This window comes from Mesorhizobium sp. WSM4822 (assembly GCF_055811155.1).
The window spans coordinates 57006-114676 of sequence record NZ_JBVVQM010000015.1; the positions used below are offsets into that span (position 1 = coordinate 57006).

General features: G+C 61.1%; 45 protein-coding genes and 2 pseudogenes (2 of these 47 cut by a window edge). 31 read left to right on the plus strand and 16 right to left on the minus strand.

The genetic code is table 11. The features are described from left to right. The 6 genes in view from AC0L3E_RS28630 to AC0L3E_RS28655 are tightly spaced (at most 37 nt apart) and all read left to right on the plus strand, a layout consistent with a single transcriptional unit that may run on beyond the window. Positions 1-727, plus strand: partial view of an ABC transporter permease gene (locus AC0L3E_RS28630; protein ID WP_128308858.1) — the 3' portion only. 281 nt of this gene lie to the left of the window's left edge; 727 of the gene's 1008 nt are visible here — the last part of the coding sequence; the start codon falls outside the window, past its left edge; it ends in the stop codon at positions 725-727. Between the two features lie 37 nt (positions 728-764). After that, a complete protein-coding gene (locus AC0L3E_RS28635) occupies positions 765-1781 on the plus strand; it encodes a sugar ABC transporter substrate-binding protein (protein ID WP_164749005.1) in 1017 nt (338 codons plus the stop codon). A gap of 13 nt (positions 1782-1794) precedes the next feature. Beyond that, entirely contained in the window at positions 1795-3909 is a 2115-nt protein-coding gene (locus AC0L3E_RS28640) for an ABC transporter permease (RefSeq protein WP_473606152.1), read from the plus strand. Continuing rightward, a complete protein-coding gene (locus AC0L3E_RS28645; RefSeq protein ID WP_473606153.1) occupies positions 3909-5015 on the plus strand; it encodes a hypothetical protein in 1107 nt (368 codons plus the stop codon). The genes AC0L3E_RS28640 and AC0L3E_RS28645 overlap by 1 nt, the downstream gene beginning before the upstream one ends. Further along, positions 5008-6522, plus strand: a complete 1515-nt coding sequence (locus AC0L3E_RS28650) for a sugar ABC transporter ATP-binding protein (RefSeq protein ID WP_473606155.1) — start codon at positions 5008-5010, stop codon at positions 6520-6522. Before AC0L3E_RS28645 ends, AC0L3E_RS28650 begins: the two co-directional genes overlap by 8 nt. Continuing rightward, complete coding sequence (locus tag AC0L3E_RS28655; RefSeq protein WP_473606156.1) at positions 6506-7396, plus strand: hydroxymethylglutaryl-CoA lyase; 891 nt, start codon at positions 6506-6508, stop codon at positions 7394-7396. Before AC0L3E_RS28650 ends, AC0L3E_RS28655 begins: the two co-directional genes overlap by 17 nt. Before the next feature lie 530 nt (positions 7397-7926). On the opposite strand, the gene AC0L3E_RS28660 is transcribed toward AC0L3E_RS28655, so the two are convergent. Next, the gene (locus tag AC0L3E_RS28660; protein ID WP_256746366.1) at positions 7927-8763 is read right to left on the minus strand and encodes an IclR family transcriptional regulator; all 837 of its coding nucleotides are present in this window, start codon (positions 8761-8763) and stop codon (positions 7927-7929) included. Positions 8764-9053: 290 nt separating this feature from the next. On the opposite strand from AC0L3E_RS28660, the gene AC0L3E_RS28665 reads away from it, so the two are divergent. The 7 genes from AC0L3E_RS28665 (at position 9054) to AC0L3E_RS28695 (ending at position 16170) form a co-directional block, all read left to right on the plus strand. Further along, positions 9054-10601: an aldehyde dehydrogenase family protein gene (locus AC0L3E_RS28665; protein WP_473606157.1), complete on the plus strand. Its 1548-nt coding sequence runs from the start codon at positions 9054-9056 to the stop codon at positions 10599-10601. A 104-nt stretch (positions 10602-10705) separates the two neighbouring features. After that, positions 10706-11986, plus strand: a complete 1281-nt coding sequence (locus tag AC0L3E_RS28670; protein WP_245466302.1) for an aspartate aminotransferase family protein — start codon at positions 10706-10708, stop codon at positions 11984-11986. Positions 11987-12048: 62 nt separating this feature from the next. After that, the gene (locus AC0L3E_RS28675; protein WP_292562644.1) at positions 12049-13218 is read left to right on the plus strand and encodes an NAD(P)/FAD-dependent oxidoreductase; all 1170 of its coding nucleotides are present in this window, start codon (positions 12049-12051) and stop codon (positions 13216-13218) included. Between the two features lie 39 nt (positions 13219-13257). After that, positions 13258-14019 carry an amino acid ABC transporter ATP-binding protein gene (locus AC0L3E_RS28680; protein ID WP_473606158.1) on the plus strand — a complete coding sequence of 254 codons (762 nt, stop codon included), beginning with the start codon at positions 13258-13260 and terminating at the stop codon, positions 14017-14019. Then, positions 14016-14660: an amino acid ABC transporter permease gene (locus tag AC0L3E_RS28685; protein WP_127380150.1), complete on the plus strand. Its 645-nt coding sequence runs from the start codon at positions 14016-14018 to the stop codon at positions 14658-14660. The genes AC0L3E_RS28680 and AC0L3E_RS28685 overlap by 4 nt, the downstream gene beginning before the upstream one ends. Next, positions 14657-15316, plus strand: coding sequence for an amino acid ABC transporter permease (locus tag AC0L3E_RS28690; RefSeq protein WP_127270814.1), 660 nt, complete (start codon positions 14657-14659; stop codon positions 15314-15316). Before AC0L3E_RS28685 ends, AC0L3E_RS28690 begins: the two co-directional genes overlap by 4 nt. Before the next feature lie 38 nt (positions 15317-15354). Next, positions 15355-16170, plus strand: coding sequence for a substrate-binding periplasmic protein (locus AC0L3E_RS28695; RefSeq protein WP_473606159.1), 816 nt, complete (start codon positions 15355-15357; stop codon positions 16168-16170). Between the two features lie 651 nt (positions 16171-16821). On the opposite strand, the pseudogene AC0L3E_RS28700 reads toward AC0L3E_RS28695, so the two are convergent. After that, positions 16822-16935 (minus strand): annotated as a pseudogene (locus tag AC0L3E_RS28700) (conjugal transfer protein TraD); the annotation flags it as partial. 998 nt (positions 16936-17933) lie between these two features. Next, positions 17934-18311 (minus strand): hypothetical protein, encoded by a 378-nt coding sequence (locus AC0L3E_RS28705; protein ID WP_473606160.1) that lies wholly within the window; start codon positions 18309-18311, stop codon positions 17934-17936. Between the two features lie 121 nt (positions 18312-18432). Between AC0L3E_RS28705 and AC0L3E_RS28710 the strand changes: the two genes are divergently transcribed. From AC0L3E_RS28710 to AC0L3E_RS28730, 5 genes are all read left to right on the plus strand, one after another. Beyond that, positions 18433-18999 (plus strand): acyltransferase family protein, encoded by a 567-nt coding sequence (locus AC0L3E_RS28710; RefSeq protein WP_473606161.1) that lies wholly within the window; start codon positions 18433-18435, stop codon positions 18997-18999. Next, on the plus strand, positions 18969-19601 hold the full coding sequence (locus AC0L3E_RS28715; protein ID WP_473606163.1) for an acyltransferase family protein: 633 nt from the start codon (positions 18969-18971) through the stop codon (positions 19599-19601). Before AC0L3E_RS28710 ends, AC0L3E_RS28715 begins: the two co-directional genes overlap by 31 nt. Before the next feature lie 835 nt (positions 19602-20436). Next, on the plus strand, positions 20437-28410 hold the full coding sequence (locus tag AC0L3E_RS28720) for a calcium-binding protein (RefSeq protein WP_473606164.1): 7974 nt from the start codon (positions 20437-20439) through the stop codon (positions 28408-28410). Positions 28411-28438: 28 nt separating this feature from the next. Then, positions 28439-30184: a type I secretion system permease/ATPase gene (locus AC0L3E_RS28725; protein WP_473606293.1), complete on the plus strand. Its 1746-nt coding sequence runs from the start codon at positions 28439-28441 to the stop codon at positions 30182-30184. Then, positions 30184-31488, plus strand: a complete 1305-nt coding sequence (locus tag AC0L3E_RS28730) for an HlyD family type I secretion periplasmic adaptor subunit (protein ID WP_473606165.1) — start codon at positions 30184-30186, stop codon at positions 31486-31488. Before AC0L3E_RS28725 ends, AC0L3E_RS28730 begins: the two co-directional genes overlap by 1 nt. 606 nt (positions 31489-32094) lie before the next feature. Here the strand turns inward: AC0L3E_RS28730 and AC0L3E_RS28735 are convergent. Further along, entirely contained in the window at positions 32095-32421 is a 327-nt protein-coding gene (locus AC0L3E_RS28735; protein ID WP_473606167.1) for an ArsR/SmtB family transcription factor, read from the minus strand. A 1556-nt stretch (positions 32422-33977) separates the two neighbouring features. Between AC0L3E_RS28735 and AC0L3E_RS28740 the strand changes: the two genes are divergently transcribed. Further along, a complete protein-coding gene (locus AC0L3E_RS28740; RefSeq protein WP_473606168.1) occupies positions 33978-34253 on the plus strand; it encodes a DUF6894 family protein in 276 nt (91 codons plus the stop codon). A 318-nt stretch (positions 34254-34571) separates the two neighbouring features. Here the strand turns inward: AC0L3E_RS28740 and AC0L3E_RS28745 are convergent, their stop codons facing one another. Both AC0L3E_RS28745 and AC0L3E_RS28750 read right to left on the minus strand, forming a co-directional pair. Further along, positions 34572-34811, minus strand: a complete 240-nt coding sequence (locus tag AC0L3E_RS28745; RefSeq protein ID WP_473606169.1) for a DUF6894 family protein — start codon at positions 34809-34811, stop codon at positions 34572-34574. A 25-nt stretch (positions 34812-34836) separates the two neighbouring features. Next, on the minus strand, positions 34837-35565 hold the full coding sequence (locus tag AC0L3E_RS28750) for a Crp/Fnr family transcriptional regulator (RefSeq protein WP_473606170.1): 729 nt from the start codon (positions 35563-35565) through the stop codon (positions 34837-34839). Positions 35566-36168: 603 nt separating this feature from the next. Between AC0L3E_RS28750 and AC0L3E_RS28755 the strand changes: the two genes are divergently transcribed. The 3 genes from AC0L3E_RS28755 (at position 36169) to AC0L3E_RS28765 (ending at position 37271) form a co-directional block, all read left to right on the plus strand. Continuing rightward, a complete protein-coding gene (locus AC0L3E_RS28755) occupies positions 36169-36426 on the plus strand; it encodes a hypothetical protein (RefSeq protein ID WP_473606171.1) in 258 nt (85 codons plus the stop codon). 372 nt (positions 36427-36798) lie between these two features. Beyond that, positions 36799-37029: a hypothetical protein gene (locus AC0L3E_RS28760; RefSeq protein ID WP_473606172.1), complete on the plus strand. Its 231-nt coding sequence runs from the start codon at positions 36799-36801 to the stop codon at positions 37027-37029. Continuing rightward, positions 37029-37271 (plus strand): DUF982 domain-containing protein, encoded by a 243-nt coding sequence (locus tag AC0L3E_RS28765; RefSeq protein WP_473606173.1) that lies wholly within the window; start codon positions 37029-37031, stop codon positions 37269-37271. The genes AC0L3E_RS28760 and AC0L3E_RS28765 overlap by 1 nt, the downstream gene beginning before the upstream one ends. A gap of 585 nt (positions 37272-37856) precedes the next feature. On the opposite strand, the gene AC0L3E_RS28770 is transcribed toward AC0L3E_RS28765, so the two are convergent. After that, the gene (locus AC0L3E_RS28770; RefSeq protein WP_013525056.1) at positions 37857-38078 is read right to left on the minus strand and encodes a DUF768 domain-containing protein; all 222 of its coding nucleotides are present in this window, start codon (positions 38076-38078) and stop codon (positions 37857-37859) included. A 766-nt stretch (positions 38079-38844) separates the two neighbouring features. Then, positions 38845-39108, minus strand: a complete 264-nt coding sequence (locus AC0L3E_RS28775) for a hypothetical protein (RefSeq protein WP_473606174.1) — start codon at positions 39106-39108, stop codon at positions 38845-38847. Between the two features lie 319 nt (positions 39109-39427). On the opposite strand from AC0L3E_RS28775, the gene AC0L3E_RS28780 reads away from it, so the two are divergent. Further along, entirely contained in the window at positions 39428-40156 is a 729-nt protein-coding gene (locus AC0L3E_RS28780; protein ID WP_473606175.1) for a Crp/Fnr family transcriptional regulator, read from the plus strand. Between the two features lie 221 nt (positions 40157-40377). Continuing rightward, positions 40378-40773: pseudogene (locus AC0L3E_RS28785) on the plus strand (PQQ-dependent sugar dehydrogenase); the annotation flags it as partial. Between the two features lie 1091 nt (positions 40774-41864). Here AC0L3E_RS28785 and AC0L3E_RS28790 read toward each other — a convergent pair. Genes AC0L3E_RS28790 through AC0L3E_RS28815 form a run of 6 tightly spaced genes read right to left on the minus strand, consistent with a single transcriptional unit; the run spans position 41865 to position 47975 of the window. After that, on the minus strand, positions 41865-42638 hold the full coding sequence (locus AC0L3E_RS28790) for an SDR family NAD(P)-dependent oxidoreductase (RefSeq protein ID WP_473606176.1): 774 nt from the start codon (positions 42636-42638) through the stop codon (positions 41865-41867). A 9-nt stretch (positions 42639-42647) separates the two neighbouring features. After that, complete coding sequence (locus AC0L3E_RS28795; RefSeq protein ID WP_473606178.1) at positions 42648-43982, minus strand: dihydroorotase; 1335 nt, start codon at positions 43980-43982, stop codon at positions 42648-42650. A 2-nt stretch (positions 43983-43984) separates the two neighbouring features. Further along, a complete protein-coding gene (locus AC0L3E_RS28800; RefSeq protein WP_473606179.1) occupies positions 43985-44908 on the minus strand; it encodes a polysaccharide deacetylase family protein in 924 nt (307 codons plus the stop codon). A gap of 11 nt (positions 44909-44919) precedes the next feature. Further along, positions 44920-45936 (minus strand): NAD-dependent epimerase/dehydratase family protein, encoded by a 1017-nt coding sequence (locus AC0L3E_RS28805; protein WP_473606181.1) that lies wholly within the window; start codon positions 45934-45936, stop codon positions 44920-44922. A 30-nt stretch (positions 45937-45966) separates the two neighbouring features. Further along, positions 45967-46728, minus strand: coding sequence for an SDR family NAD(P)-dependent oxidoreductase (locus tag AC0L3E_RS28810; protein ID WP_473606182.1), 762 nt, complete (start codon positions 46726-46728; stop codon positions 45967-45969). Continuing rightward, positions 46728-47975, minus strand: coding sequence for an MFS transporter (locus tag AC0L3E_RS28815; protein WP_473606183.1), 1248 nt, complete (start codon positions 47973-47975; stop codon positions 46728-46730). The genes AC0L3E_RS28810 and AC0L3E_RS28815 overlap by 1 nt, the downstream gene beginning before the upstream one ends. Before the next feature lie 243 nt (positions 47976-48218). On the opposite strand from AC0L3E_RS28815, the gene AC0L3E_RS28820 reads away from it, so the two are divergent. The 7 genes from AC0L3E_RS28820 to AC0L3E_RS28850 are packed head-to-tail and all read left to right on the plus strand — an operon-like array spanning position 48219 to position 55330. Then, positions 48219-48569, plus strand: a complete 351-nt coding sequence (locus tag AC0L3E_RS28820) for a RidA family protein (protein ID WP_473606185.1) — start codon at positions 48219-48221, stop codon at positions 48567-48569. Positions 48570-48593: 24 nt separating this feature from the next. Continuing rightward, complete coding sequence (hydA, locus tag AC0L3E_RS28825; protein ID WP_473606186.1) at positions 48594-50024, plus strand: dihydropyrimidinase; 1431 nt, start codon at positions 48594-48596, stop codon at positions 50022-50024. Continuing rightward, positions 50009-50935 carry a nitrilase-related carbon-nitrogen hydrolase gene (locus AC0L3E_RS28830; RefSeq protein WP_473606188.1) on the plus strand — a complete coding sequence of 309 codons (927 nt, stop codon included), beginning with the start codon at positions 50009-50011 and terminating at the stop codon, positions 50933-50935. The genes hydA and AC0L3E_RS28830 overlap by 16 nt, the downstream gene beginning before the upstream one ends. Next, a complete protein-coding gene (locus AC0L3E_RS28835; protein ID WP_473606189.1) occupies positions 50928-52253 on the plus strand; it encodes a Coenzyme F420 hydrogenase/dehydrogenase, beta subunit C-terminal domain in 1326 nt (441 codons plus the stop codon). Before AC0L3E_RS28830 ends, AC0L3E_RS28835 begins: the two co-directional genes overlap by 8 nt. Continuing rightward, positions 52240-53400, plus strand: coding sequence for an NAD(P)/FAD-dependent oxidoreductase (locus AC0L3E_RS28840; RefSeq protein WP_473606190.1), 1161 nt, complete (start codon positions 52240-52242; stop codon positions 53398-53400). Before AC0L3E_RS28835 ends, AC0L3E_RS28840 begins: the two co-directional genes overlap by 14 nt. Beyond that, positions 53397-54674: a Zn-dependent hydrolase gene (locus tag AC0L3E_RS28845; protein ID WP_473606191.1), complete on the plus strand. Its 1278-nt coding sequence runs from the start codon at positions 53397-53399 to the stop codon at positions 54672-54674. The genes AC0L3E_RS28840 and AC0L3E_RS28845 overlap by 4 nt, the downstream gene beginning before the upstream one ends. Further along, positions 54671-55330, plus strand: a complete 660-nt coding sequence (locus tag AC0L3E_RS28850) for a cysteine hydrolase family protein (RefSeq protein WP_473606192.1) — start codon at positions 54671-54673, stop codon at positions 55328-55330. Before AC0L3E_RS28845 ends, AC0L3E_RS28850 begins: the two co-directional genes overlap by 4 nt. Here AC0L3E_RS28850 and AC0L3E_RS28855 read toward each other — a convergent pair. Together AC0L3E_RS28855 and AC0L3E_RS28860 are read right to left on the minus strand one after the other, a co-directional pair. Beyond that, positions 55315-56805 carry an N-acyl-D-amino-acid deacylase family protein gene (locus AC0L3E_RS28855; RefSeq protein WP_473606193.1) on the minus strand — a complete coding sequence of 497 codons (1491 nt, stop codon included), beginning with the start codon at positions 56803-56805 and terminating at the stop codon, positions 55315-55317. The genes AC0L3E_RS28850 and AC0L3E_RS28855 overlap by 16 nt on opposite strands. Before the next feature lie 3 nt (positions 56806-56808). Next, positions 56809-57671: the 3' portion of a trimethylamine methyltransferase family protein gene (locus AC0L3E_RS28860; protein WP_473606195.1), read on the minus strand. 679 nt of this gene lie beyond the right edge of the window; the window shows 863 of its 1542 coding nt (coding positions 680-1542); the start codon falls outside the window, past its right edge; it ends in the stop codon at positions 56809-56811.

Consider the following 57671-nt stretch of genomic DNA (forward strand, 5'->3'; position numbering starts at 1 on the left):
CTCGGGCTATTCGCTGGAATTCGCGCTGCTGATCGGCGCGCTGTTCGCGGTGGTCGCCGGCGTGCTGATCGGGATGCTGATCGCTTTCGGCGAGGTCGCGCCGATCTTCGCGACGCTTGCCGCCGGCTCCGTCATCTACGGCCTTGGCCGAACCTTCTTCTTCACGCTGGAGATGCAGAATGTGCCGCCAGGCGCCGAATGGTTCTCGCTGATCGGGCAGGGCCGCATCCTCGGCGTCCCGGTGACGGTGGTGGTCTTTGCCATGCTTTGCCTGGCGCTGCATCTGGTGCTCAGCCGCACGCGGTTCGGCTGGCAGACCTATGCCATGGGCAACAATCCGGGCGCCGCCAGGATCACCGGCATTTCCAACCGGCCGATGATCGTCGCGCAATATGCGATCAGCGCGCTGATCGCCTACGGCGCCGGGCTGGTGCTTGCCTCGTCGGCGTCGGCGATCAACGCCCGGCTTTTCAATTCGACGATGATCTACGACATCCTTCTGGTCGTCGTGTTGGGCGGCATCGGCCTGAATGGCGGCCACGGCAAGGTTCGCAACGTCATTCTGGGCACGATCTTCGTCGGCATCCTGCTCAACGGCATGACGATCATGAACATCGCCTACACGATCCAGAACCTGGTCAAGGGCGTGGTCCTGCTTCTGGCCATCGTCATCGACTCGCTCGTCAACCCACGCGACGAGCAGACGTCCCAGCAAGGGGATCTCTGACACCAATTTCAACGCCAAAATGCAATGGGAGGAAACCATGCGACTTCTGAAAACGACAAAGTGGCTGGCCGCGGCCTGCATCGCGCTTGCCGGTATCGTCACCGCCAGCGCCCAGGACAAGGGCCTGGAAAATCCGCGCTCGACGACGTTCCACAAGACGCTGGAAGGCAAGAAGGTCGTCTTCCTGCCGCTGTCGATGGGTTTCGACCTGACCGAAGGCTGGGCGGCGGTGATGCGCCAGCAGGCCAAGCGCCTCAAGTATGATTTCGAGATCCGCGACCCCGCCTGGAGCACCGACGCGGGAACCCGCGCGCTGCAGTCGCTGATCAGCGAGAAGCCGGACCTGATCGTCGCGCACAATCCCGACATCCAGTCCTACGCCCGGTTGCTGGCTCAGGCGCAGGCCGCCGGCATCAAAGTTGTGCAGATCAACCTGGAATCGAACACCCAGACCGATTCGTATGTCGGCGCCGACTGGACCGAGATCGGCGAACAGGCGGCGCAGGCCGTGGTCGACAAATGCAGCCCCGGCAAGGGTGCTTCGACCAAGGTCGCTATCGACACCGGCGTGCCGACGGCGGCATCCGACGTGTTCCAACTCGACGGCATCTACCGTGTCTTGAACCAGCATCCCGACATCCAGGTCGTTTCGCAGCAGGCCACCGAATACAATCCGGAAAAGGCGCGCTCGATCATGGAGACCGTGCTGCAACAGCATCCGGATCTTTGCGGCGCCATCGGCATCTGGGACAATCAGGACACCGGCACGGCGTCTGCGATCCAGCAGGCCGGCAAGGGCGACCAGGTCTTCCTCGTCACAAGCGGCGGCGGCAACAGGGTCGGCTGCGAGAATGTCGAGAAGGGCCTGTTCAATCTCTACATCAGCTACAACGTGCCGCTGCAGGGCGAAATCCTGAATGCGGAGATCGCAAGGCTGCTGCTCTCCGACGGTACCGCCGGCGAGACCAAGACGCTCTATTTCAATCCGCTGACGCAGATCACCAAGGCCAACGTCAACCAGCGCAATTGTTGGACGCTGGACGATCTGAAGTAGGGAATCCTGACTTATGGCCACCAGCGATGCGCTTTCACGGCTGCGGTACCGGCTTTTGCCGGACCGCCTGTTCGGCGAATTGCTGACCAAGAGCTGGATCGACAACGTCATTCCGGCATTGGCGCTGGTGGTCACGATCCTCGTCATGACGTGGATCATCCCTGGCTATTTCTCGGTCGGCAACCTTACCGATCTCGCCCGCCAGGTGTCGGAATTCGGCCTGATCGCACTGGCGCTCACCATCGTCATCCTCTCGGGCGGCATCGACCTCTCGGTCGGCTCGATGTTCGCGCTATGCGTGCTTGCCGCCCTGGTATCGATGAACGTTGCCGGCCTGCCGGTCGGCGTGGCATTGATCGCGACGCTAGCCACGGGCCTCGTCTGCGGGCTGCTCAACGGGGTGCTGATCGGCTATCTCAGGCTGCGCGCCTTCATAACCACTCTGGTGACACTGGTCATCTACCGGGCGCTCTACGACATCATCTTTCCCCGGCTTGCCAGCGCGATCGTCGGCTCGATGCCGGTCTCCCCGACCTGGGACCTGATCGGCTTCGGCACCTTCTACGGCCTGCCCGTCTCCTTCGCCATTTTCGCCGTCATCGCCCTTGGCGCGCATATCGTCCTGTCAAGGCTAAGGCCAGGATGGCGGTTGCGCGCCGTCGGCGGTGCGCGCCGCTCCGCCTACAATGCCGGCATCAACGTCAAGCTGACGGTTTGCCTCGCCTATGTCGCATCGGGCCTGCTGACCGCGATCGCTGCCTTTCTGTTTTCCGCCCGGCTCGGCAGCACCGGCGCCGACACCGGCATAGGGCTGGAGATTTCCGTATTGACCGCCGTGGTGCTTGGCGGCGTTTCGCTGGGTGGCGGCCGCGGTTCGGTCGGCAATGCGGTGATCGGCTCCATCCTGGTGCTGATCCTGACCAGCGGCCTCATCCGCCTGTCGATGCCCGGCTCGGTCAACCAGCTGATCCTCGGTCTGGTGCTGATCGCCGCCGTGCTGTTCGACGCCAAATGGGTGAAGAACCGCGGCAAGCTGTTGAGCAAAGTCTATGTCTCGCCGACCTATCTGAAGCTGCCGAATTTGACGCCGCCGACCGGAACCGACGTGCTTGCCGTCAATGACAGGCTTGGCGCGGCGGAGCTCATAGGGCTTGGCGCGGTAGAAGGTCCCGAGGACGTCGTCCTCGACCCCGACGACAATCTCTACACCGGTACGCGGCACGGTACGATCGTCCGTTTCCTCGCGCCCGACTATGCGCGCAGCGAGGTCTTCGCCCGTATCGGCGGTCATCCGCTGGGGCTGGCCTTCGCGCCGAATGGCGACCTGCTCACCTGCGTCGGCGGCATGGGCGTCTACCGCGTCTCGCCGGACGGGACGGTGGCGAAGGTCACCGACGAAACCAATCGCAGCCTGCTGTCGGTGATCGACGATTCGCGGCTGAGGCTTCCCGACGATCTCGACATCGCGCCGGACGGGCGCATCTTCTTCAGTGAAGCGACGATCCGCTACGAGATGTCTGAATGGGCGGTCGATGCGCTGGAGGGCAGGGGCAACGGCCGGCTGATCTGCCATGATCCGAGGACCGGCTCGACCCGCACCATATTGCGCGGCCTGATCTTTCCCAACGGCGTCACCATTTGCCGCGACGGCCAGTCGCTGCTCTTTGCCGAGACATGGGCGTGCCGCATCAGCCGCTTCTGGTTCGACGGACCGGACAAGGGCAAGCGTGAAATCTTCCTCGACAATTTGCCAGGCTATCCCGACAATCTCAACCGCGGCTCCGACGGAACCTACTGGATCGCGCTGCTCGGCATGCGCACCAGAACCTTCGATCTCGCCATGCGCAAGCCGGGTTTTCGCCGCCGCATGGCCAAGCGGATCGCCGCCGACGAATGGCTGTTCCCCAACATCAATCGCGGCTGCGTGCTGCGCGTGTCGGAAACCGGCGAGATCATCGACGCGTTGTGGGACGAGGCCGGCGAAAACCATCCCTCGATCACCTCGACCTGCGAGCACAAGGGCTGGCTCTATCTGGGCGGCGTCTCCAACAACCGCATTGGCCGCGTTCGCATCGAAGGCGCCGATCCGCAATGGACGGCGCATGACGATTACTGGGGGAAGCGCTGATGGCGGGGTTAGGCACGTTCGTCCGCCGGCTGTTTTCGGCTGATGATGCCGGCATCAGCGTGCCGGCCATGGACGGCGTCTTCAAACCGGACAACCGTCTGGAAGAGGCGGAGCGGCTGCTGTCGCTTCCCGCGATCGACAATCTCGTTGCGTCGCCAGCGAGACTGCTGTGCAGCAGCGGCAACACGCTCTTCCGGATCGACCTTGGGAGAGCGGGCGCTTCGGCGGTCGCAATAGCGGAGTTCGCGGCGCCGATCAGCTTTGTCGCATCCGCGCCCGATGGCCGCCTTGCCGTCGGCATCGAGGGTGAGGGCCTGCAAATCGGGCAGCCGGGCACCTGGAGGCGCATCGGCTTGCCAGGCGGCGTGGCGTCCTGCCTCACCGCCGGGCTCTTTACCGTGGATGGCTCGCTCTACCTGTGTGTCGGCTCGCGCAAGCATCCGGCGCGCGACTGGAAGCGCGATCTGATGGAGGGCGGCAGCAGCGGCGTCGTGCTCGCCATCGATCCGGACAGCGGCTCCCAGCGTGAGCTTGCAGCCGGATTGGCATTTCCCAACGGCGCGGTCATGCTCGGCAACGGCCGTCTGGCGATCAGCGAAAGCTGGCGCCATCGTATCGTCGCCCTTAATCCGAAATCCCCCCATCCGGTGGCGATCCTGGAAAATCTGCCGGCCTATCCGTCGCGCCTGTCACCCGCTTCCGATGGCGGCTTCTGGATGGCGCTGTTCGCGCCGCGCCGCCAGCTTCTCGAACTGGTGCTGCGCGAGGACGATTATCGCCGCGAGATGATGGCGACGATCGATCCCGGCGAATGGATCGGGCCGGAACTCGCCGGATCGGCGCGGCCGGACCAGCCGCTGAGCCAGGGCTCGGTCCGGCAGATGGGCGTGCTGAAGCCGTGGGCGCCATCGCGCTCCTACGGCCTCGTCGCGCGCTGCGACGACAGCGGCCGGCCCAGCGAAAGCTGGCACAGCCGCGCCGACGGCAGCATGCATGGCGTCACCTCCGTCTGTGAGCATGGCGGCAGCGTCTACGCCGCCTCGCGCGGCTCCGGCACGCTGCTGCGCCTGCCCGGCGCGACATCAGGTGGAGCCCGGCATGGCTGATCCCCACGCGACCGAGATCGTCCGGTTCCGCAAGGCCACCAAGGCGTTCGCCGGCAACGCGGCGGTGCGCGACGTCGATTTCACGCTGCGGCAAGGCGAGGTCCATGCGCTGCTCGGCGAGAACGGTGCGGGGAAGTCGACGTTGACCAAGGTGCTGGCCGGCCTCTACCCGCTGACGTCGGGCGAGATGCTGATTGACGGCAAACCGGTTGGCTTTTCCTCGCCCGCCGATGCCATGAAGCACGGCATCGCCATGGTGTTCCAGGAAACCAATCTCATCCCGTCGATGAATGTCGCCCAGAACATCTTCCTCGGCGAGGAGAGCTTCTTCAACCGGTTGCGCGGCATCAACATCAAGGCGCAGCAGCATCTGCAGCGGCTGAACTTCCATGTCGAGCCGACCGCGCTGGTGTCGACGCTCGGCGCCGCCAAGAAGCAGATGGTCGAGATCGCCCGCGCGGTTCACCACAAGGCCCGCATCTTCATCTTCGACGAGCCGACGGCGACGCTGACGCCGGAGGAAAAGCAGCACTTCTTCGCCCTGGTCGAGCGGCTGAAAGGCGAGGGCGCTTCCATCATCTTCATTTCACACGCGCTGGAAGAGGCGCTGTCGATCGCCGACCGCATCAGCGTGCTGCGCGACGGCGCGCTGATCGTCACCGACGATGCGCGCAATCTCACCCGCGAAAAAATCGTCCAGGCGATGGTTGGCCGGCAACTGACCGATGCGCTCTATGGCGACGATGCCGCCAAACGCGTCGCGCGCCGCCCGGGCGAAAAGGTGCTGGCGCTCGAGAACGTCTCGATGGGTAAGGCGGTGCGCAGCGCCACGCTGTCGGTCTTTGCCGGCCAGGTGACCGGGCTGTTCGGCCTGGTCGGTGCCGGCCGCACCGAAATGATGAAGATCGCGGCGGGCGTTTTGAAGCGTGACTTCTTCCATGGTGGCCGCATCACGCTGCGCGGCGAGGTGGTGCACTTCCGCGTGCCACGGCAGGCCGTGCGGCGCGGCGTCGCCTATATCACCGAGGACCGCAAGCTCGACGGCCTATTCGATACGATGGACATCGCCCAGAACGTATTCCTCGGCAAGCTGGCCAAGCGCTCCAATCCGGTCTCGGTAATCGGCCTTGGCGAAGCGCGCCGGCAATCGGCCGAATGGATCGAGACGATGAAGGTCCGCACGATCGGCGCCAATGCTCGGGTGGTCGAGCTTTCCGGCGGCAATCAGCAGAAAGTGGTCATCGCCAAATCGCTAATCCAGGCGCCGTCGCTGATCATCTTCGACGAGCCGACGCGTGGCGTCGATGTCGGCGCCATCGCCGAGATCCATCAGATTATCGAGCGGCTTGCCGATGCGGGTGCGGCCGTCGTCGTTATCTCGTCCTATCTGCCTGAAATCCTCAATCTGTCGGACCGCATACTGGTGGCGCGCCAGGGCCGTATCGTCGAGGAGATGACCATCGACGAGGCCTCCGAAGAAAAGATCATGTATGCCGCCGTCCATTGAATCGCCCGGTGAGGATCGGCAGGCCACGATCGTCGAAGTCGGTCCGCGCGACGGCCTGCAGAACGAAAAGCGGCTGGTCTCGACCGGGCAGAAGCTGCGTCTGATAGGCATGCTGGCCGATTGCGGCTTCGCCCGCATCGAGGCGACGGCTTTCGTCTCGCCGAAATGGGTGCCGCAGATGGCCGATCATGATGAGGTCATGCGGCGCGCTGTGCGGCGTCCGGGGCTTATGCTGTCCGCGCTGGTGCCCAACGAACAAGGTGCGCGGGCCGCGATCGCGGCCGGCGCGCAGGAACTCGCGGTCTTCAGCAGCGCCTCGGAGACGTTTTCGAAACGAAACACCAATTGTACCATCGAGGAAGGGCTGGCTCGTTTTGTGCCAGTGATCGCGCTGGCCGCCGAGCATTCCTTGCCGGTGCGGGGCTATGTCTCCTGTGCCGTCGATTGTCCCTATGAAGGCCCGATCGAACCCGGCGCGGCCGCGAGAGTCGTCGCGCGCCTGCGCGATCTCGGCTGCGCCGAAATCGCCGTTGCCGACACGATCGGCAGGGCGACACCCGAGCGCGTGCATGCCATGGTGCTGGCAACCCTCGAAGAAGCAGAGGCTGCGCGGCTGGCCGGGCATTTCCACGACACCGGCGGCCTGGCGCTCGCCAACGTCGATGCTGCCTGGGACCTCGGGCTCAGGGTGTTCGATGCCGCTGCCGGCGGGCTAGGCGGCTGTCCCTACGCGCCCGGTGCGGCCGGCAATCTTCGCAGCGGCGCGCTGGTGGCGCACCTTGCGTCGAAAGGGATTTCCACCGGCATAAATCGCGAATTGCTGGCCGGCATCGAAACCATGCTTGCCGAGGGTAAGTTTTTCGCCGAGCCATAAAACCACGACAACCCCGCAGCAAGTTTGCCTGAAATCAGTGCCGTCCCGATCTTCGGGGCTGGCGTCTCGGAAAATGCGACACGAGCTATATATTGCTGCCTTGGCTGCCCGCTCGGCTTTAGAAAAATTTGACGAGGCATCGAATTTTTGGCGCGCGTGCCGCCCTTGTTGTGAACGTCAGTACCAATGCCCCGATCGCCTTCACACCGAATGGAGAGTGTCGGCGATCGTTCCCATCAGGTTCTGCATGTCGATCCGCATTGGCCGATTGATCGCTTTCGGCCCGAAGAGGTCCTTGTACAGTTCTACAATCAGGGACGGACTGGGCTTCCTGGAAGCTTTTCGAACTTTGCGTCGCGCCTCAGCCCCGTCAGGAAGTCGATGCCTCCTCAAATTTTCCCCAATACCGAATCTAAGTGACAATTTGTCCCATAAGCACTCGCACCTCCGTCGAGACCATTCGCGAACTACATTCTCGGTTCAACACGCAACATCTCTTCGCGCGAGTGACCGGCCTCTCAAGCACCGACCTATCGCTGATCCGCTGCAGCACTCTTTGCGGCCATAGCCGATCCGTTGTAGGCGTGCATCTGCGCCAGCTTCGCCATGCGCTGGGCGGCTTCTGCGAGCGCCGAGCAATGCTGCTTGAAGTTTTGCTCTATGATCTGACCGTAGGGTCCCGTAAGTCCCACCGCGTACATCACCTCACCGCTCGTCGGCCTTATCGGAAATGCGATCGAGCCCAAGCCCGGAACATGCTCGGCCAGGTCCATGGCATAGCCCTGCTGCCGAACCTCCGCCAATTCCCTGGTCAACTCCGCGATCTTCGTTTTAGTCCGATCGGTATAGCTGCGCAGCTCGGTCGCCAGGATCCTGTTCACGGTCTCCTGCGGATGAAACGCAAGGATCGCCTTGGCCGAAGCGGTCGCATTTACAGGCATGGCCATGCCCGGCATGACATAGGTCCGGACCGGAGTGTCGGGCGCGACGCAGGTGACCGAGCGCACCTCGGTACCGTCGAACTTCGACAGGAACGCCGACTGGCCGGTGCGGTCGGCCAAATCCTGAAGCGGTCGCTGCGCGAGCGTCGTCAGCCAGCCGCTATCCGGAGACATCTGTAGCAGCTGCAGCAAGCGATCGCCGAGGCGGTATGTCCGATTGCGAACGCTCTCGGCGGTGATCATCCCGCTTTCGATCAAGGCATGCAGCAGCCTGTTGATCGTGGTTTTGGGCAGTCCAAGCGTCGTTTCGAGCTCGATCGCCGTCAAGCCATGCTCGAACGGCGCGACCGTTTCCATGATCGAGATGTAGCGCTCGAGGGGACTGTCCTTGGCGCTCGGCTTCTTCGATTTCGTATTCAAGGGCACCTACGCCGATCTGACAATTGCGACTGCAAGAAGGTTATCGTTCAAAACAGACGTGAGGGGCAAGGTCGGTCTCTCGTTATCCCGCCGCGCCTCGAGTCCGAGGGGCTCCGTAGAATAGCCGAGCGGCCGCACGCCCTCGGCTGTCGGGCTCCGCCAGGTAACCCGAACCCGAAACCTCCTCACGAATAATACCGAAATTCGGTATTATTTCCATTTTATGGTCCCCTCGATTGACTCGCAAGCCAAATCCTGATTATCGGGATAAATACCGATTTTCGGAGGAACTTGAAATGGCTGAACTCCCGCGTGTGACCTACTCGAACATCGGGGTGGATTTTTCCCCTGTTCACGCTCACCTCGATGCAATGATCCCGGATTTCGAGAAGAACACACTGGGTCGCGAGTGGTCGACGCCGTTTGCGACTGGCGCTCGGAAAGAGATCCTGAGCCCTATCGACAAGAATATCTCTCTCGGCAAGTTCCCGGTTTCAATCCCGTCGGACGTCAAGTCCGCGATCCAGGCAGCCCGGGTCGGCGCGAAGACCTGGAACCGTTCGACGCTGGACGATCGCCTTGCATTCGGCGCCCGCTGGCGAGAGGCACTGGCGGAGCGCAAATATGACCTCGGTTTGGCGGCGCTCTACGAGATCGGAAAGTCCCGCATCGAGGCAGTCGGCGAAGCCGAGGAATGCCTCGACATGGTCGAGTACTACGCATCGGAGATGAAGGCGAACAACGGGTTCGTCCGGCCCATGAACGTGTTGGTCGAAAACGAGACTGCTACGAGCGTCATGAAGCCCTATGGCGTCTTCGCGGTCATCGCTCCTTTCAACTTTCCGCTCGCCTTGTCGATCGGCATGGTCTCGGGTGCGCTGTTGACAGGCAATGCGGTGGTCTACAAGCCGTCGCCGGGTTGCGCGCTGACCGGACTGCTGATTGCCGAAACGCTTCGCAAAGCGGGATTGCCCGAAGGTGTTTTCAACATCGTGCTTGGCGATGGAGAGGTGGGGCGCCTTCTTGCCACCGATAACGGCATCGACGGCGTTGCATTCACGGGCTCCCATAAGACCGGCATGAGCATCTTCCGTCATATGGCAACGCTGCCCCACATGAAGCCCGTCATCGCCGAAATGGGTGGCAAGAACCCCGCCTACGTGACGAGCAAGGCCGACCTCGACCGCGCGGCGCAGGGGGTGGCGCGCTCCGCTTTTGGCCTGCAAGGCCAGAAGTGCTCCGCATGCTCGGTCGTGTATGTCGACGAGAAGGTCAAGGCGGAATTCATCGAGAAACTGGTAGCGTTCGCTGGAAAGCTGGTGGTCGGAGATCCTCGTAAGGCCGAGACCTTTATGGGCCCTGTCTATGGCGACGCCACAGTCGGCCGTTTCCAGGCAGCGCTGTCGGAAGTCGAGGGCAAAGGCAAGGTGCATTTTGGGGGCGCCGCCCTGGGCCAGGGATTTGCGAACAACTACGTCCTGCCGACGGTCGTCGAACTTGATGGTCCGGGCCGGCTGACCCGCGACGAACTCTTCATGCCTTTCGTGGTCGTCCGCGGTTTTGATAGTCTCGATGCCGCGATCGAAGAGGGCAACGACATCGCCTACGGATTGTCGGCCGGCATCTTTACCAACGACCAGAAAGAGTTGCGTCACTTCCTCGACACCGCCGAAGCGGGGGTTCTCTATGCCAACCGTGCGAGCGGCGCAACGACGGGTGCATGGCCAGGCGCGCAGCCATTCTGCGGCTGGAAGGGCACCGGGGTCAGCGGCAAGGGCGGTCTCGGCTCCTGGTTCCTGCCACAGTACCTGCGCGAGCAGAGCCACACGATCATGACCAAGTGATCGAAAGAGGTCGCGCCCTTCGTCGCGGCCATCCAAGGCTGTCTCCTTCATCGGTTTACAAGATTATGCGCCACTATCCAGATTCAATGCCGAAGTCCCGCGAGATGTTCGAACGGGCCCGCAAGGTCATGCCGGGAGGAAACACCCGGACAACGGTCTTCATCGACCCGTTTCCGATCTATGCCCAGCGCGGCGAGGGCTGCCGCGTCTGGGACGTCGATGGAAACGTCTACTACGACTGCATCAACAATTTCACGGCCATGATCCATGGCTACGGCCATCCCGCCGTCACGGCCGCGGTGGTGGACCAGATGCCCCAGGGATCGGCTTTCGGAGCGCCCACCGAGAGCGAACTTGATCTTGCTGAACTGTTGGTGGAGCGCCTTCCGTCAGTCGAGCAGGTTCGCTTCGCCAACTCCGGCACGGAAGGCGTCATGATGGCGATCAAGGCGGCTCGGGCGTTCACCGAGCGGCCGAAGATCGTCAAGATCGAAGGTGCCTACCATGGCTCCTACGACTTCGCGGAAGTCAGCCTGGACAGTTCGCCCGCCAACTGGGGCGACATGCCTGCCTCAACGGCATACGCGAAAGGCACGCCGAAGGGAGTTCTCGATGATGTCATCGCGGTGCCGTTCAACGATACGGAGGCGCTGCGTGCCGTCTTCGACGCGCATGGCGACACGATAGCGGGTGTTCTGATCGACCCGATGCCGAACCGCGCCGGACTTATTCCCGCGCGAAAGGATTATCTCGACGCGATGGTCGAGATCGCTCATGCCGCCGGCTCGCTGGTGATCTTCGACGAGGTGATCTCGCTCCGCCTTGGCTATTCGGGGGCGCAGGGCCTGTGGAGCATCACGCCCGATCTGACGGCTCTCGGCAAGATCATCGGCGGAGGATTCCCGGTCGGCGCCGTCGGCGGCCGCGCCGACGTGATGGCGGTGTTCGATCCAACACGAGGCAAGCCTGCATTGCCGCATGGCGGCACCTTCACCGCGAACCCGGTGACGATGCGAGCCGGTCTGGCGGCGATGCGCGCGTTGACCCCGGCTAGCTTCGCGCATCTGGACGCTATCGGCAGCCTGCTTCGCGAGGGCATCACGGCCTCGCTTGCTCGCCATGGTCTCAACGGGCAGTGCGTCGGTCTCGGCTCGCTCTTCAAAGTTCATTTCACGGCGTTGCCGATCACGGACTACCGGTCAGTCTATCCGGGTGCGTCCGAACGCATGAAGCTCGACCTGTTCCACAAGGGTCTGCTCGACCGCGGCGTGCTTTCGGCGAGTTACGGACTCTTCGCGCTTTCCACCTCCATGACCGAGGAAGACGCACGCGAGATCCTTTCCGCAATCGACGGCGCCCTCGCAGCAATCGCTCCGAAGCAATGACGTAGCGCGTCCAGCGCCGGATCCATCCGGCACGGGACGACGCAGCAACAGATGGAAGTCACATGACAGCTTCTCCTCACGTCGTCGTCATCGGGGCGGGTACCCTCGGTATGTGTTCTGCGCACGCGCTCGCGGAACAGGGCGCTCGCGTCACCGTCATCGACGCACAATCCATTGCGTCAGGATCCAGCGGCCGCTCGGTCGGGGTCGTTGGGACACAACTCACGGATCCGTTCGAGATACAGCTGCGCATGCAATCGGTGCAGCGCGTCCGCCGGTGGCAAGAGCGCCTCGGTCTCGGCTTCAGCCCTATCGGCTACCTGCGTCTGGCGCGCACCTCCGAGCAGATGGAACTGTTCGCCCGCTCGGTGGAGATCCAGCGCGATGCCGGCTTCAGATCCAGGGTCTACCAGGCGAACGAGCTTCAGCAACTCGTGCCGCACTTGAGTTCAGATGGGCTCGAAGGCGGCATCTTCGGGCCGGACGACGGCTTCCTCGATCCCCACGAAATGTGCACGCTGCTGGCGCAACAGGTGAAGAAGCTCGGCTCCGAGGTTTTCCAGTTCCGCAAGCTGCTTGGTGCCGCGCGGACATCCGGTGGCTATCGGTTGGACACCAGCAAAGGGCCGATCGGCTGCGACTTCGTCGTGAATGCGGCAGGCGCCTGGGCGCCACGCGTTGCCGAGATGCTCGGACAGACGCTGCACATCCACCCCGAGCGCCACGAGGCGCTGACAATCCACTTGGACGCGCCGCTCCCGTACACAATGCCGATGGTAATGGATCTGGTGAACGGGCAGGGCACCGGACTCAACTTTCGGCACGAGAAAGCGAGCGAGCTCATCGCCGAGATACACAAGGTAAGTTCGCCGTCGCCCGAAGATCCGGACAACTACAACGAGCAGTGCGAGGAAGGGTCCAAGGTCATGCTGGCCGAGATGCTGATCGAACGCCTGCCTGATCTGCCGGGCGCCCGGCTCGGCCGGGGCTGGGCAGGCCTCTACCCTGTCACCGCCGACCACCGTCCCTATGTCGGACCAGTCGATCAGTCGGAGCCCGGTCTGATCACCGCGGCCGGTGCGGGCGGCTACGGGATTCAGCTTGCGCCGGTGATTGGGCTGATCGTCGCAGACTGGGTGCTCAAGGGCTCTCCCGCATCGATCCCAGGCACCGAAAGTCTCGCTCCAACTCCGGAAAGAAACGTTCCGGGCACACATACTGCGGCGGCTTGACCAGTGGGACACCGGCGTTAGCGCAAGGACAAAGAAGCCATGCCCGAGGCAGAAAATATCGTACGCATCAAGAACATCAACGTGATCTATGGCGGCCATCACGCCGTGAAGAACGTCTCGCTCGACATCACGCGCGGCGAGGTCGTGGCGATCGTCGGACCCAGCGGCGCGGGGAAGAGCACGCTGCTGCGTGCGATCAACATGCTCGAACAGCCGTCATCCGGCACCCTTGAAGTGGGTGCCATCCGGTTTTCGGTCGACCGCAATCTGTCCGCCGGAGAGCTGCTGAGTCTCCGACGTTCCACCGGGATGGTTTTCCAGTCCTTCAACCTGTTTCCGCACATGACCGTGCAGCGCAACATTTCGCTGCCGCAGATGCGGGTTCTGGGGCGCACCAAGGAGCAGGCGGACGCGCGCACCGCCCAATTGCTCGAACGCGTACACCTTACGGACAAGGCGCAAGCCTATCCGGCGCGCCTGTCGGGTGGCCAGCAGCAGCGTATCGCGATCGCACGCGCCCTGGCTCTTGACCCCAAGGTGATGCTCTTCGACGAACCCACGAGCGCCCTGGATCCCGAACTCGGGCTTGAGGTGTTGGCCGTGATGCGCGAGCTCGCCCAGGAAGGCATGACAATGATCATCGTCACGCACGAGATCGCCTTTGCCGCAGACGTCGCCGACCGCGTAGTCGTCATGGCTAATGGAGAGATCATCGAGCAGGGTCCGCCTGATGCCGTGATCCGCAATCCGTCGTCGCCCCGCACGCGGCAGTTCTTCCGTGCCGTGGTCGATCGCAGATGATCGACCTGCTGGTTTCACTGCTCAGAGGCGTTCCGGCCACGCTGCTGGTGACCTTCGGCGCTTTCGGAGTCGGGGCCATCGCAGCCATGCCGCTGGTGCTGATGCGACGTTCCCGGTTGCTTCTGCTAAGCGCGCCGGCGCGCATATACATCGACGTTGTCCGAGGAATCCCGCCGATCGTCTGGCTGTTCATTATTTTCTTCGGATTGGGCAGCGGAGTGATCGTTCTCAGTTCATATCAGGCTGCCATCCTGGGCATGGGGTTGGTGTCAACGGCCTATCTCGCTGAAATCTATAGGGGTGGCTTCCTGGCCCTCTCGAAGGGCCAGCGGGAAGCGTCCACGGCGCTCGGTATGTCGCGCCTGGATACGCTGCGCTATATCCTTGCGCCGCAGGTCCTGCGCGTCTCGGTTCCACCCATGGCGACCTTCCTTGTTAGCCTGCTCAAAGACACGACCGTGGCCTCCACGATCGGTGTCCGCGACGTGATGATGTACGCATCGCAGCAGGCTCAAGGCGGCGGCGGCAGCTTCGCGCCGTTCATTTTCGCGGCGCTTCTCTACATCGTGCTGTCCATACCCGTTGTCGTGTTGGCACGCGCCGTGGACGGGCGGCTGCGCTCAAGGGGGCAAGCGAAATGAGCGAGATGTTGGCTAACTGGCTGGACTGGTCGCCCCAGCTTTTCCAAGGAGCTATTGTCAGTCTTCAGTTGGCGGGCCTGGCGCTGCTGTTCGGATTGCCTATCGGCCTCGTTCTTGCGCTTGCCTCTTCCTCTGGAAACAGGCTCGTCCGCTATTTCGCGGTGGTATTGGTCGAGATCGGGCGTGGTGCGCCTGCACTCGTCGTCCTGCAGATGGTCTACTATGGATTGCCTGCTTCCGGGATGACCGTAAGTGCCTTCACCTCTGGCGTGATTGCGTTGGCGCTAACGACAGGCGCCTACACCAGCGAGATCCTTCGCGCCGGTCTGAACGCGGTTCCGCATTGTGAGATCGAGGCGGGCTGGGCGCTCGGCATGACCCGCCGGGACATCCTGCGCTTCGTAGTGATCCCCCAAGGAATCCTGTTCGCAATACCCGCACTGATGGGCTTTGCCATTCTCATCTTCCAGGCGACGGCCCTTACATACACGATCGCCATCCCCGAACTTCTGGCGCGCGCCTATCGCGTGGGTGCGGCCACCTACCTCTACCTCGATGTCCTGATCTTGGCGGGCCTGTTCTATCTCGCCATCACCGTCCCGTTCGGGTGGCTGGTCTCGTACACCGAACGTAGGCTGGGCAGCCATCTCGGCTGACCTGCAATCAAAAACCATCAATGTCAGAGGAGAGCACAGTGAAAAATTGGAGTAAGATTATCTCGGCCGCGGCCATTGCTACGGCCTTGGGTGCCAGCGTCGCGTCCGCACAGGATTGCAAGCCGCAGCACGTTTTCGAAACCGTGTCAGCGGGCAAACTCACAGTCGCGCTTACCAACACCGCTCCGTATTCGCTCGAAAAAGACAGCGGCATCGCGGGTATCGACGGCGATCTCGTGAAGCGTTTTGCCAAGGAGAACTGCCTGGAGATCGCTTATGAGATCTTCACATATCCAGGCGCGGTTTCCGCAGTTCAGTCGCGGCGCGCGGACATCGCGCTTGGCGGCTTCTATCGTACCGCCGCCCGCGCGAAGGTCGTCGCTCTGTCTACGCCGGTCTATCTCGACCAACTGTCCGTCACCTCGACCAACGGCATTGATACTGTCGATGGTCTGCTGGGCAAGAAGGTCGGCACCGTTGAAGGATATTTATGGGTCCAGGACATGGAGAAGCTTTACGAAGGCTCCAAGACCTATCCATCGTCGCTGAACCTCGCGCAGGACCTTCATGCCGGTCGTATTGAGGCGGCGCTCGACGGCTTCGGCTCCGCTGTCATTCAGAACGAAGGACAGAATTATAAGGTAAATGTGCTGAAACAAGATCCGCGCATCGATGCGACCATGAACCCGTCGCAGACCGCCTTCCTGCTGGACAAGAGCAACGAGGATCTTGCGAAGGCCGTTGACACGTCCCTAGAAGCTTACCGCAAGGATGGCGCGATCGCGGAAGCGCTCAAAGGTTACGGGCTGGATCCGTCAGCCGCAGATGTCGGTGACGCCCGCGTCATCGAGTAAGCCGCTGGTATGAAGGGCCGCTCCGCCTGTGCCTCCCGTTTTTAGGAAGAAAACCGGGTGAGGCGGGCGGCCTGGACGTTTGCTGCGCGGCTGCGACCCGAGCGTGTGCTAAATGCCTGCCGTCGACTACGTCGCCGCCGATGCCTACATCAATTCGGACGCCGGCAGGATCATGGCCTCGCCGGGCGACCAGATGTCGATTGAACCGCAGGACCCAGCCTGACGAATGGGACGTGGCAGTGCTGGTCGATTGGCTTCAGCCCGAGACACTGGCGACTGTCAGCTCGCCGACCTCATCCAAGGCGAGGAGCTTCCCTCGCTTTACGCCCGTTCCTGCTGTGCAGAGCAGTGCCGCTGGCTCGCACCTTGGCTATAGAGCTTCTATCAACGCGCAGTGTGCATGATCGCATCTGTGGGGCGCGGGAGGTTTCGAGGGGAACACGATCTGGCATTTGAAGTTTGCTCCTAGGGCAGCGCCTGCTTTGACGAGCTTCGACAACTCAAGTCTTGCGCCCTTCCGAGAGAAGATTATCGCCGGTAGTGACGAAGAGCGCGAAAACTTATTGCGCAAGCGCTTGACTGCGGCGCTGGCGCACCGGCGGAAGTCTGCTGTTCGGGCTTCGTGCTGGCCGTTGCTCGCGCCAACCGTGGCTAAGTTCGCCGTCCCATCCACTCTTCACGCCGTTCAGCATCGAACGCCTGCCGACCCTTCGCGGCCCATAGATCTCGTGCATGCTCGCCTTCAGCGCTCTGCAATTTGTCGGCCGCCTATCCCGCTGGTTGCCTTTGCCAACGAGGCCAAGCCTCTTCAGGGCGATCCGCGCGAGATCAACCGGTTCGACCTTGACGGGCAGCCCGTGCACCGCAGCGGCATGAGCCAGAATGAGTTTTACGAAACCGATGTCGATGCCTAGCGTCACCGGTCCAGCACCTTGGGCAGCCCGGTCACGGCCGAAACGAATGAGCCGTTCGCGATCGAGAGCCGCGATGTTGCACTTGCCGAGATGTCTTTGGAGCATAGCGAGGGCTGCGGCCTTGGAGCGGCGAGGGGACTTGCCTACATCGCACATGTCGTCGATATGAAGGTCGATGAGTTCGCCGAAGGTTTTCAGGCGCGCTGTTCGAGACTTTGTCGGTGTCTCACCGCGATCGACTTGGCGCTCGGTTTCGTCGCCCAGCGGCGTGCGTCGTCTCGGCGCAGGAAGGTTTCGCTGACGTAGCGACCTTTGCGACGGACTTGGACACGCCAGGACCCGGACGAGAGCTTTGTGTAGGTGGCCATTTTTTCGTGTGCGCTCCGTGTGCACTGAGAGATCGAAACGTGGCGAAAAGGGTCGTATTCTGGCGTAAATTGTGTGCACTCGGCACGTTCTAACGATTTGATGTTAAAGAAAAAATGCTGAAAAATCAAAGTCATAAAGTGGCCGTGGCCCCGATGATGGATGGGGCAGATAGATAAATAATATCAGATAGTTGCGGGAGACCGTGTGCAAAAATCGCACACGAAAGTTCTGCTTCTCTTCTTTTTTCGTTCCCACGATGGAGCCGCCGATAGCCCTTTGGGGACGCTCTTGTGCCTCCACCTTTGACTGGCTCAATGACAGCTTTTCGAACGTTCAGGGTGGCGCGCTTGAACACACCGCCAGCATCACGACGGGCCGCTACGGGATCATGTCACAGGGGATGCTTAAGCAGCGCGTGGAGCTTGTGAATTCGATCCGCTATCCGGCCAGAGGCATCTACACTAGCGAGAGATTCCTGGCTTAGCGGATCGCCTTCCTGATTTTAACGGCCGCGAAGAACAACCAGCCAATGACATGCCCGAAGAAATAGATGCACAGGCCCAAATAGCTAAGCATCGCAACCACGAACAGCTTCTCACCAGAAGAAACATCCGTCACGAAGCCATGGGGCAACAGGGCATAAATCCAACCATAGTGAAGGCCCCAGCTACACCCCCATTGACCACACGTCCGGTGGGCACTCAGCACCGTTGCGCCAAGCCACACGATCGAGATTACTACAAAACTTACCCAAGAATAACGTCTATCTCGAATGAGGCCGTAGATTGAAATCGCCTTCGCGATAGCGAGTCCTATTGATGCAAGAAAAGAAAAGAAAATTGAGATTAGAAGACTCATTTTCGACCCAGATGGCTAAAACATCGAAGCTACAGCCGGGCGCCTTTACGAAAGGTTCGACCAAGTCGTCAATTTTTAAATGCGTCGGAGGGACACCTCGTATGGTGGGATGTCACACAGGATGTTGAAGCGGCGCGTCGAACTTGTAAATTCGACAATCAAGCTGAAACTCGACTTGTCGCATTGGAATTCAGCTGCGACCCGCAAAGGCCAAGGCATAGAAACCAAAGCACCCAAAAACGAAGGCATGGGCGGCATCGCAGATCGTCAACGTCAGAACGAAACTCAATTCTACGTGTTGCGACCGGCTCTTCCTATCTTCAGCGTTCTGGATGAAGGGCATACTGGCGTTTCCCTGTTCATGGCGCTTTCCGGCTACCTGTTCGCCAAGCTGCTCGATGGAAAACAGATCAGCTATCTGCCCTTCTTTGCCAACAGGGCCCTCAGGCTGCTTCCGCTTCTCCTGGTCGTGATATGTATCGAGGCTTGCCGCAGGTACCTGGCCGGCCAGTCCCTCGACGGGTATTTCACGAGCGTCGGATTGGGGGTTCTTTTTCCCGCCCTCCCGAATGGCGGCTGGTCGGTAACGATCGAAGCGCACTTCTATCTGTTGCTGCCGTTGCTGCTGCTGGCTCCAGGCGGTTTGTGCTCGCGCCCTTGCTGTTCATCGCGGCAGCCATTGTGCTGAGGTCTGTCCTGTATGTGCAGATCGGCGAAGTGCAGTCGGCGGCGTCCGTAACCATCATAGGCCATGCGGATCAGTTCCTGGCCGGCATTCTTGCCTTCCACCTGCGTGCCCGCGCGAAGAACCAGCACTGGCTGGCGCTGGCCGTTCTCATGGCTTTTTCCGGGTTCTTCGGGTGGTTCGATGCAGCCGGCGGATTCTACCAACTGGGCCGCTATCCGTCGCCTCATTGGATATGGATCATCCTGCCGACCCTGGAGGCGGCAGCCTATTCATTCGGCATCGCCTACTACGACACGAGCTTTTCGAAAAAGCGAACAAGCCCGCCGTTCAAGATACTGGAGAAGGCGGGGGCCTACAGCTATTCGATCTATCTTCTGCACCTGTTCTTCGTCATGCAATTGGCGGCGTTCATAGACACGCATGTCATGAGCATCAGCAATTTCTACGTCGCATGCCTCTGGTCCGCATTGTGCTTCGTGGCGACGATCCCGATCGGTTATCTCAGCTACACCTGCGTCGAGGCGCCATTCCTGCGCCTGCGCCAGCGATATGCAGAGCCGGCGAGCGTCGATCCGATTCTGGTTGGGGGACAGTCGGCGTAGGCTTAGAAGTAGGCGCCCTTGGTCGCTGGTGCACTACACCGAGGGATGTCTTACTCGAAATATGGTTTGGTCATCGGCATGCCGTTTGTACCGTCCTTGCTCATCGCTTTGCTGTTTGTATTGAGTTCCGGACACCTCAGCACGAAGATGGGAAGAAATCGGGAAACTGGTGAGCGGCCCATGTGGTGCGCCGCCGCCTTCTAAGGGCAGTGACTGGAGGTCTTTGCGTGTGAAGTCGCATGGATATTTGGCTCGATTGAGAGCTATCTGTCTCCATCGTGCCGAAACAAATCCTATCCATACATCCACAATACATCAAAGTGTAAATTAGATTCGTCTTATGAAGAGAACGCAGATTATATTGAGCCACTTGTTCACGGGCTCTTAACAGGCCATCACGGATGTGTTACCGATTTGGCTGCGGGATAGTGCGGCGAACATCGGACCAAACACAGAAAACGGCGGGGAATTTCATGGTCGGGCGCCACACTTGGCGATGCAACAACGATTGGACGTCCTGCACCCGAAGAATAACATACCTTCTGCCGGGCCATCCATGACAGGCGGGTCAATTGAGCTATAGTTTTATATTATCACGCGCCGTAGCCGTCATTGCATGTCTTTTGGCATCTATATGGCTGGTGAAATTTTGTATATGCGTGGTATATCCGGCCATCTTGTCAGGAATATTTCCAGCAAGGGGTCGAGTTTACTTAAAAAATATGCATCCAATTAGATTCTGGCTGGCGGTATCGTTTTTTGTCATCGCAGCAGCAGCTATGACGATTTCAACTTTCTTCCTGATATATCTTTATGGGTTTAAAGGGATCTAAGCATGGTTGATACTCAGGACGACTTCTTCTCGTCATTCGAGGTGAGATTTGCCACGATTTTTAAGTCAAATATTGATAATCTCCAAGGAGCGCTGGGAACTTCCTTCTCATCGGTAGTAGGGATAACCAATATATTTCTTGGGACCACACCACTCGGGAAGGCAATTCAACTCGGGCGCTCGGCAGAGGCAACCGCCGTTTCATTCGCTGCGGGTGCCACAAATCCAAACGTTGGCGGATTGTTAAATGCAACAGCGGCACTGGCTGTAACAGCCGCCTTTATTTATTTTGCACCTCTGACAATTACAGCTGGCGCGGCCGGACTGATACTCTCGGCATTAGCGGGTGCTGTAACCCAAGCGCTCTACGAAACGCTAGTGGAATTCTATCCAGGGCTCTTCGAAGGCATTTATGACGACCTGAGCGCGGGGATTGAGGGGTTATATAATCATATTTTCGATTTTCTATTTTTTCCTTTTACGGGCCCTGGCTCGCTTCTGCAATCCCCGCTTCTCAACATCTTCCACGACCCGCTCGTCCTCGACCTCAACGGCGACGGCATCCACCTCTCGCCACTCGCCGGCTCCGCGGTCCATTTCGACTATGATGGCGATGGCTTTGCCGAGCGCACCGGCTGGGTCTCGGCGGATGACGGTATCCTGGTTGTCGATGCCAATGGAAATGGCGTTGTCGACGGCGTGTCCGAACTCTTCGGCTCGTCCACGCAGGACGGGTTCGCCGTTCTTGAGACTTTCGACACCAATGGCGACGGCAAGATCGATGCGTCCGATGCGGTGTTCAGCACGCTCAGGGTCTGGCAGGACCTCGACCAGGATGGTGTTTCAGACGCCGGCGAGATGGTGACGTTGACCGAGGCCGGCATCGTCTCGATCGCGCTGACGCGAACCGATGCGGCCGGCACCAATTCCGGCCATGATGTCGGCTATGAGGCCTTGTTCACGCGGGCGAACGGCACGACTGGAACCGCGCAAACCATTTATTTCCAGACCGACCGTCAGGACACGCGCGCCGACAACACGCCCAACTTCACGCCGGCCGAAGGCGTCGACAAGCTGCCGCAATTGCCGGGGTCCGGCCAGATCAATTCGATCGCCTGGATGGCGACGCAGGATGCCGCGTTCAAGGCCGACTGGACTGCATTGACCGATGCCGCGGCGTCCCTGTCGCCGGAGCAGTTGCGTTCCGCCTTCGAGGACCTGTTGCTGCGCTGGGCGTCCGTGAGCGGTATCGCCGAGGGCGCGCGTGGGCAGTATGCCGACGCCCAGCATCTGGCCTTCGTTGAGAGATTCTTCGGCGTCGGATACAAGGAGCTTTATGTAGGTCAGCAACTCTCGACCTCGCCGACGACGCAGCAGTTCGGTGCCAACATCGAAGCGAGCTTCAACCAGATCGTCGACGTCATGCTGATGGCCTTCCTGGCTCAGACGGCGGGAAGCACGATCGCCAGAGGCGGAGATTTGCTGGGCGCGCTGGAAAGCCCCTATTTCTTCTATGCCCTGCTCGACTTCCGGCATGAATGGCCAACGGGTACCGAGCCGCCGGAAACTCCCGGAAATGTCGGCATGGTGCTAGATCTCATCAAGGGGATGATTCCTGAGACAACTGGGGCAGCGGCAAGTTACCTGGTCAAGACGATCTCGGGGCTAGAAGGGGTGGTGTCGGTTGCCTTCGAGGGTGATCGCGCCGCCTATCTGACGACGGCCAACACTGTATTCTCGACGATTGCCGATCATGACCTTCGGCTGATCGCCACCGAAATCGCCGGCGGAACGGCAGCGCTTGGAACTGATAGCGCCGATGGCATGGTCCGTACCGATGGTGACAATGTGTTTGTCGGCGGCAAGGGCGACGATTTGCTGGTCTCCGGTGCTGGTAGTGACCTGTTTGTTTACACGCGCGGCGACGGTACCGACTACATCCGCGATAGCTCGACGTCTGTGGTTGAAAAAGACACCTTGCTGCTCACCAATCTGGCGGCAACGGATCTCACCTTCGAACGGATCGGCAACGATCTGATCTTGAAGATTTCGGGCTCGACCGAGAAGATCGTCTCGGAGGATTTCTTCGCTGATTGGGGCACGAAGAATCTCGGCATCGACCAGATACGCTTTGCCGATGGTTCGCTGATGGACCGCGAGGCGATCCGCAGTCACACGACCACAGTCGGCGACGGCCGTGACAACCTCGTTCAGGACACGGCTCTGAACGATGTTCTGCAGGGCGGCAAGGGCGACGACGAAATCAGGATCGGCGCCGGCAACGACACAATCCTCTATGCCGCGGGTGACGGGTTCGACGTCATCAACGACACCAGTTGGATCAAGGCGGAGATCGACAGGCTGATCCTCGCCAATCTCATGCCGTCCGACGTCCAGCTGTCCCGTGTCGGCGACGCGTTGACCATCAAGATTCTGTCGACGGGTGAAGTCATTACCGACCTATCGTTCTTCGTGAACAGTGGTGCTCCGAACCAGCAAAACATTTGGAGTGATTATGGCTCAGGCATTGACAGAATCCAGTTTGCAAGCGGTGCCGTGTGGGACCGGCAGACGATCGTCAAGGAGGCATGGATCCGGGGGGACGACAATGCGAACGGCCTCTACGGTTCAGCCCTCAATGATACTTTCGCCAGCGGTCGCGGCAACGACACCATGGATGGCCGTGCCGGCGCGGATACATACATCTGGAAGAAGGGGGACGGCAGTGATTATATCGTCGACAACATAAACAACCAGGCCGACGTCGATAAACTTATTCTTTCAGGCGTCTATGTCAGCGATGTGAAATTCTCCTACAGTGGAGACAGTCTCCAGATAACCGTTGAGTCCACCGGAGAAGTAATATCGATCGGCGGGTTCTTTACAAGCGCACAAAATTTCCTTGAGGATTGGGGGCTGACTGCATACGGCGTCGACCAGATTACGTTTGCTGGTGGCACAACTCTGAACAGGGAGCAGATTTTCTACAAAACGGGCGTGGATTATCTCGGCCGAGACTTCTGGACATGGTCCGAGTACGTCAACGGCAACCTTCAGTGGGCTCACTTTTACGATGAGTTCGGCAACAGCGGGATAATAGCAGGCGGGCCGCCTCCGGTGCTTAGCCCGCACGGTTTCCTGAGTGGTCCTCATGATCTCTTCACCGGGTCTGACAACTACGATGATATCATGTCGGCGGACCACTCCCCATTTGCCGGGGCTACCGACGGCCACAATTCAATGAACGGCTATGGCGGCAACGACATACTTGTGGGCGGCAGAGGCAACGATTCCCTCGTGGGGGGTGATGGCAACGACCAGCTCTTCGGCGACGATCCGCTGGCCGGCTATGGCGGGTTCTCTCTCCCCGGCGCCCACGGTAATGACTATCTTGATGGCGGCGGTGGCGACGACCTGCTTTATGGCGGCAAGGGAGACGACGCACTGAAAGGTGGCGCCGGGACCGACCACCTGATTGGCGGGGACGGCTCGGATACACTGCAGGACTGGGGCACCGAGGATGAGGTATTCGAGGGCGGCAAGGGCGACGATTTCATACAGTCCGGGATCGTTATTGGAACGCTGTATAACGGCAGCGACACCGGAAACGATACTTTCCTTTACGCTCTAGGCGATGGGAACGATGTCATTTGCGATTCCGCTGCATCTCTCACGGAAATAGACCGGCTGGTTTTGTCCGATATTAATCCGGACCAGGTGGAGTTGTCCTTCAGCGGCACGAACCTTGTCATAAGGATGCTTCAGACGAACGAAACGATCACCAGCGTGGACTTTCTTTACCTCGATGGGACGACGGGGTCCGGCCTCGATCGGATCGAATTCGCCGACGGCGTCATCTGGAATCGGTCGCAGATGCGGTCGCACGCGGAGGCAACCTGGCTGCGCGGCACAAGCTCTCGAGATTTTCTCCAAAACGACGCTGTTTGGAACCAGACCTTTGACGGTGGGCAGGGGGATGATGTCATTGCTTCCGCCCCTTCGTATTGGCAGGTATGGGATCGGGGCCTCAGCAATGGCAGCGATACATTCATTTATCGCCACGGTGACGGGAACGATTTCATAGTCGACGGCTCTCACTCCGCCACAGAGGTCGACACGTTGCGATTGATCGACATTGATTCGGACGACGTCGAACTTTCAAGAATTGCCGACGATCTTGTTGTCAAAGACCTGGTCACTGGCCAGACCATCACAAACGCGCGGTTTTACTGGAATTTTTCCAGCACCGATCACAGCATCGACCGTATAGAATTCGCAGACGGCGCAGTCTGGGACCGGGAAGCCATGCTGGCGAAAGGCTGGTACCGGGGAACCAATACGAACGACACGCTCCAAAGCGGCCAAGATACGATGAACGATACTTTTATTGGCGGCATCGGTGACGACATTATCGTTTCCGCTCCTCAAAGCTGGCAAGCTTATAATCCCGGGTACATGAACGGAAGTGACACCTATATTTACGGCTTGGGCGACGGAAACGATCTAATAGTGGATGGATCGCGTTCGATCGAGGAAACCGACACGCTGGTGTTGAACGGAATCAATCCAAAAGACGTCGCGCTCTCCACGGACGGATACAATCTTTACATTACGATTGTGCCCACGGGGCAGACAATTACCGATGAAGGGGCTTTTTGGGGTAGGCCGGACATTGGGCGAGGTCTTGAGCGCCTGGTGTTCGCCGACGGCACCGTCTGGAACCGGGAAGACATCCGCTTCTGGGCTCAGGAGGGCTCCGCCTTCTTTGCAGGGGGCACCGGTAACGAAACCCTTATCGGTTCATATCTGGATCAGCGGATCGAAGGTGGTCGCGGCAATGATTTCATCGACGGGAAGGGTGGCAGCGACCTCATCTTCGGCGATATCGGCAATGACACGCTGGCATTAACCGTTGCCGATACTGGCGATGTCGACGCTCTCGATGGCGGAGCCGGTACCGATACAGCGACATTCCAGAATTTTGGCGCCGCCATCCATGTCGACCTCGTCGAGAACCAGGGCGAGGCGAAGACAAGCGATGGTCCATCGTTGCAGGTTGGAACTTTGCGGCTCGTGGCTACTGTACGAGGTCTTGAAAACATCGTCGGAACGGCGCTCAACGACGAGATTCATGGCGACAGCGCTGACAACCAACTCGTTGGCGGCTCGGGCCACGACGTTCTCGATGGGCGATCGGGCAATGATTCGTTGTCGGGAGGATTGGGCAACGACACGCTCGATGGCTATTTGGGTAATGACACCCTGGTTGGAGGTGCGAGCGACGACGCGTTGACTGGTGGTCTCGGCAATGACCTTTTTGACTATACGCGCGGCGATGGCAATGACTCCATCTTTGAGACGGTCGAGGAAACCGGGTCGAACGATCGGATCCGCTTGCACAATGTCGATCCTGCCAAAGTCAGCTTCTCACGCCTCAATGGCAGTCTTCTCCTTGAATTAGCCGAGAGTGCTCCGGGTGCTGGTGACGCAAGCAGTCTCACGATCACCGGACCTCAAAATGGCATCTACCACTATGACCAGTATGGCGTCGAAACCGTCGAGTTCGACAACGGCGTCATTTGGAATGCAGACTTCCTCCGGCAGATGTCGGTGTCCGACTCTGCAACGGATGGCGACGACGTTCTGGTTGGTAGCGCCGCTTCGGCGATAATGCATGGCGGCAAGGGCAACGACAGCCTCAGTGGCGGAGCAGGCGACGACAGCTATGTTTATGCTCAGGGCGACGGAAACGACACGATCATTGAGAACACGAGCGGCGGAAGCAATGATCGGTTGCTATTTAGCGACATCAATCCTTCGGCCGTGAGCCTGGTGCGCAACGGCAATGACGTGACGGTGGTGATTGCCGAAAGCGCACTTGGCGCCGGTGACGGTGGTTCGATCATACTGAAGAACAGCCTCGACGACTATTACGGCCAGGGGGTGGACAAAATCGTCTTCGCCGATGGGACGACTTGGACGCAGGCAGACGTCAGAGTCAGGTTGCTCGATCAGGCCGGCACCGCCGGAAACGACAACATCACCGGCTTCAATGTTGCCGACACGTTGCAAGGCAAGGCCGGCGACGACAGTCTCAGTGGCGGGACAGGTGACGACAGCTACGTTTATGCTCGGGGCGATGGAAACGATGCCATCGTTGAGAACATAAGCGGCGGTAGCAACGATCGGCTGGTGTTCAGCGATATCAACTCAGCAGCGGTGACGTTGGTTCGAAACGGCAATGATGTGAGAGTGGTGACTGCCGAGAGTGCGCCCGCCGCCGGCGACGGTGGCTCGGTGCTGCTCAAGGATACGCTCGCTGACTACTACGGTCAGGGTGTCGAAAACATCATCTTTGGCGACGGAACGATCTGGACCAGGACCGATATGAATGCCCATATCAGTTATGTCGGTGGTAGTTCCAGCGATGAGACTATTACCGGAACGGCTGGCAACGATGACATCCGCGCTGGTCTTGGCAACGATCTACTGGTCGGCCATGCGGGCAACGACAGCTACACCTACATATTTGGTGACGGTAACGATGTGATCAACGAGGTTGCCAGCGGCACCGATGTCGACACACTCGTTCTGGACAGCATCAACCAGACAGATGTCCGATTCGAGCGTCCGTATAGTGATTTATTCGATGTGGTGATACGCGTCCTGGCTACTGGTCAGACAATCACGCTGGACAATCAGCTCGATCAGGAAGGCGGCGTCGAGAAGATCGTCTTTGACGACGGCACTGTCCTGGGTGGCAACGACTGGGGCCTGGACGGCATCCTCACAGGTCTCGCCACGATCTATGGCACGACTAATGCCGAAACGATTTCGGGCACTTCCGGCAATGATCGCCTCATCGGTAATGCGGGCGATGACTACATCAGCGGAGCAGCGGGCAATGACATCTATGTCTATGGCTCCGGTGATGGCAGCGATACGATCGATGATAATTCCGGATCAACTGCCGACATAGACACACTGAAACTTTCAAACTTGAATGCAGGAGACGTGGCGCTGTCGAGCGACGGACAGCATCTCAGGATAAAGGTCAATTCGACTGGCGAAGTCATTATCGTTCGGTACCAGTTCTACTCGACGACTGCCAATTGGGGTATTGAGAAGATCGCGTTTGCGGATGGTACGGAGTGGAATGCTGCCGACATCAGCGCCAATTCTTGGATACGAGGGACATCCGGCAACGATCAGATGACGCTTGCCAGTAACGGCCTTATGGTTTCGGGTGGAACCGGCAATGACTCGTTCAGCTATTCCGGCAATGGTGGGCATACATTCATGTTTGCCAAAGGCGACGGCAATGACATCTTGACCCAAACCGGGGCCGGCTATGACCGAACCGACAAATTGGTTTTGACAGACATCGATCCCTCCGAAATCGGATTGGTGCGGTCCGGCGACAAGCTGACCATCTCGATACTCGGCGCCGACAGTGTGACGAGCACATATCAGTATTGGGGACAGAGCCATGACGGCCGTGAATATGGCATCGCCACCATTCAGTTCGCTGATGGGACAGTTTGGGACCGGGCGGCGATAGACAGCCAACTTGGCCAATACGGCACAAACGGCAACGATACGCTGGTCGGTGCGGCAAACAGCGAAAGATTATCTGGCTTCGCAGGGAACGATACGTTGCAAGGTATGGCCGGTGACGATGTACTGGTTGGTGGGGCTGGGGTCGACACATTGACCGGGGGCTCTGACAACGACACCTTCATTTTCAACGCCGGGTTCGGTCTCGACAATATCACCGACTTCGCGGCTGGAGCAGGATCCGACGATGTTATCCAGTTCGACAACGACGTCTTCGACGACTTTGCCTCCATGCTCGCCACGGCGACGCAGGTCGGCGCCGACACGGTGATCACGCATGACGCCAGCAATGTCTTGACCCTGAAGAACGTCGCCTTGGCGAACCTGCACCAGGATGACTTCCAGTTCATCGCCGCCTGATTCTTGAGCTGGATTGCACTTGAACGCGATGCCGCAGTCCCGTCCATCAGAGCCGCCGCGAACAACCCTCGCGGCGGTCTTGGCTTCGTTCCGCCGCGCGTTCGCCGGCATCGCGCTGATGAGCGGCGTGGTCAACATCCTCGCCTTGACCGGCTCGTTCTTCATGCTGCAGGTCTATGATCGCGTCATTCCCGGCCGCAGTGTGCCGACGCTGGTCGGGCTTGTCGTGTTTGCCGGCACGCTGTTCGTCTTCCAGGGCGTGCTCGAGCTCATCCGGTCGCGTTTGCTCGTGCGCATCGGCATGGCACTTGACGCGCGCATGAGCGGCCAGGTCTATTCCGCCCTTATGCGCCTGCCTTTGCGCACGAAGCTCGCAGGCGACGGCCTGCAATCATTGCGGGATCTTGATCAAGTGCGGTCGTTTCTGTCGAGCGCAGGACCGACGGCGCTTTTCGACCTACCCTGGATGCCGCTTTATCTCGGGATTTGTTTCCTCTTCCATTTCTGGATCGGCATGACGGCATTGGCCGGAGCTGTCATTCTGTTCGGTCTGACGCTGCTTGCCGAGGCCCGCACGCGCGAACCCGCCAAAAGAGCCAACATCCAGGCAGCCGCCCGCAATACGCTTGCCGAGGCGACGCGCCGCAATGTCGAAGTGCTGCAGGCGATGGGCTTTGGCTCGCGCATCGCCGAGCGCTGGTCGGGCATCAACGCCGACTATCTCGGGACCAACGCGAAAGCCAGCGATCTGGCCGGCACGCTTGGAACGGTCTCGAAGATCCTGCGCATGATGCTGCAGTCGGGCATACTGGCGATCGGCGCCTGGCTCGTCATCCATCAGGAAGCGACGGGCGGCATCATGATCGCCAGCTCGATCATGATGGGCCGGGCGCTGGCGCCGATTGAATTGGCGATCGCGCATTGGAAAGGCTTCGTCAATGCCCGCCAGGCCTGGGCCCGGCTGACCCAGTTGTTGGCACTGCTTCCGGAAACCGCAACCAGTGTCGACCTGTCGGCGCCGACCTCCACCCTTAAGGTCGAAGCCATCAGCGTCACGCCGCCGGGGGAACGCCGCGTTGTCGTCCAGGATGCCAGCTTTGCGCTTGAGAAGGGTGCTGGGCTCGGCATCGTCGGTCCGAGCGCCTCGGGCAAGTCTTCGCTGGTCCGCGCCATTGCCGGGATATGGCTTCCCATGCGTGGAACCGTGAGGCTGGACGGAGCGACGCTCGATCAGTGGTCGCCGGAAGAGCTTGGCAGTCATATCGGCTATCTGCCGCAGGATGTGCAGCTGTTCGACGGCACCATCGCCGAAAACATTGCGCGTTTCGAACCTCAGGCCGCTTCGGACAAGATATTGGCGGCGGCCCGGGCGGCCGGCGTTCACGACCTCGTCGTGCATTTGCCGGAGGGCTACGAGACACGGATCGGCGAGGCCGGGTCGGCGCTGTCGGCAGGCCAGCGGCAAAGGGTGGCGCTGGCGCGTGCTCTTTATGGCGATCCTTTCCTGGTCATTCTCGACGAGCCCAATTCGAACCTCGATGCCGAAGGCGAAGCCGCGTTGACGGGAGCCATCCAGGGCGTTCGCGCGCGCGGCGGCATCGCCGTGGTCGTAGCACACCGCCCGAGCGCGCTCGCAAGCCTCGACCAGGTTCTGGTGATGGCCAATGGCCGCGTCCAGGCGTTCGGGCCGAAGAATGAGGTCTTGAACAAGGTCACACGGCCGGCCGGGGTTCCCTTGAAGGTCGTGCCCGCATCTGAAGAGAATGTATCCTGATGGCCGTGGCTCCCACCATCGATCGGACCATTCGGCGCTACCTGCTTGGCGGTGTGGCCGCCTGCATTCTTCTTGTCGGCGGTGCGGGTAGCCTGGCGGCGGTCACGGAGCTTTCGGGCGCCGTGATCGCACCCGGAAAGCTGGTCGTCGATTCCAGTGTCAAGAAGGTTCAGCATCCCACCGGTGGCGTGGTCGGCGAAATCCTGGTGCGGGAAGGCGGCGCTGTGAAATCCGGCCAGGTCCTGATCCGTCTCGACGAAACCGTCACCCGCGCCAACCTGGCGATCGTCACCAAGGGTTTAGACGAGTTCGAGGCCCGCCTGGCCCGTCTCGAAGCCGAACGGGATGACCACAATGACATCGCCTTCCCAACCGCCCTGACCTCGAAGCGGGATGACACCGCCGTTGCGCGCGCCATGGCTGGCGAACAGTCGTTGTTCGAGTTTCGCCGGCAGGCGCGCGCCGGGCAGAAGGCGCAGTTGGAAGAACGCATCGCGCAGCTTGCCGAGGAAACGTCGGGGCTCACCGAACAACGGGAGGCCAAGAGCCAGGAAATAAAATTGATCGGCACCGAACTGGACAGCATCCGCACGCTATGGCTGAAGAAGCTTGTCTCGATCGACCGCATGACGGCGCTGGAACGCGACGCGGTTCGGCTCGACGGCGAACACGGGCAACTGACCGCATCGATCGCACAAGCGAAAGGCCGGATCGCCGAGACCCGCTTGCAGATTATCCAGGTCGACCAGGACCTGCGCAGCGAGGTTGCGACCGAGCTTCGCGATGTCCAGGGGAAAATCTCCGAATTCGTGGAACGCAAGGTTTCGGCCGAGGACCAGCTCAAGCGCATCGATATCCGCAGTCCGCAGGATGGCGTTGTTCACCAGCTTGCAGTCCATACTGTCGGCGGCGTCATTTCGCCGGGCGAGGTGATCATGCTTGTGGTGCCGGTGGCCGACGATCTCACCGTCGAGGCCCGCATCGCGCCGCAGGACATCGATCAGCTCTCGCTCGGTCAGGACGTGGCACTGAAGCTCTCGGCGTTTAATCAGCGTCTGACACAGGAACTGAATGGCGTCGTCAACGAAATCTCCGCAGATCTCAGCGTCGACGAGCGAAGCGGCGCGAGCTTTTACACGGTTCGCGTCAGCCTGCCGCGCACCGAGCTGAAAAAACTGAAGGGTCTGACCCTGGCACCGGGCATGCCCGTCGAAGCGTTCTTTTCGACCGGCAGCCGCACGATGTTGTCCTATCTCGTGAAGCCGCTGGCGGATCAGATAGCGCGGGCATTCAGGGAGGAGTGATGCATCTCAAGCCGCTGACAACGTCGCGTCAACTATCAACCGCCTGATGGATGGGGCAGAGAGATAAATAATATCAGATAGTTGCGGGAGACCGTGTGCAAAAATCGCACACGGAAAGGTTCTGCTTCTCTTCTTTTTTCGTTCCCACGACGGAGCAGCCGAAAGCCCTATTCGGGCGCTCTTTTGCCCACGATTCTGCCCGCTCCATTGCGGTCGTTCGCTGCGGTATCCGTGCCCCCTATTGTCCGATGCGGCGTCTCATTTGCCCGGGGTTCCTGGAAGCTTTTCGAGCTTTCTGCCTTGCGCCTCCAGCCGAATTCAGGGCGCTTATGAAGGAAGGCGGCGGGTCTGGATCCGCGGAGTGAGGCGCTAAATGCCATTTCGACGTCATGGCGGGGCATACGAGCCCGCCGATCTAGCCTTGCTAAAGCGTGTGTTCGACCGACTATGTAGGGAGCACTTCATCGCCAAAGATGATGTGGTGCAGATGGAAGTCCTCGCTGAGGAAGTTGTCGACGTCTTCCCAAGTGGGGTCAAAGACGAAATCAAGCTATGGCGGACGATTTCGAAGCGCCGCAAGACCTAGGCCGCGCTCACGGTTGGCGATTACGACGCTGCGGCAGGAGTAGAACCCACCTCGACCTCACCATAGAATTTGTCCAAGAAGGAAAACAGAGCCCACACCTTGCTTGAGTTGCAGGAGTAGTAAATCCGTTGCCTGTCCCGACTCTTCTTGACCAAGCCGAGCTTCCGCAGCTTCCCTAGATGCATTGAAAGCAAGGACTGCGGGATTTGCAAAGTGTCGACGAGCCCATTCACCGTGGCCTCTCCATTGCGCAAGTGGAGCAGGATTAACAGCCGATGCGGACTTCCTACCACCGTGAGAAATTCAGATGCCTCGTCGGCATGGTTCAGCAAATTTATCGAGACCATCCCTGTCCCTTAGCGGTGATCAACTGCTTCGTGTAGCCGGTGCGGTACCGCTCAGCGTGGCTAACAGTCAAGTTGAAGAGTAATATAAGCCCGCCCACTGTGGAGACAGAGCGCGGGGCAACCACGGCTGTCCGTCCATGGCCATCACCGCCTCCACGGAAGGGATGCTGAGGGCATCCCAACTTGCCCCACCGGTTTAGGGACAAACAGCCCACACCTTTCCGGAGCGAGCAGGCAGGCCGTGAAACGTAAAAACCCGCCGCCCCATTCACGGCAGCGGCGGGCGCCCCGGAGGGCTTGCGGGGATCGTCGGGTCCCTGCCGAGCCCTAAACCATTAGATTTGCCTAATGTTCCATCACAAGTGGGCGTCGGATGCGTGTCAATCGATCAGCCCGTTGTCCCTTCTGATAAGCGGCCTCGGCCGCACAATGCTCAAATCAAATTTGGTTGGAAGATCGGGGCTCCGCCTTGGTATAGGCCGGGTTGATACCGCCGCAGAGGAACTCCTGAGGTGGCCCAATCGTGGCGCGAAGTGGCGGCTCGCAGCCGAGGCATGTCTGACTGCGATGGATGGCAAAATGCCGGGTAAACGAGTCCGGCTTCGAAGCTGCGGCCGACGAGGAGGAGATGCTGCTGGCCTTGATCATTGATGGTTGAGCCGCTGAGGTCCTCTTCGGATAGCATCGCGGGGTGGTGCGGCTCTGAGGGCCGACATAAAAGCTTGGGGCGGTCACATCCAACGCATCAACCACGCTTTGACGTGCCGCAAGCCGTCCTTGGGTTGCTTAAGCTGATATTTGCCGAGCCGCCGGGATCATCAATATCGCAGCCTTCTGAGTGTGCGACGCAAGACAGCTCTGCCGCGGTCGTCACGACTGTACGGATTTTACCATCTTGGCCAGACTTACTTGGGTTAATGACGTCCTTCCGAAAGCGAGTCATTCCATAGCTTGCCTCGGCCATCGTTTACAGGGAAAGGAAACTCAGCGCTTACATACCTCCCCTGTGAGCTGGACACGGGCCGACACCTTGGCCAGCCGTGCAGCCGAGCTCGTGCGGCTGCACGGAAGGCGCAAAGAACGAAACAGACCTCTACGCATCGCAGGGCAATACTGCAGGCTCGATTTCGGATCGTTCTAGTCACCGTTCAAGAAATTCCAAGAACGGCACCTCACAAGGAAAAAACAAAAAATGTGGGAGCGATTTTCATGAGTACCGCTTTGAACGTCTCACCTCTGTTTTCGCGTTTTCACAACGCCGTCAATCTCAGTCTCAGGGACTGTCGCGTAAACCAATCTCCAATCCCGGTTAGCCGTCTCGTGTCTGAGGTCAAGACTGCGGTCGGCCCGTGCCCATTAACCGACATGGAAATCGAGGCGATGGTGTGCGACTACGCTATTTTGCGCGGGATCAATCTCCATTTCGATGGGCTGAACAATGGGCTTAACAGTTGAGTGTCACGCCCAATTCCAACGAAACAAAATCGTGCTGCCCACTCGTGCGCGCGGTAAAAACCGAACAATGAACCTTTCGTAGAGTGCGCAGTTAGGAGGGCATGGCCCGCTTCTTCTTCGATCTCACTGACAACGGTGACCTTTACCCCGACACCGAAGGCACCGAGCTTACAAGCCGGGAAGCCGCAGAAGACGAGGCATCGAGGGCCCTGCTTGAGATTGCGAAAGACCAAATGCCGGACGGAACCTACAGGGAAGTCGCCTTCCAAGTACATGATGGGGCCAGCAAGGCGCTGTTTGTGGTAAAGGTGACGTTCGAGCTGCTACGCAATGGACCGGCCAGTGAAGAGCGCGTGGAAACCCGACGACTTATTTAACCCAAGCGCACGGCTACACCAGCAACGCGCCGCAGTACAGACCGACGACTTATTTGTGACAATCCTGGAGACTCGTCGCACAATCGCGGAGTCCCGAAAGATACTGGATTGGCTGGCCAAAAAGGGAACCGCTACCCAGCCGTTGAATTGCGTTTCTAGGCGCAATCGTTAGCCCCACTAAGTTCAGCCGCATTCGGGGCACCTTAATCGTTCACCGCCAAGGAGCGGCCAGCAAGTATTCTGGCGTCCCCGGCCTTCAATCTCTGCGTGGAACCGACAATCTCTGCATAATAGTAGCCGCCGTAAAGCCAGCTCAGCTCACCTGACACTCAGCTTCTTCTGGAGGGTGATGCTCAAGCTTAGCAGCCTCTGACCAGTTTCGTCCCTGACATGGATCGCTAATTGCTGGCCGTCGTAGTCCTTCAGGGATTCTCGGGCCAGATCTCTGAGCCCCTCCATGCCCTCACGACATGCTCCCTCGATGCCGTCACATTCAATTCCCACCTCGTCTTTCACGAGCTCGTCCCGGTCAGCGCTGTCAAAGAAATATCTCGCCATGGAACACCTCTGTTGCCACAACGCTTCAGCGGCCTGTTTGGTGCAGATAGGTAGGGTCAAAATCTCCGGCGCGAATGAGCCCTGCCCAGTCGGTTGCATGAAAACGGGAACCAACGGTGGATATCAGACCGTCGCGTCTAAGATCCTGAAGGACTCGGTTCACGTGCACGGTGGAAAGGCCAAGCGCATCACCAAGCGCCGCCTGCGTTATCGGAAGGCGGGCCACATGATCTTCAATGCGGCCGACCGCCCGGAGGCGGACAATGAGTTCGCACAAAATGTGAGCCATACGAGTATAGGCGTCGCGTCTTCCAACGTTGGTGACCCACTCTCGATAGATCGCCGCATCAATTACTGTCGAGCGCCAAAAAACCCTCATGATGGAGGGGTGCTGGTCGCAAATAGCGCGAAGGGCGTCATGCCGCATGAAGCCTACGCGAGAGGGCATTAGAGGTGTAAAACTGCAGTCCATGACCGACAGGTGCAGTCCATGGAGGTCAGGAATATCGCCGGGAACGAAAAACGAGGTGATCTGGCGTTTGCCATCACCTGTCATTTTGGTCGAGCCTATCAGGCCGTCTAGAACAACAAAGGAAAGCGTCGGCTGGTCGCCGTCGCGCAGAATGTCCGCATTGGCCTGATATTCCTTCTCCTGAATTGCGACGTTTTCCAAAATCGCAGTGTCTGATTGTCCGAGGCCAGAGATCGTCTGGAGCTTACGGATCAAAATGTTCGAGGAAGGATTCTGTGCCATCAAGGACCTGATTGAGGTTGGTACCCAACTTACAGCTGGCGCTAATGTTCCGCTGCGCTGCCGAGCAGATGACGGCCGTGGCCAGAAAGCGCCGCCATCTTGCGACCGAAGCCTTTTTTGCGACAATCGAGATGTCACTATCATAGTTGATTGTGGCTGCTGGTGACCTTGCGTAAGGGACAGCTATCGTAACTGTCCAACAAGGAAACGGTATGTTGTATCCGGGTAGGTTTTTGGAGCCGAGCGATATTGAGATGCTGGCCCGAGTTTGTGAAATGGTCTGCAAAGAGCGCGGCGTACCTCTCGCTTCGGAGAGCGGAGAGCACATAGCTGCGCACGTACTCAGGTTGTTTATGAACGGCTTGACTGGGCAGAGTGAACTGCTCGACGCTGAAAGGAACTGGGTCAAGCAGCGTTCGGTCCAGCAGATCGATGGCAACTACGCAGGCATGAGAAAGGCCGCATGATCAGTTTGGTTGTTGCAGCCGAACACCTCTCCACTTGCGAGATGCCGCGTGAACGGGAACCATCCTTACTTTTGAAAGTTTATAGAGCCGTTTCAGCGGACGACTAACCGAAATGCTCCTTGCCGTGGATAATGCGATGTCGACGGCCGTTTTGGCTGGCAGGAGCACTAATGCGGAAGTGTTCGGTGTGGTCGACCTTACCACTAAAGCTGAGGCCAAAATCGGTCCCATCACCTTGGGAATGGCCATTCAGTTCGTGGCCAACGCCTCCGTGCTTGGATACGACGTTCGCCGAGCCATGGTCTTCTATGGCGAGCCGGGCACGGCGAGCTTAAGGACAAGAGAGTGCGAACGCTTGTGGGCGCAGTTTGGCGGGGCGCTTCTGCGGCCGTAACCCTACCATCTTCCGCACGATGCATCTCGAATGGGAGCATCTCCCGTCCGGGTAAATGTTTGGCAGATCACCGACAGGACACTCGACCCGGTCAAGCGCAGGCGCAGTGGCCTCGGCGCTCGCTCGTCGGTTTGATGCTTAAGATCACCGTCTAGCTGTCCTGCGGGATGCAATTGCCCGCGCCCAAAATCCACGACTTTCCGCACTGTGCTGGCATGACCATGAGAGCCCGTTGAGGTTCTCGCTGGCAAGGCCCAGATCCAAAGGGGAGCGCCCGCGTTGCAACCCGCTTTATACGTTTCCGGCTCTTGATTTCATAAGGAAGTGCGCCTGAGAATGAGTGGTTGCGTTCTGTCTCTCTGGGAGGATGGGATGGATATTCAAACACCTGTTTGGCCTGCACAGCGCACGGCCAAGGAACTGGTTCGCGAGCTCCTGAAGGACTCTCAACCGGGCGACGTTATCTTCGTGAAAGTGATCATTACAGCCATGCGCGAGCTTGGCCCCGGTATGATGGAAACCGACTGCCAGTTGGTCGCGATGGTCGTCGATTGTGCCACAAAATGGGGACTGTTCGTTGCTTTCGACGTGGGCGAACCCTGATGCCGCTTCGTTGGTTCAACCCGCCTGTCTACGTCAAGACTGACCGACCGGGGGTCCGGCTTGGGGTCAGCCGTATCGATACTGCCGCCGAAGAACTACTGAAATGGTCCAACCGTGGTCCCAAATGGCGACTGGCGGCCGAGGCCTGCCTGAGGGCGATGGATGGCAAGATGCCGACCGAGAACTTCCGTCTGCTCTTCGAGGATGCGGCTGAGGAGGAGGACATGCTGCTGCCCGATTAGCAATGTCTGTGCATCCTCAACGTTCCGGAGTTCATGGGCCGGACCTAAGTCCCGCCGCCAAAACGCAATGGTCTGGGCGTGGCCTCCGACAGGAACTGTCGCGGACGATAGCAGTTGGTGCGCAGGCGCAGCCACGTCCCTTCCTGCGTCGCTTAGGGTTCGCTCGTCGGTTCGCATTGGCGGGCGAACCCTAACCTCAAAAGGGATGGGCGGTAGTGTGTTAGCGTTGACGCGTTCTGGGTGGGATGGACGTATGATTATCCAATCTTCGGCCACGGTCACGGGGCTTATCCCGACCGCGGTTTGCCAAATGGATCGAGACTCCCCAAAAGGGACTATCAATGCCCATACCTAACGAGTTGGAGGATGCGGAGCTTGTCTTCGACTGTCCCAAATGCTCCCATCCTATTGTAAGGCGAGGGTCATGGTTCAAGGTAATATCCATGTTTCGCTGCGAGACGTGCGATGCTAAGATTCGTCTCGGCTACCCAGACAAGCTAGTGTTGTTCGAACGGCATCGCCATTTGATAAAAATCCCACCAGCGGATGCATCGGCTGTTTGAATGAGATCATAGATCGGTGGGACTATTCTGGAATTCCGGCGTCGAAGTGAGCGATGGCTTCGACGAAAATGCGGTAAAGGCTATCCACATCCTCATCCAGCTCTATTCTCTTGATGCCGACCGCTTTGGCGTCGGCCAAGAGCTTGTGGGTGAGTTCTCCGATTGAGACCGCATCGGGAGGCGCTGTCTCTGGGATGTCGTTAGCAATCCATTTGTGCAGAAAGTTGATGCCGCGTGTGCTCATCTAAAGATCCACCAGCCGCTAAGAGCCCAGAACGCAAGCACAACGACTGCGGCCGAGATCAAAATTCCGTTCCGGTTCTCCCACTTTGGTGCAGGACCGGGTACCAGCTTCTCGGCATGATCGTTCATAGCGAGACAAGCAACGCCGGGAGATTAGGTTCCGCTAATTTGACGGCGAACGGCAGGGCGCCGGAGAGGTAAGCTGGACGCAGCTAGTCGGCTTTGTGCCTATCGCTTAACCTTTGTTATTGCGGTGGTGCTGCCCTGCGGTATTTACGCTGCGCCGCTGCGTCCTATGATCGGTCACCGAGAGCTTCCGAAAATTGAGCACGTGAAGGAATGGACCGATTTTTGGTGATGCCGATGCTCGTCATTGTCCACCTTTCGAGTGTCGCGAACGCCGCAGATCAACAGGATGGATTTGGCCGTGAAAGGAAGCCGACCGAGCATTTCGTTGTTGGATTTCGACATACTCTCCCGGGCTCTTACGTCAGCCGTCCGGGATAGCCCTGACTCCGATTGGAAGGTCCAGGCGCGCGAGCTTGTGCGCCTATACACCGGCAAAAAGTCAGCCGACGAAAATTTGATCGCAGCCTTGCTTCTTGCCAGTCGCGCCCAGTTGGACTTGGAGGAATCCAAGGCCGATCAGCCCGGCAAGATTGACTGAATACCTCCACCTGCTCGACGTGCTGTCTCACCGGATTCTAGATGGCGTTTCTGATGCAAAACTAGATCCAGTGCGGCGGATTTGACCTCGGGCATCTGAGTCACGCGATAACGCCGTTCTCAGTTGAGAACACACTCACCACCAATGGGTGCTGCATGGAACAGTTCCGGCAAATCAAAGTTCGGCTCCGAACGGAGACGGACATGGCGGTGACACAAAGTTCCAACGACAATCGAATGCCAGAAAAGAAGCCGTTTGGCCGCGCGGGGGAGATGTCGCGCGAACAGGCGGAAGAAGTAGTCAGATCGCGACGCAGGTACAAAATGGCGAGACGGGCACGGGAGTCGAAGCGAAGCTCGGCCATGCCTCGCATCGTTGCGGTCAGAAGCCAAGAATAGGCCGTTGCCGCTCCCGCTGGTCAGGTTAACGGGAGACGGGTGACACGCGAAAGGCCGGGGCGTCAGAATGTAGGTTTAGTACAAACCCGAGCTTGGTACGTTTCCAACTCTGACATTCCTTCCAGGTCTTTTGTAATCACGGTGACGGGGGCTCGCCGTGCATCGATTCGCATTCTCCTATGATTGTCGCGCCAAGAGGCGTAGCGTCACAAGATCGTCTGCACGTTTTTACGGGCGCGGACGGCAAGGAGATTGGAAAGCTCTTGCCCCAAGCGGGATTGAGCTATGACCAATCCAGAGAACGATTCCTATAAAAACCAATTGTTGCGTCGGCTTAAACCCGATGACCTGGAGCTTCTGCAGCCACACCTTGAGCCGTGTGCCCTCAATTTAAAAATGAACCTGGAGAAAGCCGCTTTGGAGATCGAGACGGTTTACTTCCTGGAGGACGGCATCGCTTCTGTGGTCGCGACGGCTTCAAGTAAGGAAGCCGAGGTAGGGCTTGTTGGCGTTGAGGGAATGACCGGTGCCGCGCTCGTGATGGGCGCTGACTATGCCCCGCATGAATGTTACGTCCAGTCGCCCGGGAGCGCTTTCCGGATTGGGGCTGAGCCATTCAAAGCGGCTCTTATGAAGAGCCCGACGTTGCGCCTCTTCCTCTTGCGCTATGTCCACTACTTCCACATCCAAACCAGCTATACGGCCCTGATCAACGCAAAATCAAACCTTGAAGAGCGTTTGGCGCGATGGCTTCTGATGTGTGATGATCGGGTGCAAGGTAATCGTCTTGCGATCACCCATGAGTTTCTCGCCGTCATGCTCGGAGCAAGACGCCCAGGAGTTACCGTTGGGCTTCAGGTGCTGGAAGGGCGCGGGCTCATCTATTCCCGACGTGGCGAAGTGCATATCCGGGACCGCAGCGGCCTTATGGCATCTGCAAATGGCACCTACGGGCCGCCGGAGGCAGACTACGTTCGGCTGCTTGGAGATACGTCCGCTCGTCTCCAGGCCTGACGTTGGCCCATTTGGAAGAATCAACGGGTTGCCATTAGAGGTCACGGGAATCTGACGTCCATCGACCACATTCAGGAGGTCCGTCGTCCGCATATGTGAAGATCTTCGGCCGGTGCGCTGCGGCGGAAGAGGGACCCAGTAACAAGCGTACAAAGATGCCTGAAGCGGGTTTTTACCGAAACAATTCGACCTCGAAAAGATTTCGTAAGGGATGAAACAGGGGCTCCAACATGGCGCCGGACGGTCGGCTATGGCTCCACGAGATGGGCCCACGCGGGGGCGACGAGTTCAACCTGATCGAGCCGGATCGCAACTATGGCTGGCCCGTCGTTTCTAACGGCGACAACTACAATGGCACTGCGATTCCGCGTCACGCTACACGGCCGGAATTTGCGGCGCCCGCTGTCTATTGGACGCCGGTGATCGCGCCGGCTGGGCTCGCCTTCTACGAAGGCGCGCTGTTCCCGGAGTGGCGCGGATCGGCCCTGATAGGGGGTCTGCGCGTTCAGTCCTTGGTGCGCGTGGGGTTTCGCGCTGGTGGACAGCCCGATGAGGTCGAACGCTGGGACATGGGCGCGCGGATCCGTGATGTCGCCGTAGCGCCGGACGGAGCGATGCACGGTCTCTGCGTCGACCGTCACGCGCCCCAGCGCCTGGACGGTGACCCGTCCCAAATCGTCATCAACATGCACAACCTCGCCCTCGAATCTCATCTTGTCCCCTGGCTTGGCTTCGGGGTCGATAATCGAACAAGGAAAATTGGCGGTCGGGATATGCAGGGCCACACGCTCCTCGATGCGCTTGCCCACAGTGGCAATGATCGCCACCTTGTCACCGATTTTGATATCCCGGGCCATGTTTAGGAATTTGGCGCGTCCGGACGCTTGGTCAAGATGTTGCTAATATGCAGCACCGACTGCATCTCGAACAACCCGCGGAACCGCCTCAACGGCCATCCGTTGGCGCCAAAATGGCCACGGCGAGAGATGGCGAAGATGGCACAGACGGTTCATTCGAAAGCGACCCATAACAACGTGGGCAATGGCGGAAGCCCTTTCGATCTCGTAGTCATCGCCATCTTTCTAGCGATAGCGCTAGGCGCCATCATCATCATAGCTGGGGGAATCGTTTAGCCGACCCCGCTACGGCTGGTCAGGGCCGAAATGCTTAGTTGCGCACGCTCTAATATGCAAATAGCCTAGGCGCTGCGGGGAGGACAACCCAAGCAAAACCCGCAGTGGCCGGTGCGACTTGTACCCCCGAAACAAGAGCCCCGGGCCGCACTGGCTATTCCCTGCATGCCTTGCCCTCCTGATGACTGGACAGTGGAGATTGACAGCCGCCACCATGAGGCGATGCGCACCGTGCTGCTGATCCTTCTGATGAAGCTGCGGGAGAAGGAAAATCGTGCCTAGGCAATCGCGGTCACCTAGATGGCCAGCGCTTGTCGAGAGGTGCGGGCGTCATTGGGCGAATTCCAGCGGCTCGTGATCTGGCTGCTCGTGCCACATCACCTGTCGGAGTCACGCCGGTCGACCTGCTGGCCGCAGTATCGGGCAGGTATGGAATGGTCGTTCCTGTACGGCTCATGTGGCCTGCCCGGAATGGGCGGGCCGAGGCCAACGGTTCTCGTCTTAATCGTTTGCCTCCGGGTGTGCTGCCAGGGGCCAGCCCGAGCGTGAAGCTAGGGTCCCCGGCCGGCGACGGATCAGCCCGCCATCCAGCCGCCATCCACCATCAGATTGACGCCGGTCACATAGCTTGCCATGTCGCTGGCGAGGAACAGCGCGGCGCCCGCGACGTCGTTCGGCGTTCCGAGCCGCGGCCAAGGCGTGCGGCTGTGTGAATAGGCTAGCGCGTCGGGATCGTTGGCCACGCCCGGCTTGCCGGTAATGATCTTGCCAGGCGCAATCGCGTTACACACGATGAGGTCTCCGGCATGGTCGACGGCAATCTGCCGCGTCATCTGCACGATGCCGCCCTTGCTCACCGAATAGGGAAGATCGCCGGGGCATGCGACCATGCCATGCTGCGAGGAGATGTTGATAAGACGGCCGCGAACCTCATTGATCGGTGCCTGGCTGAGCATCTGCATGACGGCGCGCTTGGAGCCGTAGAAGAACCCGGTCAAGTTGACACCGATCACGCGGTTCCACTGCTCAGGCGTGGTCTCGACCAGATTGGTGCTGGTGTAGATGGCTGCATTGTTGACCATCACGTCGAGCCGGCCGAATCGCGCGGTCGTTTTGCCGACTAGCGCATCGACAGAATTCCAGTCCGAAATGTCGGTCGCGAAATGCATTGCCGTCCCGCCGCTCGACTGGATCAGGGCCACGGTGCTCTCGCCGCCCTCGATCGGCAGTTCGATCGTGTCGGCAACGACGACGGCGGCACCTTCCGCCGCGAACTTCCGCGCGATGGCACGGCCGATGCCCGAGCTTCCTCCGGTTACGATCGCGACCTTGTCCATGAGCAGTGGCATTTCTTTTCCTCAATGTTCCCGGCGCACGACTTTGCCTTGCTCCGCACCGATCAGCACCTGATCGCGCACGATCTCTCGCCCGCGCAGAAACACATTGGTCAGACGCGCCTTGACCGCCCAGCCGTCGAACGGCGTGTAAGCCGCGCGGGAGACCTGCTCGGCATCCGAGATGGAACTGGACAGGCGTGGGTCGACGATCAGCAAGTCGGCGTCGCAGCCGGCGGCGATGCGTCCCTTGCGCCGGCCAAGCCCAAAACGCTCGGCCGGATTGCGCGCGCACATGCGCACCACATCGGCATAAGTGATCAGCCCCTCGTCGACCAGCTTCAGCATCACCTGTAGCAGCGTCTGCAGTCCTGGCATACCGCCGGGAATGTCGGCGAAAGCAGCACAGCTGGCGCCCTTTTCGGCCGGCGCATGCGGTGCGTGATCGGTGGCGACGATGTCGATCAGCCCACCCTTCAGCGCCGCGCGCAAGGCTTCGACATCCTGCCGCGACCGCAACGGCGGTGAGCCCTTTAGCCTGGAGCCTTGCGTCTCGTAATCGTCGGCGGTGAAGAACAGGTTTTGCGGCGTCGTCTCGACGCTGGCATCAGCCCGGTCGCGCAGCCGGGTCCATACTTCGACGCCCGGTTCCGAGTTGATTTGCCGGACGTGAATGCGCGCGCCTGTCGCGGCGGCGGCTAGTACGGCGCGTGCAACGCCGCCGGCTTCCGCCAGCGGTGGCCGGCTGTCAAGAAAGGCTGCGATGGTCCCCGTCTGGTTGCGCTCGTTGGCGCCGGTCAGCATCGACTGGTCGCCCGGCGAAATGCCGATCAGCGTGTCGGCATGGCCGAAATGCCTGAGCGCCTCGGCAACTGCGTCGAAATTGCGAAACAGGAAGGCATTCGGCACATCGGCGGTGAACAGTTCGAACGACACCGGTGCGAACGCGAGCAGGCCCGCAATGCGCGACAAATCGCGGCTCACAACGGCCTGGAAACCGACATCGACATGGAGGCGGCCTGTCGCCATCGCCATCTTGTCGGCGAGCTCTTGGGCGCTGGCCGTCCATGGCTCGTCAGTCGGCATGTCGAGCACCGTCGTCACCCCGCCAAGGGCTGCGGCATGCGTGCCCGAGGAAAAGTCTTCCTTATGCGTCAGACCAGGTTCGCGCAGATGCGCATGCGCGTCGACCAGGCCGGGCAAGAGGAGGCAACCGGAAGCATCCAGCACCGTCGCGGCTTCAGCTGCTCCGCCGGGGGCCATCAGCGCTGCGATGCGGCCGCCGGCAATGCCGACGTCGCGCGGTTCCTGCCTGTCGGCATTGACGATCGTCGCGCCCCTGATCAGCGTCTCGAACATACTCAGCCGCGCCGCTCGAAGCCGGCGTGGTTTTCCAGCCAGAAACGGGCAATGTCCTCGCGCCGCATGAAGGCGGCGGCCGGCTTCGTCTTCACATGCTCGATCACTTCGCGCAAGCCGGAGGCACGGTTGGGCTGGCCAATCCAGCGCGCATGGATGCCGATCGTCAGCATGCGGCCGCCGGTCTCGTCGGCCTCGTCGAGCATGTAGTCGATGGCCGAGCGGCAATCCTGCGCGAAGTCGCGTGGATTGCTGTAGCCGGGTGCCACGAGATAGCGGCTGTCGTTGAGCGTCTTGGAATAGGGGACGACCAGGATCTCGGTGCCCTGATGGTCGAGGAAATAGGGCAGGTCGTCGTTGCACGGGTCGGAGTGGTAGAGGAACCCACCCTCGCGCACCAAAAGGTCGCGCGTGTTGACGCTCGGCAGCGAGCGGCAGTTCCAGCCCAGCGGGCGCCGCCCCATCAGTCTCTGGTAGAGCGCGATCGCTTCATGCAAATGGCGCTCCTCCTCGCCGCGCTCCATGGTCGTGTAGTCGATCCAGCGCAGGCCGTGGCCCATCAGGTCATGCCGGCGGCTCTTCATCCACTCGACCAAAGGCGGGTTGCGCTCCAGCGCCACGGCGCAGGCGGAAAAGGTGACCGGAATGTCGTAGCGATCGAACAGCCGCGCCAGGCGCCAGACGCCGGCGCGGCTGCCATATTCGAAATGGGTCTCGGTGCCGAGGTCGCGCACCGGTGGACTGGAAGTGAGATTGTACTCGCCCCAATTGTCATTGCGGCCGTCCTCGAGCCAGGAATATTCCGAGCCTTCTTCGTAGTTGAGCACCAGGTTGATGGCGAGCTTGACGCCGCCCGGCCAGCTCATGAAGGGCGGGTTCGGGCCGTAGCCGACGAAGTCGCGCGGTTGCTGAAAATCGGTCGGCATCGCTCTGCTCCTCAGCTTTCGTTGGTGACGATCCAGTCGATGTAATCGTGGAAAGCTTGTTTCGCCGGCGTCGGCCGCCAGTCCGTATCGCGCTCGATGCGGGCAAGATCGTATTCGCCCCACATGCCCGTCTTCAGCGCCGCGTTCATGGTGATGTTCGCCGTCTCTTGCGGGCTGACTCCGCTCTTCAGGCCGGGGAAGCGCTCGGCGGCCCAGCCGATGAAGTCGCCGACCGTCTGCGTGCCGCCGCTACCGATATTGTAGTGGCGGTAGCGCAAGGTCTTGGCATCGAGCAGCGCCATGATCGCCTTGGCGACGTCGCTCGACAGCACGTAATCGCCGAGCGGCTCCAGACTGTTCGGCCGGATCGTCTCGTTGCCAAACGCCATATGCGCGATGCGGTTCGGCAAATGGCGCACATTGCGGCTGCCGGTGACGCGGTCCATCGGCCCGTAGACCGAGGACAGCCTGACAGAGATGGCGGACAGGCCGAACAGATCGGCGTAGCGGTTGGTGACCATTTCGGCGGCGAATTTCGAAATGCCGTAAAGCGTCAGCGGCGCGACATAGCCGTCCTCGGGCAGCGGCTCGCCGCTCCAGTCCGGCCCGTTGTGACGATAGACCGAACCGGAACTGACATAGACGAAGCGCTTGATGCCGGGGCGGCCGCGCGCCCATTCCAGCATCCGCACAGTGCCCATCAGATTGACGTCGACGATGGCGGCCGGATCGTTGGCCTCGGGTGGTTGGCTTGGATCGCTCGGGCGCGAGTTCGGCGTCACCGTCGCGCCATGGACGATTGCCGTGATGCCATGCGCATCGAGCGCTGCCGCCCATTCCGTGGGATCCAGTATGTCGGCCGTCAGCACGGTGAGGCGGTCGCGCACCGGCGCAAAGAATTTCTCGGCGATCGCGTCGAGGCCGGATCGGTCCAGGATGACGGCGCGGGCTTGCGGCTCGCGATCCAGCCATTCGCGCGCAACCACGCTCATGACAAAACCGGTGCCGCCGGTGACGAGAAGCGTCATGGGAACTCCTTTGAAATCGATCGGAAGAATTCAGCGCGTCGCATAGCCACCATCCACGAGCATGTCGGAGCCGGTGACGAAGGATGCATCCCGCGAAAGCAGGAAGGCAGCTGCCGCTGCGATCTCCTCCGGCTCGGCGATCCGGCCGAGCAGATGCGCCGGCCCGAGCGCGGCATTGGCGGCCTCGAAATCCCTAAAGCGGCGCAGCAGCCGCGTCGTTGCCACCGCACCCGGCGACAGGCTGTTGACGCGCACCTTGTCGGCCGCGTGATCGACCGCCATCGCCTTGGCGAGATGGATGAGCCCGGCCTTGGCGGCGCAATAGGCGACAGCCCTTATGGTCGCGACGCGGCCGAACTGCGAGCCGATGAACACCACCGAGCCGCCGCCGCTGGCCGCGATCAGCGGCACCGCGTGTTTGCTCATCAGGAAGGCGCCGGTCAGGCCGACATCGAGTTCGCGCCGCCATGCGCTCTCGTCGAGATCGACGACTGTGGCGCTGGTCGACGGTGCGGCGGCATTGTGCACCAGCCCGTCCAGCCGGTTGAATTTCTGTCTGGCGAACTCGACAGCTGCCCGGGCGGAACCGCTATCGGTCACATCGCATTGGCAGGCAACCGCCGCAGGGCCGAGCGTGTCGGCAAGCTGCGTTCCCGGTCCGAGATCGTAGTCGGCGCAGACCACCCTGGCGCCCTCGGCGATGCACCGCCTGGCGATCGCGGCACCGATGCCGCTTGCCGCTCCCGCGATCAGGATGACGCTGTCTTGCAGGCGGTTCATGGCGGAAGTCATCAAACGCGCTCCTCCACGGTCTGCACGATCTTCGCCGAGACCGGCCGGCGTAGCAGATTGTAGCAGGCGGCAAGCGTGACCAGCACTGCGCCGCCGCCCAGCAGCAGGAACATTGCCGGTGCGCCCATATGCGCCATCAGGCCGGCGGAAACGCCGGGCGTCGCCACATTGCCGATCGAGTAGAGCAAGAGCAGCGTGCCGGAGGCGCCGACCATATGCCGGCTGTGCAGTTGCGAGGCGCCGAAGGCCATCGCCACCGGATAGATCGTCAGCGCCGTGGCGCCGTAAAGGAAGAACAGCACGAACAGCAGCGGCTCGGAAGAATTGCCGAGCCAGGCGATTGTGGCGCACAGCACGACCGACAGCAGGCCTTGCGCCAGCAGGATGAGCCGCCGCTCGAACCGGTCCGACAGCCAGCCGACGGGCGTCTGCGCCAGCATGCCGGCGATGCTGATGGTCGTCACGAGCCCGACCGTCGTCCCCGCCGACAGCCCGATCTGGGTGCCGTAGATCGGCGTCAGCACGAAGATGTTCATGTTGGTGATGCCGCCCTGGAAGATGGCGACGACCGTCACCGGCGCCAGCCGGAACAGCGCCAGCGGGCCGAGGCGTTTGACGGGCGCATTCGCATGCTCCGGCTCGGCGGGAGAGGCAGGCAGCGCCGGCCAGCGGCCGCCGACGAATTTGGACGCCAGCGCCAGCAGCACCGTCGCCGCCGCGACCGGAAACAGATGCGGCGATCGCGGGCCGACAAGCGCGACGAGGAGTTGTCCGAGCAGCACCGCGATCGCCGTCGTCAGCATGTAGAGCGAGAACATCGCGCCGCGATTGTGCTGCTCGGCATAGAGGTTGATCCAGCTCTCGCAGACGACGAACAGCGACGCCATCGACAGCCCGCCGAGCAGGCGAAAGCAGATCCAGCTCGGCAGGAAATCGGTGAAGACGAAGCCCGCCGCAGCCAGCAGCGCCAACACAAGGACACCCATGAAGGTGCGCTCATGGCCGTAATGGGCGACCGCCGGGCGCGTCACCAGGCAGCCGACGAAAAAGCCGACGGGATAGGCGGTGAGCACGATCTGGACGACGTCCGGGGGAATGTCGGGCTTGCCGAGATGAAGCGACACGGCGGTGGTCAGCATGGCGCTGCCGATGCAGGCGAGACAGATACCGGTCATGATCGGCAGCAAGGCGCGCGAGCGCTCTGCGTTTTGCCACAGCCGCATCGCGGATTGGGCGATCGACCTCATGGCTGCGCTGCTCCCCTGGCCGCGCCGACACCGACGCCACCCAGAGCGAGAGGCTACACGGGACTGCAATTGCTGCAAACGAAGATAGATACGGCTATGGCTTTGATTTTTTTGGCCATGCCGATGATGGAAAGCGGCATCTAGGCCGCCGGCAGGGCTTTACAGCGGTTTTGTGCCGTCCATACCATAGGCAAGTCACCGACATCGCGAGCTGCCTGACCGAAAGCAGCAGGGAGGAATTCCATGACGATCGAGCGTCTTGAAAACGGCCAACGCTTCTGCCGGGTACTGCGCTACAACGGCACCGTCTATGTCGCGGGCCTGACGGCGGACGACCTCTCCGGCGACACCACCTCGCAGACCAAGCAGATCCTCGCCAAGATCGATGCCCTTCTGGCCAAGGCCGGCAGCGACAAGTCCCAAATTCTCAGCGCCCAGATCTGGCTTAGGGACATTGCCGATTTCGAGATGATGAACTCGGCCTGGGACGCCTGGATCGACCGCAGCGCCATGCCGGTGCGCGCGACGGTGGAGGCGCGCCTTGCCGGTGACCAGTACCGCGTCGAGATCATGGTGACGGCGGCTGTCGGCTGATGCCGGTTGGGTTGAGCGAACCGGATGCATGAGCTGGTCATCACAGGCGGACGCGTTGCGCTCGACGACGGTTGGGCTGAGTGCGATGTCGCCATCGATGGCGGCCGCATCGCGGCGATCGGCAACGGTCTTTCCGGCGAGACGCTGATCGACGCCAGCAAACGCTGGGTCATGCCCGGCGGCATCGACGCCCATTGCCACCTCGACCAGCCGGTCTGGGGTGGGGCGGGCAATGCCGATGATTTCGAATCCGGCACCATCTCGGCCGCCTTCGGCGGCACCACCTGCATCGTCCCGTTCGGCATGCCAGGCCCCGATATGTCGACCATCGGCGCCCTCGATCGGGCGCTCGATCGCGCCGCGGGTCGCGCGGTGATCGACTACGGGCTGCATGCCGTGGTGACGATGGGAACCGGCGCCGATGTCGCGCAGCAGCTCGCCGAGCTTGCCGGGCGTGGCATCGCCTCGGTCAAACTGTTCATGACCTATCAGGGCTTTGCCGTCGACGACGACCTGTTCTTCAAGGTGCTGGACACGGCGTATACACTGGGCTGGATCGTCATGGTCCATGCCGAGAACGACGCCGCGATAAGACGCACACGCCAGAGGCTGATCGATCTCGGCCGCACCGACATCCGCTACCATGTCGTCGCCCACAGCGAGACCATGGAGCGCGAGGCGACGCACCGTGCGCTTGCCTACGCCGAGATGACCGGCGCACGCATGACCATCGTCCATGTCTCGTCCTGGCAGTCGGCCGAAGAGGTGACACGCGCAAAGACGCGCGGTGTCGACGCCATCGCCGAGACCTGCCCGCAATATCTCTTCATCAGCGGCGCCGATCTCGACCGCCCGGCGCTCGATGCGGCGCGTTTCGTCTTTTCGCCGCCGCCGCGTTCGCCGCGCAGCCACGAGCATCTGTGGCAGGCGCTGATCGATGGCGGCATCGATCTCTGGTCGTCCGACCATTCGCCCTATTACTTCGCCGACAAGATCGGCAAGGCGCAAGCGCCTGATTTCACCACCACGCTGAGCGGCATTCCCGGCATCGAGACCCGTCTGCCGCTGCTGTTCTCCGAGGGGTTGTTGACCGGTCGGCTGACGCTGGGGCGCTATCTCGATCTCACGTCGCGCAATGCCGCCTCTATCTACGGTCTCGCCGATCGCAAAGGTAACATAGCTGTCGGCCTCGATGCCGATCTGGCGCTGTGGGATCCCGAAGCGTCCTGGACGCTCGGCCACGCCGCTTTGCATTCGCGCGTCGACTTCACGCCCTACGAGGGCAAAAGCGTGACCGGCAAGCCGACCACTGTTCTGGTGCGCGGCGTGCCGGTGATCGCCGACGGCGTGCTCAAGGCACAGCCGGGCTTCGGACAATTCGTCGAGCGCACCGCCACCGATCCGGCCCGCTCGGGAAAACCAGTCGAGGAGACGACGCCATGGCTCGATGCCTGACCATTGCGGTCTGCCAGACCGGGCCGATCCAGCGCAGCGCAACGCGTGCCGAGACCGTCGGCCGCCTCGTCCATTTGCTGGAGCAGTCCGCCGCTGCCGGCGCGGAGATTGCAGTCTTTCCCGAAATGGCGCTGACCACCTTCTTCCCGCGCTGGCGCATCGACGATCAGACCGAGATCGACGCCTTTTTCGAAAGCGCGATGCCGGGGCCAGAGACGCAGCGCCTCTACGATGCCGCCGCGCGCCTCAAGATCGGCTTCGCGCTCGGCTATTGTGAACTCGCGCAGGAAGACGGCCGCACACATCATTTCAACACCATGGACCTCGTCGGCCCGGACGGGCACTTCGTCGGCCGCTACCGCAAGATGCATGTGCCGGGCTCGGCCGAGCCGGAAGAAGGCACCACCACGCATCTGGAGCGGCGCTATTTCGAACCGGGCAATCTCGGCTTCCCGGTCTTCGACTATCGCGGCGTGCGCGTCGGCATGGCGATCTGCAACGACCGCCGCTGGCCTGAGACTTACCGCATGCTCTGCCTCAACGGCGCTGAGGTGGCGGTGCTCGGCTACAACACGCCGCTGCTGCTCGACGAAGCGCCGGCGCTGGCGCATCTGAGAATGTTCCACAACCACCTGCCGATGCAGGCCGGCGCCTACCAGAACACGCTCTGGGTTGCCGCCGCCGCCAAGGCTGGCCTTGAAGACGGCCAGGCGCTGATTGGCGGTTCCTGCATCGTCGCGCCGACCGGCGAGATCGCTGCGCAGGCGATTTCGCTCGGCGACGAGGTCATCATTCATCGCGCCGACCTCGATCTCATCGCCACCTGCCGGAAGGTGAATTTCGACTTCTCGCTCTACCGTCGCCCCGATCAGTACCGCCTCATCAGCGAGCCTGCCGGTTCCCATGTCTGACCCCGGCCGCCTTCCATCCGCCGCGTGCATCGCGCCGCCGCTATCGCTCGATGAGATCATCGAGAATGGGCTCTGCGTCGGTTGCGGGCTTTGCCGGTCGCTCGCCGGCGCACAAGAGATCGAAATGATCATGACGCCGGAGGGGCGCCTCCGGCCAGTCGCCCGCAAGGCGCTCGGCCATTCGATCCTGACGCAGATCAACGCCGTCTGTCCGGGAACGCGGATCGCCGGACCACCGCAGTCGCAGACAGATACCGCCGCGCTGACAGACACGGTATGGGGGCCGGCCGAGCGGGTCAGCCTCGCCTATGCCGGCGACAAGACGGTGCGGTTCCAGGCATCGAGCGGCGGCGTGCTGACGGCGCTTGGCCAATTCCTGCTAACATCCGGCCGCGTCAGCTTCGTCCTGCACGTCTCGGCGTCTCGCACCGCGCCGATGCGCAGCGAGCGGCGCCTGAGTTTTGACGCCGCCTTGGTTCTCGAAGGCGCCGGCTCGCGCTACGGGCCGGCGGCACCGCTTGAGGATTTCACTGAGATACTCGCGCGCGGCGAACCTTTCGCCCTGATCGCCAAGCCTTGCGACATCACCGCCGTGCGCAATCAGGCGCGGCATGATCCGCGTGTCGACGAGTTGATGCGCTATGCGCTCGCCTTCGTCTGCGGCGGCGCTTCGGACCTGTCGAAATCGGAACAGGTGTTGCAGCGCTTCGGCCTCGACGAAGACGAGCTCGCACTGTTTCGCTATCGCGGCTACGGCAACCCCGGCCTCAACCGGATCGAGACGAAGGACGGTCGCGCTTTCGAACTCACTTACCGGCAGCTGTGGGAAGACGAGGACAAATGGATGATCCAGCCGCGCTGCAAGATCTGCCCCGACGCCATCGGCCAGGTCGCCGACATCGTCGCGTCCGATGCTTGGCTGAATGGCGGGCCGGCGGTTGATGACGAGGCCCTCAACGGCGTCATCGTGCGCACTGGGCGTGGCCTCGAACTGTTCAACGCTGCGGTCACAGCCGGCGCGCTGGCGATCAAGCGCGAGAGCAGTTTTGCCGAGCTTGGCGAACTGCAATCGCACCAGACGCGCAAGCGTCGGGCCGTCTGGGCGCGGCTGAAAGGCATCGCGATTGCCGGCAAACCGGTGCCTGTCGTCACCGATCTTGCCCTGGAAGATTGCGCCCGGCAGAACACGCTGGCCGACAATCTCGCAGAAGGCCGCGGTGCCCGCGACCGCGCCAAACGCGGGCGGCTGGGTGAGCCGCGCCCAGTGTCACGCCCGAAAGAAACAGCCATGGTTAGGGATGTCCATGAGTGTCCCTGAAGAAACCGATGTGATCGTCATCGGCGGCGGCATAGCCGGCGCCGGCGCCGCATTCGAGATTTCCCGCTCCCAAAAGGTGGTGCTGCTCGAGCGGGAAAGCCATTGCGGCTACCACACCACCGGCCGCTCGGCGGCAAGCTTTACCGAAAACTACGGCAACGGCGTCATCCGCCGCATCGTGCTCGCCAGCCGCTCGTTCCTGACCGAACCGCCGGCCGGCTTTTCGGATTATCCGCTTCTCAGCAAGCGCGGCATGATCACCGTGGCGCGCGCCGATCAACTCGAGCTTTTGCGCCAGGATCTGGAGGCCGCGCAGGCGCTGGTGCCGTCCATCGTCGCCATGACGCCGGCCGAGGCGATCAGCCATGTTCCGGTGCTGCGCGCCGACTATCTCGCCGGCGCCTATATCGAGCCGCATTCCATGGACATCGACGTCAACGGCCTGCACCAGGGGTTTCTGCGCGGCGCCCGTTCGCGGGGCGCACGGATCGTCACCAATGCCGGCGTCAAGGGGATCGATCGGCAAGGCGGCCAATGGCGGGTGGAAACATCGGACGGAACCTTCCTCGCAGCGCGGATTGTCAACGCCGCCGGCGCCTGGGGCGACGAGATCGCTGTCATAGCAGGCGTGCGCCCGGTCGGCCTGCTGCCGAAGCGCCGCACCGCCTTCAACATTCCGGCGCCCTCCGGCGTCGATATCACTGACTGGCCGCTGGTCAACGATGTCGGCGCCGAGTTCTATTTCAAGCCGGATGCACGACAGCTCTTCGTCTCGCCGGCCGATGCGACGCCATCGGAGCCGATGGACGCGTATGCCGAGGACATCGATGTCGCCATCGGCGCCGAGCGTCTGGAAAAGGCGACCACCATCGAGGTGCAGCGCGTGTCGCGCTCCTGGGCTGGTCTGCGCACGTTTGTCGCCGACGGTTCGCCCGTCGTCGGCCCGGATGACGAGGTGCCGGATTTCATCTGGCTGGTCGGGCAGGGAGGCTATGGCATCAAGACTTCGCCCGCACTCTCGCGCGTCTGCGCCAGCCTGATCGCGGGCGGCGGCATGCCGGATGATGTCGCCAGGCAAGGCGTGTCGCTGGCAGACCTGACGCCGCACCGGCTGCGCGTACCTCAATCCACGCGGGTCGCCTCATGAGCGATGCCGGACTGACGGCCGGCGGCGTTCTGGCCGGACGCCTGCTGGAGACGCTGGCGCAAGCCACCACCGACGCGCCGGGCATCACGCGCGTCGCCTACGGACCTGGCGAGCGCTTTGCCCATGATCTCATGCGCGAGGAGGCGGAAAAGCTCGGCGCGATGGCGCGCACCGATCCCGCCGGCAATCTCTATCTGACGCTGAAGGGCCGTAATCCGGATTTGCCGGCGATCGTCATCGGCTCCCATCTCGACAGCGTGCCGCATGGCGGCAATTTCGATGGCGCCGCGGGTGTCGTGGCCGGGCTGGCGGTGATGGCCGAAATGGTCGGGCAAGCTGTTCAACTGCCACGCGATCTGATCGTGCTGGCAACGCGCGCCGAGGAAGCGGTGTGGTTCCCGCTGTCCTATCCCGGCAGCCAGGCGGCACTTGGCCTGCTCGACCCCACAGCGTTGGAAGCGAAGCGCTCAGACAGCGGCCGTACCCTGGCCGACCACATGCGTGAGGAAGGCTTCGATCCCGACGCCGTGCGGCGCGGCGTGCCGGGGATCGCCGCCGACCGGATCGCCGCCTTTGTTGAAGTGCATATCGAGCAGGGACCGCGCCTGGTCGCAGCCGGGGCGCCCGTCGGCATCGTCACCGGCATCGCCGGCGGCTTTCGCTATGTCGATGCGAAATGCTTCGGCGCCTACGCTCATTCCGGCGCCGAGCCGCGCTTTGCCCGGCATGACAGCGTGCTTGGTTTCGCCGATCTGGTCGCCGGCCTGGAAGCGGAATGGGACGCGCTTGAGCGCGAAGGGCGGGAGGCCACCATCACCTTCGGCCGTGTGCAGTCCGACTCCACGCAGCATGGTGGCAGTCGCGTGCTCGGCGAACTCGGTTTCACGCTCGACGGGCGCAGCGCCGAGGCGACTGTCCTTGAGCGGATCGAGGCGCGGCTGCACTCGTTCTTCGCCGAAGTTGCTGCCAGGCGCGGTGTGCGCTTCGAGGCCGGGCCGCGCTTCACCTGGGAGCCGGCGACGATGTCGCCGACACTGATCGCGAGATTGGACCGCGCTGCCGCCGACATCCACATGCCGGCGCCGCATGTGCCAAGCGGGGCAGGGCACGACGCCGCGACCTTTGCTAGCGCGAACATTCCTACCGCCATGCTGTTCGTGCGCAACGAGAACGGCAGCCACAATCCGCATGAGGCGATGGCGATCGCCGACCTCGATCAGGCGATCCGTCTGCTCCTGCGTTTCGTCACCGATTTCGACAAGGATCAGCCATGAACCACGCCGCCTTGCTCGTCATCGACCTGCAGAACGAATACCGACCCGGCGCAGCCTGGCCGGTCGTCGGCTATGATACGGTGCTCGCCAATGCCGCCCGGCTGATCGAAGCCGCGCGTGCTGCCGGCACTCCCGTCATCCACGCGCAGGCCTGGGTGAAGCAGGAGGAGCGCGACGGTTACGCCAGGCAGGAGGAGATTCTGACCGAAGAGTTTCGCTCCGCCGTGGCCGGCAGCGAAGGCGCCGACATCTGCGCCGAAGTCGCGGCGCTGCCCGGCGACATCGTCATCCACAAGCACTGGCCGAGCGCCTTTCGCCGCACCGATCTTTCGCAGCGGCTTGTCGACTTGAAGATCGAAAACCTGATGATCACCGGCGTGCTCACCGACAGCTGCGTGACCGAGAGCGTGTTCGACGCGGTCTATCAAGGTTTCAGGGTCTGGCTGGTCAAGGATGCCTGCGGCAGCATGAGCGAGGCGATGCACCGCACCGGCATGCTCGACATGGCCAATCGCCTCTATGGCGGCGGCATCCTGCGCATGCCTGAGGCCCTCAAGGCGCTCGCCGGACGGAGTTTTGACGGTTGGCGCTGCACGCGGCCGGTCGAATTCGTCTACACGCTGGAGACGGTCGACAGCCTCTACGATGCGCTGTGATCACCGCCGCAGCCGCAGGCTGCTTTCACGATTGTCTTTGAAGTGGTGGGCTTGAGCACCGCGCCCGGCAGCGCCCCGGTCGCCTTTCCGTCACTCCACACGCACACACCGTTGACGAAGACATGTTCGATGCCAGCGGCGGCTTGGCGCGGCTCTTCGAAGGTCGCGGTGTCGATGATCGTCTGCGGGTCGAACACCGTCAGATCAGCGAAATTGCCGGACGCCAGCGTGCCGCGCTGCTCGATGCCGAATTCCCGCGCGGGCAGGCCGGTCATGCGATGCACGGCTTCTTCCAGACTAAACAGGCCAACGTCGCGCGCATAGTGGCCAAGCACGCGCGGAAAGGTGCCCCACAAGCGTGGATGCGGGTGGATGTCGTGCGGCAGTCCGTCCGAACCGATCATCGTGCGCGGATGCGCGATGATATTTCGGACATCGGTCTCGTCGAGCTGAAAATAGACCGCGCCTGCCGGCAGCAGGCGCTGGCCCGCCTCGCGCTCGCTGCAGTTCCATTCGCGCGCAATGTCGGCCATCTCGCGCTGCGCCATTTCGGGTTGCGGATCGGACCAGGTGATGAGGATCTTCAGGCCGGTGTCGCAACGCTCGAGCCTGAGCACAGTGGAGCTCGCGGCATAGGGGTAGACATCCATGCCGATGTCCATTGTCTCGCGCGCCCGGTCGATGCGTTTCAGCGACGGGCCGCTCTTGCCAAAATTGGCGCGGCCGGTGCACTGGTGATGCGAGATGAACAGCTTGCCGCCGGCATGGTCGGCAATGTCGATGGCTTCCTCGATCGCCTCATCCATCGTCTCGAAATAGTTGCGCGTATGCGTGACATACGGGCCGCCGAGGCTTGCCGCCGTCGCCGCCAGCGCCTTGACCTCCTCGGTCGAGGAATTGACCGCCGGCGGATAGTCGAGCCCGGTGCTGAGCCCGAACGCGCCTTCGGCCATCGCTTGTGCCACCGCCTCCTGCATCGCCAACATCTCCATCATGTTGGCCGGGCGGTCGGTCACCGGCATGCAGCGCTGACGCAAGGTGGTGTGGCCGACGAGCAGGGCCGCGTTGGTGGCGATACCGCGGTCTTTCAGTTCGGCGACATAGTCAGCGAAACGGTCGAAGCGAAAGTTCTCCTGGCGGCCGACCAGCGTGAAAGGCGGCGGCGGTGCGCGGTCGAGCAGCAGCGGCGCAAGGCTGATGCCGCAATTGCCGGCGATCACCGTCGTCACGCCCTGGCTGATCTTCGGTACCATGCCGTCGGGCGCCAGCAGCGCGCCATCGTCGTGCGTGTGCACGTCGATGAAACCCGGCGCGACGATCTTGCCGGCGGCGTCGATCTCCTGGCTGCCATGCGCATCGGCCAGATCGCCGGTGGCAGCGATCCTGTCACCGTCAATGGCGAGGTCAGCCATGAAACGATCCGACCCATCGCCCGAGATCAGCGTCGCATGGCGGATGACGAGATCGTATGGCATCTGTCAGCCGTCCGGATTGGCGGCGATCTCTTCACGGCGGCGCGCGACATAAGCGTCGAGCGCCTCGCGGATCGCCGGGTCCATCACCGGTTCTTCGTAATCATGCAGCGCCTGCTGCCAGAGTTCGGTGGCGCGCTCCAGCGCATCCTTGCCGCCCGCTTCCTCCCAGGCGCCATGGTTCTGCCAGTTGGACAGCATCGGCTGGTAGAAGGCGGTGGTGTAGCGCGACATTGTGTGTTCGGCGCCGAAGAAATGGCCGCCGGCCGGCACCGACTTGATGGCCTCGAAACCGAGATCGTCCTCCTGGAACGGCAGCGGCCGCAGGAACTCCATCATGTTCTGCAGGATCTCGACATCGAGCACGAGTTTTTCATAGGACGCCGTCAGCCCGCCTTCCAGCCAGCCAGCCGCGTGATAGATCAGATTGGCGCCGCCGAGCACCGCGCCCCAGGTCGCCATCTCGGTTTCGTAGGCCGCCTGCAGATCGACGACGTTCGAGGCATTCGCATTGGAGGTGCGGTAGGGCAGATTATAGCGCCGCGCTAGTTGCCCGGCGATGATGTTGGCCTTGGCGTTCTCCGGCGTGCCGAAGGCCGGCGCGCCCGACTTCATGTCGACATTGGAGGTGAAGGCGCCGTACATCACCGGCGTGCCGGGGTTGACGAGCTGCGTCAGCACCACGCCGAACAGCGCTTCCGCGTTCTGCTGGCAAAGCGCCGCCGCCAGCGTCACCGGTGTCATGGCGCCCATCAGCGTGAATGGCGTCACCGTCACCGGCTGGCCATGCTCGGCCATGGCGATCAGGCCTTCGGCCATGGCGTCGTCGAACAGGCGCGGCGAGTTGATCGAGATGATCGTCGTCACGC

Bases quoted from the DNA above. Each gene is read 5' to 3' on its own strand.
- AC0L3E_RS28635 (WP_164749005.1), top strand. From the start codon at position 765: ATGCGACTTCTGAAAACGACAAAGTGGCTGGCCGCGGCCTGCATCGCG.
- AC0L3E_RS28640 (WP_473606152.1), top strand. From the start codon at position 1,795: ATGGCCACCAGCGATGCGCTTTCACGGCTGCGGTACCGGCTTTTGCCG.
- AC0L3E_RS28645 (WP_473606153.1), top strand. From the start codon at position 3,909: ATGGCGGGGTTAGGCACGTTCGTCCGCCGGCTGTTTTCGGCTGATGAT.
- AC0L3E_RS28650 (WP_473606155.1), top strand. From the start codon at position 5,008: ATGGCTGATCCCCACGCGACCGAGATCGTCCGGTTCCGCAAGGCCACC.
- AC0L3E_RS28655 (WP_473606156.1), top strand. From the start codon at position 6,506: ATGCCGCCGTCCATTGAATCGCCCGGTGAGGATCGGCAGGCCACGATC.
- AC0L3E_RS28665 (WP_473606157.1), top strand. From the start codon at position 9,054: ATGGCTGAACTCCCGCGTGTGACCTACTCGAACATCGGGGTGGATTTT.
- AC0L3E_RS28670 (WP_245466302.1), top strand. From the start codon at position 10,706: ATGTTCGAACGGGCCCGCAAGGTCATGCCGGGAGGAAACACCCGGACA.
- AC0L3E_RS28675 (WP_292562644.1), top strand. From the start codon at position 12,049: ATGACAGCTTCTCCTCACGTCGTCGTCATCGGGGCGGGTACCCTCGGT.
- AC0L3E_RS28680 (WP_473606158.1), top strand. From the start codon at position 13,258: ATGCCCGAGGCAGAAAATATCGTACGCATCAAGAACATCAACGTGATC.
- AC0L3E_RS28685 (WP_127380150.1), top strand. From the start codon at position 14,016: ATGATCGACCTGCTGGTTTCACTGCTCAGAGGCGTTCCGGCCACGCTG.
- AC0L3E_RS28690 (WP_127270814.1), top strand. From the start codon at position 14,657: ATGAGCGAGATGTTGGCTAACTGGCTGGACTGGTCGCCCCAGCTTTTC.
- AC0L3E_RS28705 (WP_473606160.1), bottom strand. From the start codon at position 18,311: ATGAGTCTTCTAATCTCAATTTTCTTTTCTTTTCTTGCATCAATAGGA.
- AC0L3E_RS28710 (WP_473606161.1), top strand. From the start codon at position 18,433: ATGTTGAAGCGGCGCGTCGAACTTGTAAATTCGACAATCAAGCTGAAA.
- AC0L3E_RS28720 (WP_473606164.1), top strand. From the start codon at position 20,437: ATGGTTGATACTCAGGACGACTTCTTCTCGTCATTCGAGGTGAGATTT.
- AC0L3E_RS28725 (WP_473606293.1), top strand. From the start codon at position 28,439: ATGCCGCAGTCCCGTCCATCAGAGCCGCCGCGAACAACCCTCGCGGCG.
- AC0L3E_RS28730 (WP_473606165.1), top strand. From the start codon at position 30,184: ATGGCCGTGGCTCCCACCATCGATCGGACCATTCGGCGCTACCTGCTT.
- AC0L3E_RS28735 (WP_473606167.1), bottom strand. From the start codon at position 32,421: ATGGTCTCGATAAATTTGCTGAACCATGCCGACGAGGCATCTGAATTT.
- AC0L3E_RS28740 (WP_473606168.1), top strand. From the start codon at position 33,978: ATGGCCCGCTTCTTCTTCGATCTCACTGACAACGGTGACCTTTACCCC.
- AC0L3E_RS28745 (WP_473606169.1), bottom strand. From the start codon at position 34,811: ATGGCGAGATATTTCTTTGACAGCGCTGACCGGGACGAGCTCGTGAAA.
- AC0L3E_RS28750 (WP_473606170.1), bottom strand. From the start codon at position 35,565: ATGGCACAGAATCCTTCCTCGAACATTTTGATCCGTAAGCTCCAGACG.
- AC0L3E_RS28755 (WP_473606171.1), top strand. From the start codon at position 36,169: ATGTCGACGGCCGTTTTGGCTGGCAGGAGCACTAATGCGGAAGTGTTC.
- AC0L3E_RS28760 (WP_473606172.1), top strand. From the start codon at position 36,799: ATGGATATTCAAACACCTGTTTGGCCTGCACAGCGCACGGCCAAGGAA.
- AC0L3E_RS28765 (WP_473606173.1), top strand. From the start codon at position 37,029: ATGCCGCTTCGTTGGTTCAACCCGCCTGTCTACGTCAAGACTGACCGA.
- AC0L3E_RS28770 (WP_013525056.1), bottom strand. From the start codon at position 38,078: ATGAGCACACGCGGCATCAACTTTCTGCACAAATGGATTGCTAACGAC.
- AC0L3E_RS28775 (WP_473606174.1), bottom strand. From the start codon at position 39,108: ATGGCCGAGCTTCGCTTCGACTCCCGTGCCCGTCTCGCCATTTTGTAC.
- AC0L3E_RS28780 (WP_473606175.1), top strand. From the start codon at position 39,428: ATGACCAATCCAGAGAACGATTCCTATAAAAACCAATTGTTGCGTCGG.
- AC0L3E_RS28790 (WP_473606176.1), bottom strand. From the start codon at position 42,638: ATGCCACTGCTCATGGACAAGGTCGCGATCGTAACCGGAGGAAGCTCG.
- AC0L3E_RS28795 (WP_473606178.1), bottom strand. From the start codon at position 43,982: ATGTTCGAGACGCTGATCAGGGGCGCGACGATCGTCAATGCCGACAGG.
- AC0L3E_RS28800 (WP_473606179.1), bottom strand. From the start codon at position 44,908: ATGCCGACCGATTTTCAGCAACCGCGCGACTTCGTCGGCTACGGCCCG.
- AC0L3E_RS28805 (WP_473606181.1), bottom strand. From the start codon at position 45,936: ATGACGCTTCTCGTCACCGGCGGCACCGGTTTTGTCATGAGCGTGGTT.
- AC0L3E_RS28810 (WP_473606182.1), bottom strand. From the start codon at position 46,728: ATGACTTCCGCCATGAACCGCCTGCAAGACAGCGTCATCCTGATCGCG.
- AC0L3E_RS28815 (WP_473606183.1), bottom strand. From the start codon at position 47,975: ATGAGGTCGATCGCCCAATCCGCGATGCGGCTGTGGCAAAACGCAGAG.
- AC0L3E_RS28820 (WP_473606185.1), top strand. From the start codon at position 48,219: ATGACGATCGAGCGTCTTGAAAACGGCCAACGCTTCTGCCGGGTACTG.
- hydA (WP_473606186.1), top strand. From the start codon at position 48,594: ATGCATGAGCTGGTCATCACAGGCGGACGCGTTGCGCTCGACGACGGT.
- AC0L3E_RS28830 (WP_473606188.1), top strand. From the start codon at position 50,009: ATGGCTCGATGCCTGACCATTGCGGTCTGCCAGACCGGGCCGATCCAG.
- AC0L3E_RS28835 (WP_473606189.1), top strand. From the start codon at position 50,928: ATGTCTGACCCCGGCCGCCTTCCATCCGCCGCGTGCATCGCGCCGCCG.
- AC0L3E_RS28840 (WP_473606190.1), top strand. From the start codon at position 52,240: ATGAGTGTCCCTGAAGAAACCGATGTGATCGTCATCGGCGGCGGCATA.
- AC0L3E_RS28845 (WP_473606191.1), top strand. From the start codon at position 53,397: ATGAGCGATGCCGGACTGACGGCCGGCGGCGTTCTGGCCGGACGCCTG.
- AC0L3E_RS28850 (WP_473606192.1), top strand. From the start codon at position 54,671: ATGAACCACGCCGCCTTGCTCGTCATCGACCTGCAGAACGAATACCGA.
- AC0L3E_RS28855 (WP_473606193.1), bottom strand. From the start codon at position 56,805: ATGCCATACGATCTCGTCATCCGCCATGCGACGCTGATCTCGGGCGAT.